A 57671-nucleotide genomic window follows, 5' to 3' on the forward strand; every position below is an offset into this window, starting at 1 on the left:
TGAATGGGTTCATGTGCAGCTCCATCAGCAAAAGGGGATGATAAGTTTATCACCACCGACTATTTGCAACAGTGCCCATCGGCGTAGTAGTGGATGTGGTCGATGACAAAGCCGGTGCGGGTCAGCGTGCGCCGGAGGATCGGCAGAAAATCGACCAGGAACGAAGTAGCGCGTGTGACGACGGCCGGTACGCCGACACGCGCCACGGCCTCGGCCCAGCGCGCGGCCGGCGGTTGGAGCAGGCCGTTGTGCACCGAACCGTGGTAGGTGCCGACCGCCAATGTGAGCCAGCGCTCTAGCTCGCGCAGCGTCAGGGCGGCCTTGTTTTCGGAATCGTAGTCGCCGCGCTGGTCAGGGTTGGAGAAGGTCGTTCCCGGCAGTTCGTCGTGAATCATCTGCATCGCCGTGCCGATGATCCGTTCCACGATGCCGCCATAGTGCGGCTGTCCCAGCGGGCGATAGTCCAGCCGGATGCCATGCTGCTCGCAACCCCGGCGCAGGGCCTCGCTCTTGAACTCGGCCGCGTTGTCTAGGTAGAGCAGCAAGGGCTTGCCGCTCATCTGCCAATCCATTTCCACGTTCAGTCCTTCCAGCCAAGGGCGCTTGTCGCAGGCGACATGCACGAGGCACAGGCCAACCGAAACGGCAGACGGCGCTTCCAGCGTGACGACCATGCCGAGCACGCAGCGGGTGAACACGTCGATGGCGAGGGTCAGGTACGGGCGGCCAATAGGTTGCCGGTCGCGGTCATCGACCACGATCAGGTCGATGACCGTATGGTCTATCTGCACCTGCTCCAGCGGCGCGGTCACGGCAGGAGGCTCGCCGCCCACACCTTGTAGGTCACGAGCGGCATCCTGGCCTTCCCGCCGGCGGATGACCTTGCGCGGGTCAAGGCTAGCGATCCGTAAGGCCACGGTATTGCGCGCCGGCACTCGCAGTTTTTGAGCCTTGCACACCTGAGTGACTTCGCGGTGAAAGGCCGCTAGGCTGCGCTTCTGCTTGGTCAGGAACCGCTTTTGCAGTAGCTCGTGGATGACGCGCTCGACCGGTTCCGGCAAGCGCCCCTTACCTTTACCTCCACCGGACTGGCCGGGCACCAGATCCGTCACGAGGCCGCTGCCTTGCCGGGCACGCCGGATCAGAACGTATACCTGGCGCCGAGACAAGCCCAGCGCCTGAGCCGCCATATCGGCCGCTTCGTGCCCGACCGTCTCCGACTGCGCCAACGGACTGATGATCTCCGCACGACGGCGCGCACGCTCCCAAGCCTCATCAGGCAGAGTGGCCACGCCTTGTTCTGGAATCCGTGGGGTGTCCGTCGCCATGCTCACCTCGCTTTGGTGCACACGAGTATTGAGCATAGTCGAGATTGGTGCAGATCACTTCTGATATTGAACTGTCAGGAGCTGGCTGCACAACAGCCATTACGCCCAATCAACTGGTGCAGTCGTCTTCTGAAAATGACATATTGAACCAATAATTAGGAACCACTTTAAACAGACCGATGGGGGTTTCAATGTTCATACGGGCGTATTTACGTGCATCGACAGTGGAACAGGATGCTGAGCGGGCACGAGAGCTTCTGATAGGTTTTGCTGCTGAGCATGGCCATCAGATTGCCAGTTTCTATGTGGAGAATGAGTCGGGAGCGACGCTGGACAGGCCTGAGCTTATGAGGCTGATCCGCGACGCTGCAGATCGTGACATTGTGCTGGTAGAGCAGATTGATCGTCTGGCCCGTCTCAATCAGACGGATTGGCAAACACTGAAGCAGCTTTTGGCACAGAAACAGCTCTCCATCGTTTCTCCTGAGCTTCCGACTTCCTGGGTGGCATTACAGGGGGACAGCCGCTCCGAGTTCACCAGCGCCATTTTGCAGGCTGTAAATGGCATGCTGTTGGATATGCTCGCAGCCGTCGCTCGTAAAGACTATGAAGATCGCCGTCGCAGGCAGCAGCAGGGTATTGCCAAGGCCAGGGATGAAGGGAAATACCGTGGTAGGCAGAAGGATGAGAAGAAGCGTCAGCACATCGCCAGGCTGTTGGTGACAGGCCACAGTTATTCCGCGATTCAGGAGATGCTTGGTTGCTCAAGGTACCTTATCGCCAGTGTGGCCAAGGAGGCGCGCAGTTAGCTCCAGAAGTAGTAATTTTTGATGACCGGCCCACCCTTGCGTTTTGGGCGTGGGGTTGTCTTGAGGGTTTTCGCTGTCCAGATAAGAGCGATGCTCAGCGCAGTGAACAGCCCGGCGGGCCAGTGCCAGCAGGCGAGTGCGGCAAGAGCCATTAACTGCAACCTGGCCGTGATGGGGCGCCTGGTAGCCCAGGCCAGTATTGGCCAGCACCAGTAAACCGGTGGCAGGCAGATCAGTAGCCATGCAAACAGCGTGTCGCCAAGTGCCATCAAGCCCAGCGCAACCAACGCCATGAGGGCGATATCAGCGATCGGTTTCATGGTGTCTCTCTTTTGCATGCGCCTTGTAGCTATACAGACTCCACACGAAGACAAGCGTGAAGAAGGCCAGCAAGCCTACCATTCCCCAACTGAACGCATCCATCGTGTTACTCCACCAATGAACATGATTTCAGCATGGCACTGAAGGTCTTGGTATTCAATCAACTTATTGAAAATGTTGACTTTGTTCGTTCGTGACAAAGTTGGAGTACTGGAATCCAGTGGCTTATTGACCAGTGGAATCAGCGCCCTTATCCCCGGCCAATCCCTGTCCAATTCCTTTCCACATAACTATCTATCTGGAATCTTGGTGCGGATATTCCAGATAGTGGAATGTCGCTTCAGAACGAGCACCTGGAATATTGATAGGGGCCTTCCCATCTATCTGGAATGTTCGTGCTGTTTTTCGCTCTGGAATGTTGGCCACTCTGTCTGAGGTGAGTGGGAAAACCCGGTGTGCTGGAATTGATGGGGGCAGATTCCTATCTATCTGGAATCTTGGCCTCTGCATTCAGCGAGAGCCAAACCGGCTGACTTGCTATGGGACTAACTCAAGCGATGCCCTTCAACAATCATTCACTACGACCTAGTTACGCCATTACCAGACGTTTCCTTGACCCGAAGGCATGCCATCAAGAGCTGCACCCATGTTGCTTTATGAGTCTGAAATCAATAAAACCCGGCTGAATTTATGAGAGAATCTTGAGCAATATTGTCCCCCGACCGGAAGAGTGCTCATGGCCGAGATCAACAAAGCAACCCTCACCGAAGCCGACATCATCTCGAAATACCTGCTGCCTGCTATCAAGGCTGCGGGGTGGGATGACCTGACTCAGGTTCGCCAAGAGGTGAAGCTGCGGGATGGCAAGGTGGTGGTGCGCGGCCAGATGGCGGCACGCAAGAAGGTCAAATCGGCCGATATCGTGCTCTATCACAAGATGGGCTTGCCACTGGCGGTGATCGAGGCCAAAGCCAACAAGCATGAGATTGGCAAGGGGATGCAGCAGGGGCTCGATTATGCCCGTCTGCTGGATGTGCCGTTCGTATTTGCCAGCAACGGCGATGGTTTTGTATTTCATGACAAGACCAATCCGGCCAAGCTGGAATCCGAGATCGCGCTGGAGGACTTCCCCAGCCCCGGCCAGCTTTGGGACAAACTCTGCACCTGGAAGGGTTACACCCAGGCACAGTTGCCTGTCATCAGTCAGGACTACTACTCGGATGGCAGCGGCAAATCTCCCCGCTATTACCAGCTGCAGGCCATCAACAAGACCGTAGAAGCCATCTCGAAAGGTGAGGATCGGGTATTGCTGGTGATGGCCACCGGCACCGGCAAGACCTACACCGCATTCCAGATCATTTGGCGTTTGTGGAAGGCGGGCGCCAAGAAGCGCATCCTGTTTTTGGCCGATCGGAATGCGCTGGTGGAACAAACCAAGCGTAATGATTTTCAGCCTTTTGGCTCGGCCATGGCCAAGGTCACTGGGCGTACTGTCGATCCTGCCTATGAGATCCACCTTGCCCTCTATCAGGCGCTCACCGGACCAGAAGAGTCACAGAAAGCCTTCAAGCAGGTCTCACCCGGTTTCTTCGACCTGATCGTGGTGGATGAGTGCCATCGGGGCAGCGCCGCCGAAGACAGCGCCTGGCGCGAGATCCTCGAATACTTCTCATCGGCCACCCAGATTGGTCTCACTGCCACGCCCAAAGAGACCGCAACCGTCTCCAGCACCGATTATTTCGGTGACCCTGTTTATACCTACTCCCTCAAAGAGGGAATCGAAGATGGTTTTCTTGCCCCCTACAAGGTGGTGCGGGTCGATATCGATGTCGATCTGCAGGGGTGGCGTCCCACCAAAGGGCAGATGGACAAACAGGGCAACCTGATTGAAGACCGTATCTATAACCAGAAGGATTTTGACCGCACTCTGGTGATCGACGAGCGTACCCAGCTGGTGGCCGAAACCATCACCAACTACCTCAAGAAAACCGACCCGATGGCCAAGACCATCGTGTTCTGCAACGACATCGATCATGCCGACCGGATGCGACGGGCGTTGGTCAACCTCAACCCGGAACAGATGGCCAAGGATGAGCGCTATGTGATGAAAATCACCGGCGATGATGAGTTGGGTAAGGGGCAGCTTGAGAACTTCATTGAGCCGAAAAAGCCCTATCCGGTCATCGCCACTACTTCCGAGCTGATGACCACTGGCGTCGATGCCAAAACCTGCAAGCTGGTTGTGCTGGACCAAAATATCCAGTCCATGACCAAGTTCAAGCAGATCATCGGCCGTGGTACCCGCATCGATGACAAGTACGGCAAGCTCTGGTTCACCATTCTCGACTTCAAGAAGGCCACCGAGCTGTTTGCCGATCCCCGTTTCGACGGCGAGCCGGAGCGCGTCATGGTGATCAAACCGGCAGACATCAACAATCCGGATGAAGGCTTGGGCGATATCATCGGCGATGCCGATCTGCTGCCAACCGATGAACCCGGCGACAATGACGATCCGTTTGCTCCCGGAGTCGATGAACAACCCGGCAGCTACACAACCGGTAGTGATGGTGGCCAGAGTAGCGCTGGGGGCCAGGGCGCAGGCCCGCTGGGTGGCCCCGAGCCCGGGGTCAGCAAGTATTATGTCAACGGCGTGGCGGTCAGCGTCATCGCCGAGCGGGTGCAGTATTACGATGCCGATGGCAAGTTGGTGACCGAATCCTTCAAGGACTACACCAAAAAGACCCTGCTCAAAGAGTTTGCCACCCTCGATGCGTTCACCAAACGCTGGCAAGCCGCCGAACGCAAGCAAGCCATTATGGATGAATTGGCTCAGGCGGGCGTGCTGTGGGAGGTGTTGGAGCAGGAAGTGGGCAAGGAGCTCGACCCGTTCGACCTTATCTGCCATGTGGTATACGATCAGCCGCCACTGACCCGCCGCGAGCGGGCCAACAACGTCAAAAAGCGCAACTACTTCACCAAGTACAACGACACCGCCCAGCAGGTTCTTACCAGACTGCTCGACAAGTATGCCGATCAGGGGGTGACCGAGATTGAGACCAAGGATGCGCTAAAAGTCGCCCCCTTTACCGAGTTGGGGCGCCCGCTGGAGTTGGCCAAGAAGGGTTTTGGTGGCCCCAAACAGTTCGAGCAGGCCATCACCGAACTGGAGCAAGAAATTTACCGTGAGCAGCAGAGCGCCTGACGACCTGACTGCTTCTGAACTACCATGCGGCCATTCCAATGATGGCCGCTTGTTTTATCGATACTCCTGACGCATTCGCCCCTGTATTCGTCATCATTTTTGTAAAAAGCAGAGAATTCCATGTCATCCATCAGCTCAGTCATCAAATCCATTCAGGACATCATGCGCAAGGACGCCGGTATCGACGGCGATGCCCAGCGCCTCGGCCAGCTCTCCTGGCTGCTGTTTTTGAAAGTGTTCGACGCCCAGGAAGAGGAGTTGGAGTTTGAGCAGGATAACTACCGCTGCCCCATCCCCGAGCGCTTCCTGTGGCGCAACTGGGCGGCCGATAGTGAAGGGCTGACAGGCGATGCCCTGCTCGATTTCGTCAACAACGACCTGTTCGACAGCCTGAAAAACCAGCCTGCCAATATCGATCTCAACCCCCGTGGCTATGTGGTGAAAGAGGCGTTCAGCGATGCCTTCAACTACATGAAGAACGGCACCCTGCTCAAGCAGGTGATTAACAAGCTAAACGAGATCGACTTCACCGACAGCAGTGAGCGCCACCTGTTTGGTGATATCTACGAGCAGATCCTGCGCGACCTGCAAAGCGCCGGTAACGCGGGCGAGTTCTACACCCCCCGCGCCGTCACCCGCTTTATGGTCAACCGCATCGACCCCAAACTCGGCGAGCGGATCATGGACCCGGCCTGCGGTACCGGCGGCTTTCTCGCCTGCGCCTTCGATCATGTCAAAGAGCACTATGTCGAGACCTCAGCCGACCACCAGACTCTGCAGCAGCAGATCTTGGGGGTCGAGAAGAAGCAGCTGCCGCACCTCCTTTGCACTACCAATATGCTGCTGCACGGCATCGAGGTGCCGGTGCAAATTCGCCATGGCAACACCCTCGACAAACCGCTGTCGAGCTGGGATAGCGATATCGATGTGATCCTCACCAACCCGCCCTTTGGTGGTACCGAAGAGGATGGCATCGAGCAGAACTTCCCGGCCGATCTGCGCACGCGCGAAACTGCCGACCTGTTCCTGCAGCTGATTATCGAGATCCTGAAAAAGGGCGGTCGCGCCGCCGTGGTGCTGCCTGATGGCACCCTGTTTGGCGAAGGGGTCAAAACCAAGATCAAGCAACTGCTCACCAGCGAGTGCAACCTGCACACCATAGTGCGGCTGCCCAACGGCGTGTTTGCCCCCTATACCGGCATTAAGACCAATATCCTCTTCTTCACCAAGGGTCAGCCCACCAAGGATGTCTGGTTCTATGAGCACCCCTATCCGGCTGGGGTGAAAAACTACAGCAAGACCAAACCGATGAAGTTCGAGGAGTTTGAAGCCGAGATCGCCTGGTGGGGCGATGAGGCGGACGGCTTTGCCGCCCGGGTAGAGACCGAGCAAGCCTGGAAGGTCAGCATCGACACCATTATCGAGCGCAACTTTAACCTCGATATCAAAAACCCCCATGTTGGTGAGCAGATAAGCCACGACCCTGAGGAGCTGCTGGCGCGCTATGCCAAAGAACAGGCTGAAATTCAGACCCTGCGTAACCAGCTAAAAGCCATTCTGGGCGACGCCTTGGGCAAAGGTGCGGCCAAGCAAGGGGGGCAGGCATAATGGCGATCGAGAATCTGATTACCGACCACCTGGATCTATGGACCGCGGCGGTTCGCCCCAAAAGCAGTGCCGGGCGCGGTAGCAACAGCAAGCTGGAACTCACCGGCATCAAAAAGCTGCGAGAGCTGATCCTAGAGCTGGCCGTGCGCGGTAAATTGGTGCCGCAAGACCCCAGCGATGAACCGGCCTCCGTGCTGTTGGAACGGATCGCCGCCGAAAAGACGCGGCTGGTGAAAGAGGGCAAGATTAAAAAGCCCAAAGCCTTGCCAGAAATTGGTGAGGAAGAGAAGCCGTTTGAATTACCGGATGGGTGGGTGTGGTCAATGCTTGCAGAGATCGCAGAGATCAATCCACGTAATGAAAGCGATGATACTGTTGACGCATCATTTGTACCCATGTCTTTAATCAGCACCGCATATAACGGGCAGCATGAATTTGAAGCAAGGAAGTGGGGCGAGATAAAGAAAGGTTTTACCCATTTTTCTAATGGGGATATTGGCATAGCAAAAATAACACCATGCTTTGAGAATAGTAAGGCTGCAGTTTTTCGTGGTTTAACTAATGGAATAGGTGCAGGAACGACAGAGCTTCATATAGCTAGACCATATACAGATTATGTTTCAGCATTCTTTATATTATTAAATATAAAATCGCCTATATATCTCAAAAAAGGTGAGGCAGGAATGACCGGAACCGCAGGTCAAAAGCGACTTGCCAAGGACTTTTTCTCATTCTATCCATTGCCAATTCCGCCATTTGCAGAACAGCACCGCATCGTTGCCAAAGTGGATGAGCTTATGGCCCTCTGCGACCAGTTGGAGCAGTGCAGCGAATCGCAGTTGGCGGCCCATCAGACGCTGGTGGAGACCCTGCTCGCCACACTGACAGACTCCTGCGATGCCGACGAGTTGGCGCAAAACTGGGCGCGGCTAAGCACTCATTTCGATACCCTCTTTACCACTGAGGCCAGCATCGACGCCTTGAAACAGACCATCCTGCAACTGGCAGTAATGGGTAAGCTGGTACCGCAAGACCCAAGCGATGAACCCGCCTCCGCCCTGCTGGAACGCATCGCTGCCGAAAAGGCGCTGCTGGTCAAAGAGAAGAAAATCAAAAAAGAGAAACCGCTGCCGATGATTCGGGCGGAGGAACAGCTATTTGAGCTACCAATAGGTTGGGAATGGGTTAGATTTAGCCAAGTTGCACACTCTCGCCTTGGAAAAATGCTCGATAATGCAAAAAATATTGGCAATGAATTGCCATATTTAAGAAATACAAATGTGCAGTGGGATCTGATTGAGCTTGATGATATAAAACAAATGAAAATCGATGATAATGAAAAAGATGAGCTAGCTCTTAGGTATGGTGATTTATTGATATGTGAAGGTGGTGAACCTGGAAGATGTGCTATTTGGAAGCATCATAATAAGGAAATGTATTTTCAAAAAGCACTGCACCGAGCAAGGCCTTATCAAGGGGTAATGGCAGAGTATTTACAAATTTGTTTAACTAATGATGCTGCTACGGGAACCTTAGAACAGTATTTTACAGGAGCAACAATTAAGCATTTTGTTGGTGCAAAACTGAATGAATATTCAATTCCTCTACCTCCTACTGCGGTACAAAAATTGATAGTAGCTAAAGTCGATGAACTGACGACACTCTGCGATCAACTTAAATCCCGCCTGCAAACCAGCCAGCAGACCCAACTTGCCTTGGCCGAGTCGCTGGTGGAAGGAGCCCTTGCCTGATGAGCCGCATATTTAATGTCTATTGTGATGAGTCCTGCCATCTGGAGAACGATGGTCAATCGGCCATGGTGCTTGGGGCTGTATGGTGTCCGCTGGATAAGCGCCACGAGATCGTGCGTCGCTTGCGGGAGATCAAGCAAAAGCATGGGTTGGCGCCGGATTTCGAGGTGAAGTGGACCAAGGTTAGTCAGTCGAAACTCGCCTTCTATCGTGACCTGCTGGATTACTTTTTCGATGATGATGACCTTCACTTTCGTGGTCTGGTTATCCCGGATAAATCACAGCTAAATCATGAAGCGTTTGGGCAGAGTCATGACGACTGGTACTACAAAATGTATTTCGTCATGTTGAAGACGATCTTTGAGCCGCAGAATGGCTATCGAGTCTATATCGATATCAAGGATACCTTGGGGCATGAGAAGATCAGCAAGTTGCATGATGTTTTGTGCAATAACACGTATGACTACTCGAAGAAAATCATTCATCGGGTGCAGCGGATCCACTCTCATGAAGCCGAGTTGCTGCAAGTTGCGGATCTTTTGATCGGAGCCCTGAGCTATCTGCATCGAGGGTTGACCAGCAGCCAAGCCAAGCTGGCGTTGATTGAAAGAATACGGCAACGAAGTGGTTACAAGCTGACACACAATACCCTTCTGCGAGAGAGCAAGTTCAATCTGATGGTCTGGTGCAGCAGGGGTGGATGGTGATGCAACCTATATGGCTACCTGACCTCATTCTGATGACCGCCTCTGGCGGTGATTGGGGGCGTTTTTTCTCTGCTGTTTATGCGGCCTTCGAACAAGACTTTGTACTCAACAAACCCGAGTTCAGAGGCAAGCGTCTTGGTCTGAAACGTCATCCTGAATATGCCGGGAAATCAGCGACCTTCTGGCACATGATTTCAACTGGAGAAGTTGAAGCAGAGCGAGAACCCGATTTACGTCGATGCGAACGCATCCGCTGGCCCAAACCCATCATCGAGAATGATAGCGATCCTGAGCTGAAGGTGTGGGCTGAGCCTCGTGGCAAGCAACAACGCATCCATATCTGGTTTGAAGCGGAAGGCTACCTAGTCGTGCTGGATGATCGAGGAGAATACATCCTGCCGTGGACGGCATTTTTCATCGAACATGAGCACGAACGGCGCAAGTACAACAAGCGCTGGGAACGGTATGGGAGTTATTGACTGCTAGGGGAGGGAATTAAGCTGGCCGCGCCCTCCGGAGAGGACGGGGCCGTAACTCCTTCTACGCTGACGCCAAAGGCTGGTAGATGAGATGCGCAAAGTGTAACGGTTACCCCGATGATTAGCAACCGACTGGCTGTATGGCGAAGTAATAAGGCGTGTATGCCGACACAAAGACAGATTCAAAAAAACAACCCCGGCGTAAGTTGCAAAGCAACCAAGAGGCCGGGGTCATGTTGCGGGAAACCTTAAAGAGACGCCCTCTTTCAGTCAAACATTTTTACCCCATTTTGTGATGGATAGAGTGGTAGTCGAGTGGATATCAAAGCAGGATCTCGAAGGCTCTTCAGCTAAGTGAGAGCCTGCTTGAAATATCAATATTACAAGGAGTTGCGATGCTACATGCAATCCTGCATGGCAAGGCTGGGCGTATCGAGCGGGAAGGGGAATCCCTGCGCTGGCGCGACCTGTTTAAAGGCAGCGAAGATCTGCTAACTGCCACTTTCTTTGGCCGTCTGCCCCACCTCTCGGACGGTACTCTGGGGGCCGTGCTGCACTTTCTACTCGGTGACAATCCGCTAGACCCGGCCAGCTTTCAACGGCTGGAGCTGTGGCCAAAACTGGTATCGCTGCAGGATCGCCGTTATGTCGAGCCCGATGTGCTGCTCCACTTTGACGACACGCTGGTGGTTATCGAGGTGAAGCCCCCGTTCGGTGGCGACCAGTATCGGGAGCAGTGGCTGGCGCAGGTCAATGCTGTGGTCAGTGAAGCCGAGTTTGATGACTATGAAGACCGGCTCTATTACGTGGCACTTGGCAATATCCCTGTCGCTCCGCTGTCTCCCCCCGATCTGCCGAAGCGCTTTGTCCAGATGACCTTGCGTGAATGGGAGCCACTGCGCCGCTATCTGCAAACTGCCTCCGAGTTTGAATCCTGCCGTCAGGATCGCGCCATCCGCGATGAGTGGCTGCAGGCGTTTGAGCTGTTTGGCATGGCCCCGGTGGTACCTGAATGGGCGCCGTTGTTTGCCTACGCAGGGCGGCTGGATCTGGATTGCGGGGTGATGTCAGAGCGGCAAATTACCCCACCCGCTGAGCCTACTGGTTGGGCTGCTCTGCTCGATTATGCCGGGACATTCCACCTATCTCGCCCCGATTTCTCTTTTTTGAATCACTGACTCTGGCTAAGGATGCCGTCATGCCACACGATCTTGAACAGACCACCCAGCTGGTGACCCAACTGCAACAAGCTCACCGACTCGCAGCCGGTTTCTACCAGCGTATCCTCCCGCTATTCGATCAGATCGCCAGTCAGGCGCTGGACGCCGAGTTCTGGTATTGGGAGCCCAGCGAAAATAGCCGCCCCTGCCGCTCAGGAACCCGCCCTTCCAGCAGCTGGGCATGGGACTATCTGCCACTGTTTGCATCGAATCACGCTTACCGGGACAGGAATGGCGATAAGGCTCTGCAAGGTGATAAGACGCTGATTTTTCGCCTCTATATCGATGATGATTTCCGTCAAAACTCAGCCTTGCGTGCACATACGAAGGGTCAGCCTGATCCTTTGCAACTGTCTGGCAACGCCGTGGTTGAAGTAAATCTGTACCGTTGCCTGCAGGATAGTGATAACCACCTCTGGGATCTGCTCAAGCAGGTTAGCTGGCCTGCTCATCAACCTGACTGGCAGCAAAGTGACAAATGTCATCAGCTTGAGATCTGCTCCAATCATCTGCCGCTCGCCCAGCTGCTTGCCGACCCTGATAGCGTGGCCGATTGGATCAAAGAAATGAACCATCGCTGAGCCTGTGGTTGGCTTGGGATAGCCAACCTAGTGGAGCCTAATGACTTTACTGGCGGTCTCTCGCCCAAATGTCATTTGGCTCTACCAACCCCCCTTCCTGTTCCCATCTTAAATTTCACATCCGAAAATTTTCCAGAAAACGCTGTAAGTGCCCAAAACGGGCACTTACAGCGGTCTGGATTTCGTTAGGTCCCCGGTACGCTCTTGCATGCTGATGTTTGTAACTAGGAGACAATCTGCATGCGCGAACAAAATTCGTCAGTTTTCAGTGATCCGAATGGGGCAATCCTGAAAGAGCTTTATGAGCTTAAGCAGTTGGTAATCCAGCAAGGACAGGCGCAAAAAGAGGTGCTTTCTGCCGAGGAGTGCGCTGAGTTGCTGGGGGTTTCTGTCTGCTATGTGTACCGGCTGACCAGTGAAAAGCGTCTGCCGCATTACAAGCCACAAGGCAAAAAGATCTACTTCAAGCGCGTTGAGCTGCTGGACTGGCTGCTCTCCCACCGCATTTCACCAGACGCCGAACTCACTGAGCATGTAACCAAGCGTGTGCGGCAAGCTAGCCATGGGCGGTTGTGAGGTGGGTATGACACAGGATCTGATTACATCTCTCTGCCCCCGGGATCTCCGGTCGGCTTTTATTGAACCTCCGAAACCCCTCGATTTTGTCCTACCGGGGCTGCCTGTTGGCTGCGTTGGTGCGTTGGTGTCACCGGGAGGGGTGGGCAAATCGATGTTGGCATTGCAACTGGCAATGCAGATCGCCGGTGGGCCGGATTGGATTGGACTTGGCAAGCTGGGCAGGGGAACCGTGCTCTACCTGCCTGCTGAGGACCCTTGGCCTGTACTGCACCAGCGCTTGTTTGCCTTGGGCGGAGGTCTTGATGCTGAACTTCGTGCCAACGTCGAACGAAACCTTCGTCTTATACCGCTGCAGGGCTCCAGTCCGAATGTGCTGGATAGCCATTGGTGGGAAGCGATTGCTATATGGGCTGAAGGGGTGAGGTTGATTGTCATCGATACTTTGAGGCGCTTCCACGATGCCGACGAGAACGCGGCCTGTGCCATGACGCAGGTACTGGGTCAGTTGGAGCGGCTGGCCATGAGGCTGGGATGCGCTGTGTTGTTTGTACACCACACCAGCAAATCCGCAGTATTCCAAGAAGTTGGCGATCTGCAGCAGGCAAGCCGTGGTTCGTCGGTGCTGGTAGACAATGTGCGCTGGCAGGGCTACCTCGCCACTATGACCAAGAAAGAGGCGCAGCAGCTGGGAGTATCGGCAGAGAAGAGCAAGCTTCACGTGCGGTTTGGGGTAAGCAAAAGTAATTATGGGCCGCCACTACCGGAGCGCTGGTTGGTGCGGGGGGAAGGTGGCGTGCTGTATCCCGCTCCCGCTAGGTTGGGCGTAACACGCCGAGCGGGAGGCAAACGTGTCTTGCTTTGAATTGACTCATGCTAGGCATGACCATATGCACTGTCTTGCACCCGGGTTGTTTAGGGCGATCTCGCATGGCCAACGCCGCCGTGACAAGCTGGAGGTGATTTACCGTTTCGGTGGTGGCAATCAGATCGAGTTCTCCGGGCCTGAGCCGCTGGGTGCAGATGACCTCCGTGTGCTTCAGGGGTTGGTTGCCCTGGCTGGACTTGAGTCACAAAGTAACGAGATTGAGCCAGTTGCGGTGAGCGAAACTGGGGCGATATTGCGAGATCTTCTGGATCTTCGTTGGGCTGCCAACCAGCAAAGGGTATTGGTGGTCAGAAGCAGCCTGCGCAAACTGGCCAAGGAGGTTGGATACGCCAATCCTCGGGATACCAATACTGTACGTTGCTGTATCGAGCGATTGTGGAAGGTGTCGGTGATCGCAAAGGTGGCTGGCCAGCGTAGCGGCTTTCGCTTATTGGCGAACTATGTCAGTGACACTCAGACTGATGGACTTTTTTTGGCGCTTAATCCCTTGCTGACCTACGCCATTATGGGTAATGGTCGCCATGTTCGTATCGACATGACAGAAGTTCGGCACTTGAATGGCAGCATCGCTCGGTTGTTGCATCAGCGGCTATGTGCCTGGGTGGATTGTGGTCAGAAAAGGGCAGTGCAGTTAGACACCTTGGTCGCTTATGCCTTTCCCGATGAGGTCAGCACGGCCACCCATCGCAAGCGGCAATCAAGAGTTCGTAAGGCATTGGATGAGCTGACTGCTTTGGGCTGGTCTATCTGCGAACATGCCAAGGGGCGGTTTACCATCGGCCGGCCTGCACTATCACGATAACGGTCACAAACTATCACGAAAGTGGTCACAAAGTTCACGATAACGGTCACAAGCCAATTCAGTGAAACCCAGTTACCGCTTGGGCTGCAGGGCGATCCTGAAATCCGATCTATATTATCTAAGATAATCTAGGCCAGCGCATGGTCGCGCTGGCCTATTTGTTGGCTCTTCCTGGCCATGATCTCGTCGAGGGTGCTTCTATCACTCCAATACGTTGGGAAAATCGAGCATGGCATCTCTACGCCGTGATTCAAGGATGTCTGCATAGATCTCTGTGGTTCTCAGCTCACTGTGTCCCAGCAAGCGGGAGAGGGCATAGATATCGACGCCGCGGTTAAGCTGGATGACGGCGAAGGTATGACGCGCGCTGTGGAAGGTTACCTTCTTGGTTATACCCGCCTGCAACGCCCACCGGGTGAGCTCCATGTTGTGCCAAGCCGAGTACTTGAGGCCCTTGAAGATCCGCTCTGTTGCCTTGCCTGAGCGCCCCATCAGCTGCATCGCCATGTCATTCAAATCCAGGTATTGCAGGCCGCTGGTCTTTTTCTGGGTGAAGACGATACGGTAATGGCCATAGAAAGGCTCCAGCTCGGCCCAGGTCAGCTTGTGAATGTCGGACCAGCGCAAGCCAGTGCAACAAGAGAACAGAAAGGCGCGCTTAAGAACGTCATAGCGGCACTCAGCCTGGGCCATGGCCCGAACCTCATCTTCGGTCAGATAAACCCGCTTGTTCTTCTCCCCCTGGATGACTTTGACGCGTCGTACCGGATTATCCATCAGCAGCCGCTCCTGCTCTGCTTGGTTCAGGGCTGCCCTCAACTTGTTGAAGTAGGCACTTTGGGTGTTGCGGCTCAGTGGCGTGCCGCTTTTGGTGCGGGCCTTGTGCATCAGGTAGTGCCGAAAACCCTCCAGGAACAGCTGATCGACCTCCTCGAAAGTCAAATCAGGCAGTTTATGGTACTGGCGCAAATGCTTGAGGGTAGACACCCAGATGGAATAGTTGCTCTTGCTGCCTGCCGCCTTTTGGTCGGTCACTTCCTGGAAGTACTCAAAGAAGCTGGCCTTGTGGGCGCTCGATAAATCCAGATGGTGTTTGCCGGTCTCGTATTCGAAGAGCCGCTTGGCGCGAATGGCTTCGGCTGCCCGCTGGGTTTCTTTGTTGTGAAGCCGCTGTGCCGGGGTACGCGGCTTGTCGTACAGGAAGAGATCCAGGGGCTCTCTGCTGCGCTTGTGCTTGCGGATGCCTGTGGCGGGATCAAGGTAGGAGCCGGCGTAGTAGGTTAAGCGCGCAGTGCGCTTGCCTTCGGCGTCCGGTTCGCGGAATTCGATGCTGATCTTCATGAGTGTCCCCCAAAAGTACCCCAAGAGGTTACTTCGGGGTACTCTCGGGGTAAATTCTCACGAAACAAGATCAGGTAAGAACAGCCAGTAAAAACAAAGTCCAATATTTACAATGTCTTATGTTCTTTATGGCTGCTTTTTATTGCTGATTTTTCACCACATTACTTGCCGATGCAGAAGCTGGAGAAGATGCGGCCCAGCAGATCGTCGGAGCTGAACTCGCCAGTGATCTCGGACAGTGACTCCTGGGCCAGGCGCAGCTCCTCGGCTACCAGTTCGCCAGCCACATAGACCTCAAGCTGCTCCCTGGCTACCAGCAGCCGTTCGGCGGCACGCTCCAGTGCGTCCAGGTGGCGGCGGCGGGCCATGAAGCCCCCTTCGGTGTTGCCCTGGAAGCCCATGCAGGCCTTGAGGTGTTCGCGCAGTGCGGGCAGCCCCAGCTCGGTCTTGGCGGAGATGCGATAGACGGCGTGGCCCTGCTCCTGGCTCGGTGCCAGATCCTCGCCGGTCAGGTCCGCCTTGTTGCGCACCACGGTGAGGCCGATGTTTTTTGGCAACCGATCAACGAATTCCGGCCAGATATCGTGGGGATCGACGGCATCCGTGGTGGTGCCGTCCACCATGAACAGCACCCGGTCGGCCTGTTCGATCTCGGCCCAGGCACGCTCGATGCCGATCTGTTCCACCTTGTCCTGGGTATCGCGCAGGCCCGCGGTGTCGATGATGTGCAGCGGCATGCCGTCCAGATGGATGTGCTCGCGCAGCACGTCGCGGGTGGTACCGGCGATCTCTGTGACGATGGCGGACTCGCGGCCTGCGAGGGCGTTGAGCAGGCTCGATTTGCCAGCGTTGGGGCGACCGGCGATCACCACCTTCATCCCCTCTCGCAGCAGTGCACCCTGCTTGGCCTCGCCGCGCACGTCGTCCAGCTCGGAGATGATGGCGTAGAGGTCACCCGCCACCTTGCCGTCGGAGAGAAAGTCGATCTCTTCATCCGGGAAGTCGATGGCCGCTTCCACATAGATGCGCAGCCGGGTGAGGCTCTCCACCAACTGCTGAACCTTACCGGAGAACTGCCCCTGCAGGGAGTGCATGGCGCTGCGGGCGGCCTGCTCGCTGGAGGCTTCGATGAGATCGGCGATGGCCTCGGCCTGGGCCAGATCCAGCTTGTCGTTGAGGAAGGCGCGCTCGCTGAACTCGCCCGGGCGGGCGGGGCGGATGCCGTCGATCTGCAGGATGCGGCGGATCAGCATGTCGAGAATGACGGGGCCGCCATGGCCCTGCAGCTCCAGCACGTCTTCGCCGGTGAAGCTGTTGGGGGCCTTGAACAGCAGGGCGATGCCCTGATCCAGCGCCTGGCCCTGCTCGTCCCTGAACGGCAGATATTCGGCATAACGCACCCTGGGGAGCTTGCCGAGCACTATCTCGGCGACCCGCTCGGCGGCAGGGCCGGAGACGCGGACTATGCCGACGCCGCCACGGCCGGGGGCGGTGGCCTGGGCCACGATGGTATCTGTTGTCATCTTGCTTGACTCGCTGGTTGGCTGAATGAGTAAGAGGGTAGGGGACATTGTAATAAAAAAGGCGGCCCGAAGGCCGCCTCTTTTGTCATCAGGAAAGATGGGCTGCGCATCAGTTGCGTGAGTGCAGGCCTTTCTTCTCCAGCTGACGATAGATGATGGTCTGCTGGATGATGGAGATGACGTTGCTCACCAGCCAGTACAGAGTCAGACCTGCCGGGAACCAGAGGAACATGAAGGTGAAGATGATCGGCATGAACTGCATCACCTTCTGCTGCATCGGGTCCGTGATGGTGGTCGGGCTCATCTTCTGCAGATACCACATGGAGGCACCCATGAGGATTGGCAGCACGAAGAAGGGGTCCTTCACCGACAGGTCGGTGATCCACAGGGCGAACGGCGCGTGGCGCAGCTCGACAGACTCCATCAGTGCCCAGTAGAGGGCGATGAAGATGGGCATCTGTACCAGGATGGGCAGGCAGCCGCCCAGCGGGTTGACCTTCTCCTTCTTGTACAGCTCCATCATGCCCTGGGACATCTTCTGGCGATCGTCACCGAAGCGTTCCTTGAGCGCAGCCAGCTTGGGCTGGAGCATGCGCATCTTGGCCATGGAGGTGTACTGGGCCTTGGTCAGCGGGAACATGATGCCGCGCACCAGCAGGGTCAGCATGATGATGGCCAGACCCCAGTTCTGGACGAAGCCGTGGAACACGGTCAGCAGCCAGTGCAGCGGCTGGGCGATGAACCAGAGCCAGCCGTAGTCGACGGTCAGATCCAGGTGGTTTGCCACCTTGGCCATCTGATCCTGCAGCTTGGGACCGATCCACAGCTTGCCGCTCACCTCGGCCTGCTGGCCGGCAGCGACGTCAACCAGCGGCGCCTTGTAGCCGATGATGGCCTGGTCCTTGCCCGGGATCACGCGGCTGTAGAAGCTGTTGGTGTCGTTGGCATTCGGGGCCCAGGCAGAGACGAAGTAGTGCTGCAGCATGGCGACCCAACCACCCTGGGTAGTCTTGTTCAGGTCGGCATCCTTCATCTCGTCGAAGGAGTACTTCTTGTAGCGGGAGTCTTCGCTGGAGAAGGCACCACCACGGTAGGCACTGGCCACCATGGCATGACCTTCCTGATCCTTCGGCGTGGTCATGGTCTGCTTCAGCTGACCGTAGAACTGTACCTGGACCGGCTCGGCAGACTTGTTGTCGATCTTGTAGTCGACGCCCACGGCGTAATCACCGCGCTTGAGCACGAACTCCTTGGTGAAGACCACCCCCTTGCTGTCGGTCCAGGTCATCGGAACGACGACTTGATCCTGACCATCGGCCAGCTGATAGCTGGTCTGGGCGGCTTCATAGGTGGGACGACCCTGGGCCTGGCTGTCCGGACCATTGCGACCGACCAGACCGCTCTGGGCCACATAGAGGTGGGCAGGCTGGCTGGTCAGCAGGGTGAACGGCTGTTCCTTGCCTTCTTCCAGCTTGTGGGCCAGCAGCTCGGCAGAGACGATGTCACCGCCCTGGGTGTCCAGGGTCAATTTGAGCACGTCGGAGGAGACGGTGATCAGCTTGCGCGCGGCGTTACCATTTGCTTGCTCGGAAACCTGAGGAATATCACCGGTCTGACCGGCTTCAGGTACGAAATGTTCGGTTTGGGCCACGGTAGTCGGGGCCGGCTTCGGAGCCTTGTCGGACTCCCACTGTTGCCAGAGCAAGAAGCTCACGAACAGCAAACCGATCAGGAGTAAATTGCGTTGTGATTCCATAGTCTTCAGTTTCTTCGCTTTGGTTGCGGAACCGGGTCATAACCACCCTCGGATAAGGGATGGCATTTTAATAGACGTTTGCTGGCTAACCAAACGCCTTTTATGAAACCGTGAAGTCGGATTGCTTCTATCGCAAATTGGGAACAAGTCGGGGTGAAACGGCAGCGCGGCCCGAGCAGGGGACTAATGATTAGCTGATACAGGCGTATCAGTTTGATTGCTACCCATTGCAACGGCGTGACAGAGTGCGCCATAGCTTTTCCAGTAACTTGAACAGCGCTTCGTTGTCCATCTCCTTCACGCCACCCTTGGCGATCACGACGATGTCGATAGCGGGCAGATTGGCTTGATTGAGGCGAAAACTTTCCCGAACCACTCGTTTTACACGGTTGCGCCAGACGGCACGCTTGAGCGCCTTTTTGGGCACGGCGAGGCCAAGACGGGGGTGTTCGAGGAAGTTGGGGCAAGCAAGAAGCGTAATTTGCGGAGAAGCGGCCCGGACAGGCTCGGCGAAAACGCGTTTGAAGTGTTCGGGAGTTAACAGACGTAACTCCCGAGAGAAGGTGTGCTGGGTAGGCATTAGACTACCAGGCGGGCACGACCCTTGGCACGACGAGCGGCCAGAACTTTGCGGCCGTTGGCAGTAGCCATGCGAGCGCGGAAACCGTGAGAGCGCTTGCGCTTCAGGTTGGACGGTTGAAAAGTACGTTTCATGATTCGATTCCGTATTTCTGTACAGTTTTGATTGTCACACTTAGCCGACGCGCCAGCTATAGCGTGTGACGACTAGCAAAAGAGGCCGAATTCTAAACAGAGTTCAGCTTCTCGTCAATCCGCCGTTCCTTTCCATCTCGCCCCGTTCGTCGACCGAGCGGGATAATCTGGCAGGATCCGGAGGATCAAGGGCCCCGAATTATACTGGCAACCCGGGGTTAAACAAGGATCCCTCAAGAAAAAAGGCGGCCAGGCCGCCAAAGAGAGAGCTATTTAAGTACTTTGCGCAGGAACTCCCGGGTACGGGGATCCTGCGGATCGACCAATATCTGATCCGGCGGGCCCTGCTCCACGATCCGGCCTCCTTCCATGAAGATCACCCGATCGGCGACATCACGGGCAAACTCGATCTCGTGGGTCACCACCACCATGGTCTGGTGCTGGCGGGCGAGCTGCTTCATCAGGCCCAGCACCTCGTCGACCCACTCGGGATCGAGGGCGGAGGTGGGCTCGTCAAACAGGATCACCTTGGAGTGGGCCGCCATGGCCCGGCCGATGCCGACGCGCTGTTGCTGGCCGCCGGAGAGGGAGGCCGGGTAGGCATCCTGTTTCTCGGCGAGGCCGATGTCCTTGAGGATGCCCAGGGCAGTGGCACGAGCCTCCGCCTTCGGCTGCTTCCAGACGGTGATCAGCCCCTCGGCGATGTTGTCCAGCGCCGTCTTGTTGGCGAACAGGGCGTAGTTCTGGAACACGAAAGAGGCGCGTTTGCGCAGTTCGATGGCCTGCTGGTCGCTGGCCTTGGCCAGATCCACGGCGAGGTCATCGATGACGAGCCGCCCTGCATCCGGGGTTTCCAGCAGGTTGAGGCAGCGCAGCAGAGTCGACTTGCCGGTACCGGAGGGGCCGATGATGACGACAATCTCCCCCTTCTTTACCTCAAGATCGATGCCGTTGAGCACCTGATTTCCGTCATAGGCCTTGGAGAGACCCGTTAGGTTGATCATGACAGGCCTCCTTTAATAAGCACGGTTCAGCCGCACTTCCAGCAGATGCTGCAAGCGGGTGAAGAAGATGACCACCACCCAGTAGATCAGCGCCACCGCCATGAAGCTCTCGAAGAACTTGAAGGAGGAGGCCGCTTCCATCTGGGCCTTGCCCATGATCTCCGCCACTCCCAGGGTAAACGCCAGAGAGGTGCTCTTGATCATGTCGATGAAGTAGTTCATCAGCGATGGTGTCGCGATGCGGGCCGCCTGGGGCAGGATGATCCGCTGCATCGCCTGCAGCCGGCTCATGCCGATGCTGAGGGCGGCTTCCATCTGGCTCTTGTGGATGCCGAGAATGGCAGCCCGGATCGACTCGGCCATGTAGGCGGCGAAGTGCAGGGTCAGGCCGATGATGGCGGCGGTAAAGGCATCCATCCCCACGAAGATGGGGAAGAGCTGCGGCAGCCCGTAATAGAGCAGGAACAGCTGGACGAGCAGCGGTGTACCCCGGAAGAACGAGATATACAGCATCGCCAGCCAGTGAAGTGCGGGAACGCGAAACACCCGTACTATCGCCAGGATCAGCGACAGTACGAGTGCCAATACGAATCCCCACAGGGCCATTTCCATCGTGGTGCCCAGGTATTTGAGCAGGATGGGAAACAGCCCTAGCGTGTACTCGAGGTCAAATTCCATCATTTATTTGCTGGTGATGTCCGCTGCGAACCATTTTTCGGAGATTTTGGTCAGGGTGCCGTCTTTGCGCATGGCGGTGAGGGCATCGTCAACCTTCTTCAGCACGGCCTGCTTTTCCGGGGTCTTCAGGAAGGGCAGGGCGTTCTCGATGGTTTCGAACGGTGCACCGGCCTGTTGCAGCGGCAGCTTGGATTCCTTGATCAGCTGGGCGGTGGAGACGCGGTCCATCACGAAGGCGTCGATGCGGCCCAGGGCGACATCCTGCTCGAAGGCGGAGTCATAGGTGCGGATGTCGATCTTCTTGTTGGGGTCGTTCTTGCGCAGCAGCTCTTCGAAGTTGGAGCCCAGGTTGACGGCGACTTTCTTGCCTTCCAGATCCTTGATGCCGTGGATGGTGTTGTTGCCCTTGCGGACCACGATCTGGGCACCGTCATAGACATAGGGCTGGGAGAAGGCGTACTTGGCCTTGCGCTCGTCGGTGATGGTGATCTGGTTGGAGATGGTGTCAACGCGGCCGGTTTCCAGCATGCCGAACAAGCCGGAGAAGCTGGCGGTCACGAACTCGACCTTGTAGCCGGTGCGCTCACCGATCTGGTTCCACATGTCCACCTCGAAGCCCTGCAGCTTGTCCTGCTTGACGAAGGTGAACGGGAAATATTTGCCGGACATGCCGACCTTGATGGTTTCCTGGGCGATGGCCTGGCCGGACAGGCTGGCCAGCAGAATGGCGGCGCCGGAAATCAGTTTGATGGTGGATTTCATGGGGATTCCTCTCTCTGTAGTGCTGTATTTTTAGTTGTAATCACGGGTTGGTGCTGATGTTATTGGAATAAAATATAAAAAATAAATGATATTTGGTTATATAAAATAACTATGGTTGCAGCGCGCCATTCTGTCCACATTGCCGATATCCGGCTGTGGGTAACTTTGGGGATGAAATGGGATCCTGGGGCGTTGGATCCTTGAAAGTCAAGGATCTTATTTGCTGGATCCGTGCGGCAGCAACTGGAGATCCGGCCACTAAAAACGTAGAATAGCCGGTCTTTACTTAATCAATTGACGGGAGTCTAGAGTGACTGCTTCGCTATGGCAGCAGTGCCTTAACCGGCTGCAAGATGAGTTGCCCTCGGCAGAATTCAGCATGTGGATCCGGCCGCTTCAAGCGGAGTTGAGTGACAATACTCTGACCCTGTATGCACCGAACCGCTTTGTTCTGGACTGGGTACGCGACAAGTACCTGCTCCGGGTCAACGGCATCATCAACGAGCTGTGCGGAGCCGACGCTCCCACCCTGCGTTTTGATATCGGCAATCGCCCTCATCCCGTCGCGGTCGCCAGGGCGCCGGCCCGTGGTGTCGATCCTGTGAATAACTCTCCCAAGAGCTGGGAAAACAAGGCCGAAAACAAGCCCGAGCCAAACCACAAGAGCAACACCAACGTGAACTATACCTTCGAGAATTTCGTCGAGGGTAAGTCCAACCAGCTGGCCCGTGCGGCCGCCCGTCAGGTGGCCGACAATCCGGGTGGTGCCTACAACCCGCTGTTCCTCTATGGCGGAACCGGCCTGGGCAAGACCCACCTGCTGCACGCCGTTGGCAATGCCATCAAGGATCGCAAGAAAGACGCCAAAGTCATCTACATGCACTCCGAACGGTTCGTGCAGGACATGGTGAAGGCGCTGCAGAATAACGCCATTGAAGAGTTCAAGCGTTATTACCGTAGCGTCGATGCCCTGCTCATCGATGACATCCAGTTCTTCGCCAACAAGGAGCGCTCCCAGGAGGAGTTCTTCCACACCTTCAATGCCCTGCTTGAAGGCAACCAGCAGATCATCCTGACCTCGGACCGTTATCCGAAAGAGATCAACGGGGTGGAAGATCGTCTCAAGTCCCGCTTCGGCTGGGGACTCACGGTGGCGATCGAGCCGCCGGAGCTGGAGACCCGGGTTGCCATCCTGATGCGCAAGGCGGACGAGAACCAGATCCATCTGCCGGACGAAGTGGCCTTCTTCATCGCCAAACGGCTGCGCTCCAACGTCCGTGAACTGGAAGGCGCCCTCAACCGGGTGATCGCCAATGCCAACTTCACCGGCCGCGCCATCAACATCGACTTCGTGCGCGAGGCGCTGCGCGATCTCCTGGCCTTGCAGGAGAAGCTGGTCACCATCGACAACATCCAGAAGACGGTGGCGGAGTACTACAAGATCAAGCTGGCGGATCTGCTCTCCAAGCGTCGCTCCCGTTCCGTTGCCCGCCCGCGCCAGCTGGCGATGGCGCTGGCCAAGGAGCTGACCAACCACAGCTTGCCTGAGATAGGGGATGCCTTTGGTGGCCGTGACCACACCACGGTTCTTCATGCCTGCCGCAAGATCGAGCAGCTGAAGGAAGAGAGTCACGACATCAAGGAAGATTATTCCAACCTGATCCGTACCCTTTCTTCCTGATAACGGAACGGAGTGCACAGATGCAGATTGCATGTTCCAGCCTGATCCGAATCCTTTCCTCCCAATAACAACGGAGAGCACAGATGCAGCTCGAAATTAGCCGTGAGGCCCTGTTACGTCCCCTGCAACTGGTGTCCGGTGCCCTGGGTGGCCGGCCGACCCTGCCCATCCTCGGCAACGTCCTGCTCGATGTCAGCAATGGCCTGCTGTCGCTGACCGGGACCGATCTCGAGGTGGAGATGATCGGACAGGTTTATCTCAACAGCGACAGCCAGGATGGCCGCACCACAGTGCCGGCGCGCAAGCTGCTGGACATCTGTCGCGGTCTGCCGGAGGGGGCGGAGATCCGCCTCAGCACCGAGGGAGAGCGCCTCATCATCCGTTCCGGCCGCTCCCGCTTCAACCTGTCGACCCTGCCGGCCACCGAATACCCGAACATCGAGGATTGGGAATCTGTACTCGAGTTCGACATCAGCCAGCTGGAGCTGAAAAAACTCATCGACGCGACCCAGTTCTCCATGGCGAGCCAGGACGTGCGCTACTACCTGAACGGCATGCTGTTCGAGAGCGAAGGACACGGCCTGCGTACCGTGGCGACGGACGGTCACCGGCTGGCCACCTGCCGCCGCGAGGTGGTGGGGGAATCGTTGCCCGATCATCAGGTCATCCTGCCGCGCAAAGGGGTGCTGGAGCTGGTGCGCCTGCTGGAAGCGGAAGACAAGCCGGTACGGCTGCAAGTGGGCCGCAGCAACCTGCGTGCCGCCCTGGATGGCTTCATCTTCACCTCCAAGCTGGTGGATGGGCGTTTCCCGGACTGGCGCCGCGTCATCCCCCGGGGGAGTGACAAGGCCCTGATCGCCGGTCGCGAGGATCTGCGCCAGGCCTTTGCCCGTGCCGCCATCCTCTCCAACGAGAAATTCCGTGGGGTGCGTCTCAATCTGCAGGAAAACCTGCTGCGCATCACCGCCAACAACCCGGAACAGGAAGAAGCCGAAGAGCTGCTTGACGTACAATACGCCGCTGGCGAGATGGAGATCGGCTTCAACGTCTCCTATGTGCTGGACGTGTTGAATACGTTAAAATGTGACCAAATCCGGATCAGCCTGAGCGATTCCATCAGCAGCGCCATTATTGAGGATTTTGAGAACCAAGATGCCCAGTACGTGGTGATGCCGATGCGGATCTAGTCGTGTCCCTGGTCAAACTCCAGCTCAGCGACTTTCGCAACATTCAGCACGCCAGTCTCGCGCTGTCTCCCGGCCTCAATATCCTGGTCGGGAGCAACGGCAGTGGCAAGACCAGCGTGCTGGAAGCCATTCATTACCTTGGTCTCGGCCGCTCGTTTCGTACCCATTTGACCGGGCGGGTCATCCGCCAGGGCGAGCGGGCCTTTACCCTGTTTGCCCAGTGCGAGCTGGAGGGGCGTCAGGTGCCCATCGGGCTTGCCAAGGACAAGGGGGGCGAAACCCAGCTCAAGATCGCCGGTGCCCAGGCCCAGCGCCTGGCCGATCTGGCGGAGCTGTTGCCGGTACAGTTGATCCACCCCGATGGTTTCAGCCTGCTGACCGGTGGGCCCCAGGCTCGCCGGGCCTGGCTCGACTGGGGTGTTTTCCATCAGGAGCCGACCTTCTTCTCCCTCTGGGGGCGGGTGCGTCGGCTGTTGAAGCAGCGCAATGCCTTGCTGCGCCAGAGCACCCAGTATCGTCAACTGGCATTCTGGGATCAGGAGCTGGTGCGACTGGGTGGCGAGCTGGCGGGGTTTCGCGCCAGTTATTGTCAGGCCATTACGCCCCTGATCAAGGAGATGACGGCAGATTTTCTGCCGGAGTTCGATATCAGTCTTGGATTCTATCGAGGCTGGGAAAAAGACACTCCCCTCGACGCATTGCTGGAGGCGGGGTTCGAACGGGATCGTTCGCTGGGGTACACTGGGGTCGGTCCGCAGAAGGCGGACGTGCGGCTCAAGGCGAACGGCGTGCCCGCGCAGGATATTTTGTCCAGGGGTCAGCTGAAGTTGCTGGTCTGTGCCATGCGGCTGGCCCAAGGGCTCTATTTGAATCAACATAGCAGCCGCGGCTGTATTTTTTTAATTGATGATTTTGCCTCTGAACTGGATGTCGACAAACGTCGTCTGCTGGCCGCAAGGCTGAAGCAGTGCGCGTCCCAGGTGTTCATCACCGCCATCGATACCGGTCAGCTCGCAGACATGATGGATGCGAGTGACTGCAAGCTGTTCCACGTGGAACAAGGCAAGATCTCCGAAACGTTAGAGAAGGCAGAGAGTAAGCTATGAGTGAAAATACTTACGACTCCTCGAATATCAAGGTGCTCAAGGGCCTGGATGCGGTCCGCAAGCGCCCGGGGATGTATATCGGCGATACGGACGATGGATCGGGCCTGCACCACATGGTGTTCGAGGTCGTCGACAACTCCATCGACGAGGCTCTGGCTGGCTACTGCTCCGATATCCAGGTCAAGATCCATTCCGACGGCTCCGTCTCCGTGCGCGACAACGGTCGCGGCATTCCGGTGGACATCCACCCGGAAGAGGGTCGTTCGGCCGCTGAAGTCATCATGACCGTGCTGCACGCCGGCGGCAAATTCGATGACAACTCCTACAAGGTGTCCGGCGGTCTGCACGGTGTGGGCGTTTCCGTGGTGAACGCGCTTTCCGACAAGCTGCTGCTGACCATCCGCCGCAACGGTCATGTCTACGAGCAGACCTATCACCTGGGCGAGCCGCAGGCACCCCTCAAGCAGATTGGTGACAGCACTGGCACCGGGACCGAAGTCCGCTTCTGGCCGAGCCCGACCATCTTCAGTGACACCCTGTTCCACTACGAGATCCTGGCCAAGCGTCTGCGCGAGCTCTCCTTCCTCAACTCCGGCGTCTCCATCCGTCTGATGGACGAGCGTGATGGCCGTGAGGCGCACTTCTGCTACGAAGGGGGCATCAAGGCCTTCGTCGAGTACCTGAACCAGAACAAGACCCCGATCCACCCCAAGGTGTTCCACTTCACCACAGAGCAGGACGGCATCGGTGTCGAAGTCGCCATGCAGTGGAACGACGCCTATCAGGAAGGGGTCTACTGCTTCACCAACAACATTCCGCAGCGGGATGGCGGTACCCACCTGGTGGGCTTCCGTACCGCGCTGACCCGGACGCTGAACAACTACATGGACAAGGAGGACTACAGCAAGAAGGCCAAGTCCGCCGCCAGTGGTGACGACGTCCGTGAAGGTCTGATTGCCGTTATCTCCGTCAAGGTGCCTGACCCTAAGTTCTCCTCCCAGACCAAGGACAAGCTGGTCTCTTCCGAAGTGAAGACCGCCGTGGAACAGGCCATGGGTGAGAAGCTGGCCGACTTCCTGCTGGAAAACCCGGGCGACGCCAAAATCGTGGTCAACAAGATCATCGATGCGGCCCGTGCCCGTGAAGCGGCCCGCAAGGCCCGCGAACTGACCCGCCGCAAGGGCGCGCTGGATATCGCCGGTCTGCCCGGCAAGCTGGCGGACTGTCAGGAGAAAGACCCGGCGCTCTCCGAACTCTACATCGTGGAAGGGGACTCTGCTGGCGGTTCCGCCAAGCAGGGTCGCAACCGGAAGAACCAGGCCATCCTGCCCCTCAAGGGTAAAATCCTGAACGTGGAGAAGGCCCGTTTCGACAAGATGATCTCCTCCCAGGAGGTGGGCACCCTGATCACCGCCCTGGGCTGTGGCATCGGTCGCGACGAGTACAACCCGGACAAGCTGCGCTATCACAACATCATCATCATGACGGATGCGGACGTCGATGGTGCGCACATCCGTACCCTGCTGCTGACCTTCTTCTATCGTCAGATGCCGGAAATCATCGAGCGTGGCTATGTCTTCATCGCCCAGCCGCCGCTCTACAAGGTGAAGAAGGGCAAACAGGAGCAGTACCTGAAAGACGAAGACGCATTGTTGCAGTACCAGACCGCCATGGCGCTGGACGGTGCGACCCTGCACGTCAACGAGTCTGCCCCGGCCATCGGTGGCGAGGCGCTGGAGCGTCTGGTCAACCAGCATCGCTCCGTGACTCACCTCATCACCCGCATGTCCCGCCGCGCCCCGGAAGCCGTGCTGACCCAGCTGATCTATCAGCCTGAGTTGAACGAAACCCTGCTGGCCAGCGAGAGCGATCTGCAGACCTGGTGCCAGAGCATGGAAGTCGTGCTCAACGAGAGCAACCACGGTATCCAGTACCAGATGCAGGTACGCCGCGACGAGGAGCGCAGCCTGTTCGTGCCCCACGCCGTGGTACGCCAGCACGGGGTCGACCGTGAATATCCGCTGAGCTATGACTTCCTGCAATCCTCCGAGTACCGTCAGCTGGTCTCCCTGGGCAAGGAGATCGCCAACCTGATCGAGGAAGGCGGTTACATCAAGCGTGGTGAGAAGGTGAAGCCGGTCGCCAGCTTCGTTGAAGCGGTCGAGTGGCTGATGGGCGAAGGCAAGCGTGGCATCTACATCCAGCGCTATAAAGGGCTGGGGGAGATGAACCCGGAGCAGCTGTGGGAAACCACCATGGATCCGGAAGCCCGTCGCATGCTGCGTGTCACCATCGACGACGCAGTCGGCGCCGACCAGCTCTTCTCCACCCTGATGGGTGACGCCGTAGAGCCCCGTCGCGACTTCATCGAGACCAACGCCCTGCGGGTTGCCAACCTCGACGTCTAATCAGACGGTCCGACAATCATCAAAAGCCGCTCCTCGTGAGCGGCTTTTTGTTTTTTGGGCGGAAGGGAGAGGGCGCGTTCCACGTGAAACATGAGGGACCTAGACTCTGTCACCACGAAAGGTGCGGCGCCACTCCCGCGGCGACACCCCGAAGCGGGTGCGAAAGTGCTTGCGCAAGATGGTGGCAGACCCGAGCCCCACCAGTTCGGCGATGCGTTCCACGGTGTGGGCGCTGGACTCCAGCAGCATCTGGCTGCGGCGCAGGCGCTCCGACATCAGCCACTCCCCGAGGGAGAGACCGGTGGCGAGCTGGAAGCGGCGGCTAAAGGTGCGTCGGCTCATCATGCAATGTTCCGCCAGGCTGTCCAGGGTGTGGGGCGCGGCCAGGTGCAGGCGAAGGTGATCGAACAGCTGGTTGATCCTGGCATCCCGGGTGGTGGCGGGTACCGGCTGCTCGATGAACTGGGCCTGGCCACCCTCCCGGTGGGGAGGCACCACCAGCCGCCTGGCCAGCTTGTTGGCAATCTGGCTGCCGTGATGCTGGCGAACCAGATAGAGGCAGCAGTCCAGGCTGGCGGCGGTGCCAGCCGAAGTGATGAGCCCGTCGTCGTCGACGTAGAGGGCATTGGTGTCGAGCCGCACCCGGGGGAAGCGCTGGACGAACTCCTGTTCAAATTCCCAGTGGGTGGCGGCACCGCGCCCGTCCAGCAGGCCGGCATAGGCCAGCACATAGGTACCGAGACAGAGCCCCACGATCTGGGCTCCCCTGATCCGGGCGGCAACCAGGGCATCGAGCAGGGGTTGGGCGGGGCGCTCGGCCGGATCGCGCCAGAAGGGGATGATGATGATATCCGCCTCCAGCAGACCCTCCAGGCCATAGTCGGCCTCCATGCGAAAGCCCTGGGAGGAGGCGGGTTGCCGCGTGTCATCCCCGGCGCAGAGTCTCAGCTCGAACAGCGACTGGCCCGGCATCATCTTGTCGCCAAAGATGAGGCAGGGCACCGAGCAGTGAAAGGGGCTGAAGCGATCGAAGGTGATGACGGCGACGATGAGGGGACGGGGCATGGTGGCAAACTCCTTTGCACTCGGATCCCCATCATACGGGGCAGCAACAGAAAGCCGAAGAGCCATGTGGTGCCCGGCCCCTCGCTCAGAGCACCATGGTGTCGCCATCCTCGGGCACCCGTACCCGGGCGGCCATCCCCTGGCTGTCCAGGTAGTCGCGCAGCTCCCGCCGGGACAGCAGGGCATGATTGACCGCCTCCATGTGGCTGGCGATCAGGGTGGCCTGCGGGGCGGCCTGATAGACGGCGGCCACATCCTCCTTGCCCATGATGATGGCGCCCAGACCCGTCACCTGGGCATCACCGCAGTTGAGGACGACAACCTCGGGTTGGTGCCGGTGCAGCGCTTGTTCAACCTGGGCATTCCAGACGGTGTCGCCGGCCAGATAGAGGGTCTTTTCGGCGGGATGGGAGAAGACCACTCCGCTGACCTCGCCAAGGCGATCCCCCAGCAGGGCCATGATGGTATCGCTGCCGTGTCGGCCTTCCGTCTGTTGCAGGCGGATGCCGGCGAACTCGCCGACCTCGCCCAGCAGGCGCACATCCTCGAAGCCGCATCCCCTCATGGTGTCGGCATCTTTTTGATGCTGCACGAACAGGGGAAGGTGCTTGGGGATCTTCGCTTTCGCGACATCGTCCCAGTGATCCAGATGGTCATGGGTGACGATCACCGCATCCACCTCCAGCAGGGTCGCCATGGGCAGCGGCAGCTCGACCAGGGGGTTGCGAAGATGGCTGTTGGCCATGCCTTCGAAGCCGGGGTAGCTCCCCTTGGGGGCCAGCATGGGGTCGATGAGGAAGCGGGTTCCTGCGTAGTGGATGAGCAGGGTGGCGTTGCGAACCTGGGTAATCTTCATGGCGTGCTCCGGTTTCTCGTTGGGGACACGGCCAGTATGGAAGGATGAGGGACGGATCATGAGTGGCCCGCAGGCCTATTATCGATCTAATCGGGCCATTCTTGATGGCCTGCATTTCTTTTGTTTTTACCCCTTGAAAGCCAAATGCTGGCCCCTATATAGATAACAAGGCCGGAACGCTCGACAGAGGTTTCGACCAGGTGCCCGTCCATCAGGAGGGCAAACAATCCGTTATCGCTCACAAGAGGGTAATACTATGCGTTCTATCGACTTTTCTCCGCTCTATCGTTCTGCCATCGGTTTCGATCGTCTGGCCACTCTCATCGAATCTGCCGCCAGCAATGGCAATGCCGGCTATCCCCCCTACAACATCGAGCAGCTGGGTGACAGCGACTACCGCATCAGCATGGCGGTGGCGGGCTTTACCCAGGAAGAGCTGGAGCTGAGCTTCCAGGAAAATCTGCTGACGGTGAAGGGCAGCAAGCAGGCCGACACCGAGCGCAACTACCTCTACCAAGGCATTGCCGAACGCGGCTTCGAGCGTCGCTTCCAGCTGGCCGACTATGTGCGGGTGAAGGGGGCCGACCTGAAGAACGGTCTGCTGCACATCGACCTGGTGCGCGAAGTGCCCGAGGCGATGAAGCCCCGCAAGATCGAGATCAACGGCTGACAGCCTGACCTCGTTGCATTGCTGATGTTTCCCGGGTGCCGATGGCGGGCCCGCGGAGAGTAAACCCTGTTGCTTTATAGAAGGATAGGATCATGCGTAACCTCGACTTTTCTCATCTCTATTCCAATGCCGTCGGCTTCGAGCGGATGGCCCGCGAGCTGGAAGGCCTGTTCGATCAGAAGACCTCGGCCTACCCCCCGTACAACATCGAAAAGCGGGATCACGACAGCTACCTCATCACGGTTGCCGTGGCCGGTTTCGATCGCAATGAGCTGGAGCTGGAGACCGAAAACGGTACCCTCAAGGTGAAGGGGCGCAAGGTCGCCACCATGGGCGAGCGCCAGTTCCTCCATCAGGGGATCGCCGAGCGGGACTTCGAGCTCGCCTTCAAGCTGAGCCAGCACGTGGAAGTGCAGGGGGCCAGGCTGGAGCACGGTCTGCTGACCATAGAGCTGGCCCGGGAGCTGCCGGAAGCGCTCAAGCCCCGTGCCATCCCCATCGGCAAACCCGATCAGCTGGCACTGCCCGGTTAAACAACATCGCTGACCACCTGATAGAAAAGAGGCCTGCATCTGCAGGCCTCTTTTTTTCATGCCGAAGGGGGAATCAACCGGCGTAGAGGGCGTTGATCTCGTTGGCCAGGATGGCGATGCCGCGACGCACCAGATCTTCGCTCTGGGCATAGTTGAGGCGGATGCACTCCTGGCTGTGGCGCCACTCGGGATCGTCGATGCCGGGGAAGAAGTAGTGGCCGGGCACGATCAGCAGGTTCTTCGCCTTCAGTCGCTCATACAGCTCCTGGCAGTGGATCGGCAGGTCTTCGAACCAGAGCCAGAGGAAGAGGGCTCCCTCCGGCTTGTGGATGTGGAAGCGCGGATCCGGAATGGCCTCGCGCAGCAGCTGGACCGCGAAGGTGGCTTTCTGCTGGTAGAAGGGTTTCACCACCTGTTCGCTCAGGGTGATGATGTCACCGCTCTCGATCATCGGAATGGTGATGGCCGGACCCAGGCTGCCCGGCGCCAGATTGATGATGCCGCTCAGGTTGGTGATGGCCCGGATGATCTTCTCGTCGGCGATGACGATGCCGCAACGGGTGCCCGGCAGGCCGAGCTTGGAGAGGCTCATGCAGAGGATGGTGTTGGCGTTCCAGAACGGCTTGGCGTCGCTGAAGATGATGCCGGGGAAGGGCACGCCGTAGGCATTGTCGATGAGCAGCGGGATCCCCTTGTCACGGGCGATCTGATCGAGGTGCTCGATCTCCTCGTCGGTGAGCACGTTGCCGGTGGGGTTGGTCGGCCGGGAGACACAGATCACCCCGATGTCGTCGCCCACCTGCAGGCTCTCGAAATCCACGTGGTATTTGAACTGGCCGTCGGGCAGCTTCTCGATGGTGGGCTTGTAGGCGACGAAATGATCGTCCGAGAGGGCCGAGTCGGCATAGCCGATGTATTCGGGGGCCAGGGGGAACAGCACCTTCTTCTTGCGACCGTCGGCGAACTCACCGGCCAGCAGGTTGAACAGATAGAAGAAGGCGTTCTGGCTGCCATTGGTCAGGGCGATGTTGCGGGCGGAGATTTCCCAGCCCAGCTCCTTGCTGAGCAGGGTCGCCAGCGCCCTGGTGAACCTGTCCTTGCCCTGGGGGCCATCGTAGTTGGCCATGGCCTTGATCAGTTCGCCGTTGTCGAGCAGGGTGTTGGCCTCGGCCTGAAAGCGTTCCAGCATGGCGGGGATGGGGGCCGGATTGCCGCCTCCCAGCATGATGGCGTCGGGATTCAGCAGCCCTTGATTGAGGTCGTCCATGAGTTGGGTAATACCGGCGTGGCGAGTGAACTTCTCGCCGAACAAGGAGAATTCCATTCGGTGGCAAATCCAGAGTCAGTTAAGGGGGGAGCTAGCACCATAGCTCACTTCAAAAGCGGGTGTCGATCAAAAAAACGGGGCGTTTCACGTGGAACAGGGTTGCCATGATGGAGGTGGTAAAAAAAACCATTTATAGGTTTTAAAATAACCAACATTCGATTCAGGAAGGGGAATGACAGCATCAAAAAATTATTTATATCAATAAAATCATGCTGTTATAAATCTGGCACAACTATTGGAATAGCTATCTGGTCATCTCAACCACACCGGAGCACGCCAGATGAAGATCCTGATCGCTACCCTGATTGCCAGCAGCCTGAGCCTGAATGCCATGGCCGCCGAGAACCCCAGACCCGAGCTGGACAGCGCCGCCCTGCAGCAGGAGATGCTGGCCTTGCAGCAGCAGGCCTCCCATGACGTGGTGGCAGAGGCCATCCACAACCTCAAGCCGCTGGCCCTGGAGACCCTGGTGGTGGAGGCGAGCTCGGCCGATGCGACTCATCCCGAGAGCTGAGGTAGCGCAAGGGGGTCTGCCCCGTGTGCTGCCTGAAGAAGGCGATGAAGGCGCTGTCGCTGGCGAACTCCAGGGCTGCGGCTACCCGGCTGATGGGCTCGGCTTCGGCCAGCAGTTCCATGGCCCGCAGCAGTCGCCACTGCTGGCGCCAGGCCTGGTAGCTCATGCCGGTCTCCCGCATGAAGATGCGGCCTATGGTCTTGTCACTGGCACCCACCCGCTCGGCCAGCCGGTTGAGCCGATCGGGCAGGGTGTCACCCCGCTTTATCTCCTGCAGCCAGCCGGTCAGACGCCCGTCTGACGGCAGCGGCAACTGCCAGGATTCCCGCGGCGCTTGCGCCAGCTCTTCTTTCAATAATGCCAGTGTGCAGGTTTGCTCTGCTTCCGGCTTGTCCCAGGGCCAGAGCGCCATCCGCTCGATGATCTCCCGCAGCAGCGGGTTGACCGCCAGCACCGCCATCTCGTTTGGCAACGCGGGCTCCGGCTGGAAGTAGAGGGAGCGATAGGCCACTACCCCGCGCATCAACACCCGGTGGGGCAGGCCTGCTGGCAACCAGGCCGCTCGCGTCGGCGGCAGCAGGCAGACCTGATCGTCCAGCTCTATGGTCATGCAGCCTGCCTGGGCGAACAGCAGCTGGTGGCGCTGGTGCTGATGGCGGCCGGAGTCGTGCCAGCCGAGGGCGGCGGCAATACCGATGGCGCTGCCGTCGTGCTGGTCCGGATCAAAGGGGTGATCGGGAAGAATAAAGGCCATGTGTCCGATTCTTGCTGTTTATAGTCCGCCTTATTGTAATCGGACAAGTTATCCCTCTCTAGAATGGCGACCTCTTGTGAAGGAGGTGTGTCATGAACAACAGGTTGCCACCGCGCTGGCTGGTGGTCGGATTGATGATGTTTCCCCAGATAGTGGAGACCATCTACAGCCCGGTGCTGACCCATATCGCCACTGAGTTTCGGGTGAGCGAGGGGCTGGCGTCCCAGACCCTGTCGGTCTATTTTCTGGCGTTTGCGGCGGGCGTGGTCTGCTGGGGCAGGTTGTGCGATCTCATCGGGCGGCGTCCCGCCATGCTGGCGGGGCTGCTGACCTATGGCGCCGGCACCCTGCTGGCGTTGCTGGCCGCTCAATTTGAAACCCTGCTGCTGGCCCGGGTCATCGCGGCCTTCGGTGCCGCCGTGGGTTCCGTGGTGACCCAGACCATGCTGCGCGACAGCTATCAGGGCAGCGATCTGGCGCGGGTCTTTTCGGTGATGGGCATCGCGCTCTCCCTGAGCCCGGTACTGGGGCTGGTGAGCGGTGGCCTGCTGGCTGATGGGGTGGGTTATGTCGGGGTATTCGGCGCCCTGCTGGCGCTGGCAATCGGCTTGTTGCTGATGGCTTGCTGGCAACTGCCGGAAACCCGCCCGGCCATCACCCAAAGGGTCGCACTCTGGCCGCTGGCCTGCCGGATGGTACGTGATACCGGCTTGTGGCGCAGCGCTGCCCTGGTGGCGCTGTTCAACACCATGCTGTTCGGCTACTACAGCCTGGCGCCGTTTTTGTTTGCCGGTCTGGGGCTGAGCGCGGGGGAATTTGGTTACTCCGGCATCGTGCTGGCGCTGGCGACCCTGGTGGGCAGCCTGCTCAACAAGCGCCTGCTGGGCCGTGGCTGGACGCCTGCCTCGTTAATACGGCTCGCCGCCGTGCTGGCATCGGGTTCGGGTTGGCTGGTGTGGGCCAGTCAGGCATCGCTCTGGTTTCTGCTGCCCATGACGGGAGTGGTGATCGCGTTCGGGCTGGCTATCCCCAATGTGCTGAGCCAGGCACTGCTGGCCTATCGGGAGGTGGCGGGCAGTGCCGGGGCCCTGTTCGGGCTCGGTTACTACCTGCTGCTCAGCCTGGGGTTGGCGGTTGCAGCCAGCTTGCAGGATCTCGGGCTGCTGCTCGGGGGATGCGGTCTGCTGGCCCTGTGCTGCGGTTGGCGTCGTTCCACGTGAAACATCAGCTGCCGATAAAGCGGTAGCCGATGCCGGCTTCAGTTTCGATCAGCGTGGGTTGCTGGGGGTTATCTCCCAGCTTCTTGCGCAGACTGGCGATGACGATGCGCAGGTAGTGAGTGTCCTCCTTGTGGCTTGGCCCCCAGATGTCGATGAGCAGCTGGGTCTGTTGCACCAGCTTGCCGGGGTGGCACACCAGCGCCTGCAACAGGGCGAACTCCTTGCGGGAGAGGGGGATCTCCTCGCCCTGCAAGGTCACCTTGTGGCTGCTGCTGTCCAGGGTCAGGCCACAGTGGGGGAAGTGTCGACACTCGCCGCTGGTGGCACCGACGCGCTGGCGCAGCAGCACCCGGATACGGGCCATCATCTCCCCGACGCCGAACGGCTTGCTCATGTAGTCGTTGGCCCCCGCATCCAGCAGCCGCACCTTATCCTGCTCCGAGTCCCGCGCCGAGAGCACCAGCACGGGATTGGCGTGGTGCTCGCGGATGGCGTGCAGGATTTGGATGCCATCACCGTCCGGCAGGCCCAGATCCAGGATCACCAGGTCGGGGTTGAGGTGGCGATACTGCGCCATCCCCTCGGTGACGCCGACCGCCTCACTCACCTGATGTCCTTCGGCGATCAGGCTGATCCGCAAAAAACGGCGGATGGCCGCCTCGTCGTCGATGACCAGTATGTGAGCCATTCAGCCTCCCGTTTGCTGATTGAAAAGGGCGGCGACCATCAGGCCGCCGGTGCGTTGAGGGCCAGCGGCAGGGAGATGCGCATGCAGGTGCCGTTGCCGTTGGGGCCGGCGAATGCCCAGATGCGGCCGCCGTGGACCTCTATCATAGCGCGGGAAATGGCGAGGCCAAGCCCGGTGCCGCGGCTGCCGCAGTCGCCGACCGGCTGGGTGTAGAACAGATTGAAGATCTTGTCCCGATCCGACTCGGCGATGCCGACCCCGATATCGATGATGTCGATGATGAGGTCGGGGGCCGCCAGCATCACCTTGAACTCGATGGGGGTGCCGGCCGGCGAGTAGCGGGAGGCGTTGTCGAGGATGTTGACCAGCACCTGCTCGATCAGGGCGCCGTGCACATAGAGCCGGGGGATCTGCTGATCGAAGTGCACCAGCAGCTTGTGCTGGCGCCAGGAGGAGTCGAGACGGCGGCGGGCGCTCTCCACCAGGTCCGCCAGGTCGACCCAGTCCCGTTTCAGCTGGAAATCCGGTGAACCGATGCGGGTCATGTCCAGCAGGTTCTGCACATAGCCGTGCAGGCGGCGCGCCTCGTCCTGCACCGAGTGCAGCAGTTCGATGCGGTCCTCTGCACTTATCCGGTCCCCGTATTCCAGCAGGGTGCTGCCAGCCCCCATGATGGTGGCCAGCGGCGTCTTCAGGTCGTGGGAGACCGAGGAGAGCAGGGCGGCGCGCATCCGGTCGGTCTCCGCCTGCAACTGGCTGTCCGCCAGCCGCTCGTTGAGATCGATCCGCGCCAGGGCGGCGCGGATATCGGTGAGCAGGGCCTGCAGCTGGTGCTCGGCGGCGGAGGTGAGCGGGCTGGCCAGCCGGATGCCCAGCACCAGGTCATCGCCGAGGTGATGATACTGAGCCTCGGCGGCGTTGAGGGTGGCGGTATGGGCACCGGCGCTCTGCTTCTGGGCCAGGCACCAGTCGATGGCGGCCTTGTCGGTCTGGCCCGGCCCGGTCTGGGTGTCACCGGCCCGGTACTGGTAATCCCCATCGAGCGCGAACACGGGCTGCCCAAGGGCGAGGGCGATGGCCTGGGTTCCCTGTCTCAGCACGTCCACCGGGCTGCTGGCGGTGGCCAGCCCCTGGCTCAGGGAGAGCAGGGCGTTGCCCAGTTGCTGGGTCTCGCGCAGACTGACCAGTTGCTGACGCTGGCGGGAGGCGAGGCGCCCGGCCGCGATGCCGACGATGAGCAGCACGAACAGGGTGAGCAGGTCGCTGTGGCTGGCCACGCTCAGGGAGAAGTAGGGGAAGGTGAACAGCAGATTGTGGCCGACGAATCCCAGCACGGCGGCCAGGATGGCGGGGACCAGGCTGGTGGTGAGCGCGGTGGCCAGTACCCCCAGCACGAACAGCATGGGCAGGGAGGCGGGGGGCAGCCAGTGGGAGAGGGCCCAGACCGCGGCCGAGGTCCCCCCCATGATGGCCACCGCCAGCAGGCTCTGGCGAAGCTCACCCGGGCCTGCCGTTGGCAGGGTCAGACCGGGCTTGCGCTTCTCGGTATCCACCAGCGTGATCTCGAATCCCTGCGCTTGTTTGAGCAGATGCTGTACCAGGGATCGACGCCAGGGCGGGTTGCGGGATTTGCCGAGCAGCAATTGGGAGACCTGCTGCTGTTCGGCGGTCTCCAGCAGGGCATCGGCCACGGCCGGGCTGGAGAGGGTCAGCACCCTGGCCCCCAACTGGGAGGCGAGGGCCAGCGCCTGCTCCAGCTCGGGGGAGCGTTGCCCCTTGCTGTCGATGTGCACCACCAGCCAGGGCAGTTGCCTGCGCTGGGCGAAGCGGTGGCCGTAACGCACCAGGGCGGCGCCGTGCTCATCCCCGATGCAGACCATCAGCTTGCCCCGCAGCGGCAGTGTGGTCTTGCCGGCCGCCTGCCACTGCAACTGCAGGTCTCCCTCCACGTGGCTGGCGGCGGTCTGCATCGCCAGCTCCCGCAGAGCGGTCAGGTTGTTGAGAGAGAAAAAGGATTGCAGGGCGGCCTTGGCCTGGTGGGGCACATAGACCTTGCCCTCCTTGAGGCGGCCGAGCAGCTCCTTGGGGGGCAGGTCGATCAGCACCAGGCTGTCGGCCTCCAGCAGCACCTGATCCGGCAGGGTCTCCTTGACCCTGACCCCGGTCAGCTGCCACACCAGATCGTTGAGGCTCTCCAGGTGCTGCACGTTGAGGGTGGTATAGACATCGATGCCGGCGCCCAGCAACTCCTCCACATCCTGCCAGCGCTTCTCATGGCGGCTGCCGGGGGCGTTGCTGTGGGCCAGCTCGTCCACCACGGCGATGGCGGGCTTGCGCGCCAGCAGACCGTCCAGATCCATCTCCTCCAGCCGCTGCTGGCGGTGCAGGTGCAGTGTGCGCGGCAGGATGGCGAGCTTGTCGAGCAGGGCCAGGGTCTCCTGGCGGCCGTGGGTCTCCACCACCCCGATCAGGATGTCGACTCCCTCCCTGGCCTGCTCCCGCACCGCCTGCAGCATGGCGTAGGTCTTGCCGACGCCGGGGGCCGCGCCGAGAAACACCTTCAGCTTGCCCCTGTGCTCCTGCTCCAGGCTCGCCAGCAGGGCGTCTGCCCTCACTTCATCACGCATCCCCGTGCTCCCGTTGCATCGGCCGAACTGCGGCCGTGACCTCATTGCTCATGCTTGTCCCCGTTGTCGAAAGGGAGCCTTCCCGAACGGCAAGGAGCGCCCTCAGGCGCCCTTTTGATGATCGAGTTGCAGGTTCAACTGGAGAATGTTGACCACCTGCGGGCCAAGGATACCAGCTTGTGCCGCCGACTTGACCTGCTCCGTCAACTGAACGGGATCCAGCCCCCGTTGCCCGGCGACCCTATCCACCTGGGCCAGTGCTGCATCGAGGGGCAGATGGGGATCGAGGCCGGAGGCGGAGCGGGTCAGCAGGGCGGGGACCCTGGCTTCCGGCTGCGCCCTGGCCGCCGCTGCGGCAAACTCGGCCCGTAGCGGCGAGCTCATCCCCAGGTTGCTTCCGCCGCCACCTATGGTGGCGAAATCGCTGGCGGAGGGGCGGGAGTGGAAGTAGTCGGCCCGCTCGAATTTTTGGGCCAGCAGGGCGCTGCCGACCACCTGCTGCTTGGCGTTGGTGAGCAGGCTGCCGTTGGCCTGCCAGGGGAAGAGCAGCTGGGCCAGCCCGGTGACGGCCAGCGGATATGCCACCCCCAGCAGCAGGGTCAGGGTCAGCAGGGTTCTGATTGCTATCATGATTTTTTGCTCCAAAAGATTGATGGGGTACAAGCCAGGCCTGCACCCCGCTATGTAGTCACACTAGGCCCAGGCCGGTGATGACCAGGTCGATCAGCTTGATACCTATGAAAGGCACTATCAGGCCGCCGACGCCGTAGATCAGCAGGTTGCGGCGCAGCAGGCTGACCGCCGTTCCCTTCAGGCTGACCCCGCGCAGGGCCAGCGGCACCAGCGCGACGATGATCAGGGCGTTGAAGATGATGGCCGACAGGATGGCGCTCTCCGGGCTGCCCAGCTGCATCAGGTTCAGCGCCCCCAGCTGCGGATAGGCGGCGATGAACAGGGCTGGCAGGATGGCGAAGTACTTGGCCACGTCGTTGGCGATGGAGAAGGTGGTCAGGGCGCCGCGGGTCACCAGCAGCTGCTTGCCCACCAGCACCACGTCCAGCAGCTTGGTGGGGTTGGAGTCGAGATCCACCAGGTTGCCCGCCTCCTTGGCGGCCTGGGTCCCCTCGTTCATGGCCAGGCCCACGTCGGCCTGGGCCAGCGCCGGGGCGTCGTTGGCGCCGTCCCCGCACATGGCGACCAGCCGGCCGTCGGCCTGCTCCTGACGGATGTAGGCCAGTTTCTTCTCCGGCGTCGCCTCGGCGATGAAGTCATCTACCCCGGCTTCGGCGGCGATGGCGGCGGCGGTCAGCGGGTTGTCACCGGTGATCATCACGGTGCGGATCCCCATGTGGCGCAGGGTCTGGAAGCGGGCCTTGATGCCCGGCTTGATGATGTCCTTGAGGTACACCACCCCCAGCAACTTCTCGTGGGTGCAGACCAGCAGCGGGGTGCCGCCCTGGCGGGCGATGTTGTCCACCGATTTGAGGATGAGCTCCGGCACTGCCTTGCGATCGAGGGAGAGGTAGCGTAGCACCGCGTCCACCGCCCCCTTGCGATAGTGATGGCCATTGCGATCCAGCCCGCTCAGCCTGGTCTCGGCGCTGAAAGGGATGAGGATGTCGCTCTCCAGCTGGCTCGGTCTGGTGTGGCTCTTGCCCGCCAGGGTCAGGATGGATTTGCCCTCCGGCGTGTTGTCACCGAGCGAGGCCAGCATGGCGGCCTGGGCCAGCAGGGAGGGATCCACGCCGGGGGCCGGGATCAGCTCGTCCGCCATCCGGTTGCCGAAGGTGATGGTGCCGGTCTTGTCCAGCAGCAGGGTACGCACGTCGCCGGCGGCTTCCACCGCCCGGCCCGACTTGGCGATCACGTTGAGCTTCACTAGCCGGTCCATGCCGGCGATGCCGATGGCGGAGAGCAGGCCGCCGATGGTGGTCGGGATCAGGGTGATGAACAGCGCCAGCAGATAGAGCCGGGGCACCTGGGTGCCGTTGTAGTCGAGGAACCAGGGCAGGGTGGCCACCACCAGCAGGAAGATCAGGGTCAGCCCCACCAGCAGGGCGTCCAGCGCCATCTCGTTGGGGGTCTTCTGCCGCTTGGCCCCTTCCACCAGGGCAATCATGCGATCCAGCGTACTTTCGCCCGGGTTGTTGGTGATGCGCACCCAGATCTCGTCGGAGACGACAGTGGTGTTGCCGGTCACGCCGCTGCGGTCGGTGCCGGACTCGCGGATGACGGGGGCGGATTCGCCGGTGATGGCCGCCTCGTTGACCGAGGCGATGCCGGCGACCACTTCGCCGTCGGCGGGGATCATTTCGCCGCTGCGCACCAGCACCAGATCGCCCTTGAGCAGGCTGGTGGCCGGTACCCACTCGCCCTTGTCATCCTGCGGGCTGGTGACCCGGCGAGCCTTGAGCTGGCTCATGCCGGCCTTCAGACTGTCGGCCCGCGCCTTGCCGCGCCCCTCGGCCAGGGTCTCGGCGAAGTTGGCAAACCAGAGGGTGAGCCAGAGCCAGGCGGTCAGCTGCCAGGCCAGAGAAGGAGCGACGCCGGAGAGCGGTTGCCCCAGCAGCGACTCCAGGGTCGCCATCACGGCCGCCAGCCAGAGAGTGAACAGGATGGGGCTGCCAAACAGCGCCCTGGGATTGAAGCGATAGAGGGCTTCCACCATGGCCTGCAGGATCTGTGATTTCTGTTTCTTGCCCTTCACCTGAATGGTGTCGGTGCTCATTGAAGCGGATTTGCTCATTGGAAAGCTCCCTGCATCGAGTAGTTGGTCACGCAGATCAGTCGGAGGTGCAGCATCAGAAGGCTCCTCCCAGCAGGCTCAGGTGTTCCGCCACCGGGCCCAGCGCCAGCACCGGCAGGAAGGAGAGACCCCCCATCAGCAGCACGGTGACGATCAGCAGGGTGATGAAGAGCGGGCCGCTGACGGGGAAGTCCCCCTCGCTTCGCTCCTGACGCGGGGCGCGGGCCAGCTGGCCGGCGATGGCCAGCACGGGGATGATGTAGCCGAAGCGGCCGAGCAGCATGGCCAGCCCGATGGCGATGCACTGCCAGCTGTCGGCGGCGGCAAAGCCGGCGAAGGCGGAGCCGTTGTTGCCGGCGGCCGAGGCGTAGGCATAGATCAGTCGTGACAGGCCATGGGGGCCATCGTGACCGATGACGGTGGCGGAGTTCGGCATCAGCAGGGTAATGCCGCCGATCACCAATACCCCGACCGGCATCACCAGCATGCTGGCGACCACCCACTTCATCTCGGTGATGCCGAGCCGTTTGCCGAGATAGGTCGGGGTGCGCCCCACCATCAGGCCGCACAGGAACACGGTCAGCAGCACGAACAGCATCATGCCGTAGATGCCGGCACCGACGCCGCCGAACACCACTTCACCCAGCAGCATGTTGATCATGCCGACCATGCCGGCGAGGGGGGTGAAGCTGTCGTGCATGGCGTTGACCGAGCCGTTGGAGGCGGCGGTGGTGGCCACTTCCCAGATGCTGGACAGCACGGGGCCGAAGCGACTCTCCTTGCCTTCCCAGTTGCCGGCTTCGCTGGTGAGGTGGGCGAGGGCGGGATCCGGTTTCAGCTCCTGGCCGATGGCGAGGCAGAGCCCCAGCACCAGCATGATGGTCATGGCGATGAGGATGGCGCGGCTGTGGGCCAGATCCTTCACGTAACGGCCCAGGGTGCAGACCATGGCGGCGGCCAGGGTCAGCAGGGCGACCATTTCCAGCCAGTTGGAGAGGGCGGTCGGGTTCTCGAACGGATGGGCCGAGTTGATGCCGAAGAAGCCGCCGCCGTTGGAGCCGAGCTGCTTGATGGCGATCTGGGAGGCGGCCGGGCCGAGCGGCAGCAGCTGCTCCTGGCCTTCCAGAGCGTGGAACGGCAGGTAGGCCGACAGGCTTTGGGGCACCCCCTGCCATACCAGCAGCAGCGCCATGATCAACGCCATGGGCAGCAGCACGTAGAGACAGAAGCGCACCAGATCCTGCCAGAAGTTGCCAAGGTGTATGGTCTGCTGGCGGGAGAGACCGCGAAACAGGGCGATGGCGACGGCGGCGCCGGTGGCGGCGGAGACGAAGTTCTGGGTGGTGAGCCCCACCATCTGGCTGAAGTAGGAGAGGCTGGCTTCGCCGGAGTAGGCCTGCCAGTTGGTGTTGGTCATGAAGCTGACCGCGGTGTTGAAGGCGAGTTGCCAGTTCAACCCTGGCAGTTGCTGCGGGTTGAGGGGCAGCAGCCCCTGCGCCATCAGGATCAGGAACAGCAGGCCGAAACCGGCGCCGTTGAAAGCCAGCAGGCTGAGGGCGTAGGACTTCCAGTCCTGCTCGCGCCCGTCCGTGCCGCAGCAGGCCAGGGTGGCGCGCTCAAGCGGGGCCAGCCAGCGACTCTTGCCTTCAAATACCCGATACAGGTAGTTGCCAAGCAGAGGCGCCGGCAGCAGCACCAGCAGCACGAACGCGACGGGATAGATGATCTCTTGCCACATATCCGGTTCCTCACTCATGAGTGCGCGCGAGGGCGCGCAGCAGATAGCCCGCGAGGGCGAGGACCAGCAGCAGATATAGCCAATTCATAACGACTCCGTTGAGGTAATTAGCGTCAGGGATCGATGCATATCCGTGTCGATCCCATGGGTCTCATTGACGCTGAAAGGGTATGTAAAACGGGCGTAAAGGCGCCATAAAGCCCAATTTGGCTGGCGTAAAATCGGCGTAAAGAAGGCGGGTTTTGTTGGCTGGTGGACGGGCAAGGCACAAAAAACCCGGCCTGGGCAGGGTTTTGGTAGCAAGTGGCGGAAGCTGACCCGATGGTGATGAGGTCAGCTTCAACCCCGCTTATCGCATGGTCACAAACTCTTCCGCGCTGGTCGGATGGTGAGTGGAAACACAGTTGTAGAAGCTGGTCTGATAATGACAGGCCAGCTTCAACCCCGCTTATCGCATGGTCACAAACTCTTCCGCACTGGTTGGATGAATGGCAACGCAGTTGTCGAAGTCCGCCTTGGTGGCGCCCATCTTCATGGCGACGCCGAAGCCTTGCAGAATTTCGTCCATGGCGAAGCCGATGCCGTGCAGGCCGACTACCTTCTCTTCCGGCCCGACGCAGACCAGTTTCATCCGGGTGGGCTGGCGATGCTGGGTCAGGGCCGAGTACATGGCGGTGAACTGGCTGCGGTAGACCTTCACCTGATCTTCCCCGTATTCGGCGACGGCTTCCGGCTCGGTCAGGCCGATGGTGCCGATGGGCGGGTGGCTGAACACCACGGTCGGCACCAGATCGTAGTTGAGGTGCTCGCCCGGCTTGTTGTTGAACAGCCGCTCCGAGAGGCGGCGGCCTGCCGCGACAGCCACCGGGGTGAGCTGGATGCGGCCGGTGTTGTCACCGACGGCATAAAGGTTGGCGACGTCGGTGTTCTGGAACTTGTCTGTGGGGATGAAGCCCTTCTCGTCCAGGGTGATGCCGGTGGCAGCCAGATTGAGGTTGTCGGTGGCGGGCACGCGACCGATGGCCCATATGAGGCAGTCCACGGTGAGGTGGCGACCATCTTCCAGTTGCAGGGTCAGGCTGTCGTCTGCGTTCTTGATGACGGCCTTGGGAATGGCGTGGGTGTGCAGCTTGGGCCCTTCCTGCGCCATGATCTCCACCAGGGTCTCGTGGATCATGGGGTCGAAGTTGCGCAGCGGCGCATGTTTGCGCACCACCAGATGGGTCTCGGAGCCAAGTGCCTGCATCACGCCTGCGATCTCCACGGCGATATAGCCGGCACCCACCACGGCAACCCGTTTGGGCTGGCTTTGCAGGTCGAAAAAGCCGTCGGAGTCGATACCCAGTTCGGCGCCCGGAATGGTCGGCACCTCGGGGCGGCCGCCGGTGGCAATCAGGATGTGATCGGCGCTGTAGTGCTCGCCGTTCACCTCGACGGTATGGCTGTCGACGAAGCGGGCGAAGCCCTTGATGACAGTGATCTGGTTCTTGCCCAGCACGTTCTGGTAGGACTGGTGAATGCGCCCGATATAGGCCTGACGGGATTCGACCAGCTTGGCCCAGCTGAAGTGGTTGAGCGTGGTGTCGAAGCCGTAGTCGGCGCCATATTTCAGGGCATCGGCGATCTGGCCTGCATACCACATGGCCTTCTTCGGTACGCAGCCGACGTTGACGCAGGTGCCACCCAGCTCTTTGGCTTCGATCAGGGCGACTTTCTTGCCGTACATGGCTGCCCGGTTGGCCGAGGCGATGCCGCCGCTGCCGCCACCGATGGCGATGTAGTCAAAATGCTGTGCCATTGCGAGGTTCTCCGCTCGTTAAGAATGCAGTCACAGCATGATGGGGACAAAGCGGCCGGCCCACAAGAGCCGGTGCTCAGTTCTGCTGGATGGGCAGACGAATGTGGAACTGGGCACCCTGGCCCGGTTCGCTGGCGCAGTGGATGCGGCCCCGCAGCAGCTGGACCACCAGGTTGTAGATGATGTGAGTGCCGAGCCCGCTGCCACCCTGGCCCCGCTTGGAGGTGACGAAGGGATCGAAGATGCGCGGCAATATCTCCGGGGGGATGCCGCGACCGTTGTCACTGTAGTCGATGACCAGCTCGTCTCCCTGCTGCGCCACCTGAATGGTGATCTTTCTGGGCCTGTCCCAGCCATCGAAACCGTGATGGATGGAGTTGAGGATCAGGTTGGAATAGATCTGGGTGAAGCTGCCCGGGAAGGAGTAGATGCTCAGCTTGGGATCGCACTGGATGTCCACCTCGCACTGGGCCTTCTTGAGCTTGTAGCCGAGGGAGACCACCACCTGATGCAGGTTGTCGGCGAGGCTGAAGTTGTAGCGGGCCTCGGAGGACTGATCGACCGCTACCTGCTTGAAGCTGGCGATGAGTTCTGAGGCGCGTCTCAAGTTGCCTTGCAGCAGTTGCATCGACTCGTCGAGATTCTGGGTGAATTCGTTGAGGTAGGTGCGGGAGAGCTGCTTGGCCTCGATATGCTGCTTGAAGTCGGCCACCCGCTCCTGCAGGTAGGAGGAGGCGGTGACGCTGATGCCGATGGGGGTGTTGATCTCGTGGGCCACGCCGGCAACAAGGGAACCGAGCGAGGCCATTTTCTCCGACTCCACCAGGGTCTGCTGGGCCTGCTTGAGATCGTCATAGGCCTTGCCCAGCTGGTCGTTGGCATCGCTCAGGCTGCGGGTGCGTTCCGCCACCTTGCCTTCCAGCTGCTCGTTGAACAGGGTGATCTCCCGCTCGACCTTTTTGAGGGGGGTGATGTCATAGCCAAAGCCGATCAGGTACTTGAGGTTGGGCCCCTCGTAGAAGGGAGCGAAGGTCCACTGCAGTACCAGCTCGTTGCCCTGCTGGTCGTGCATGGTGATCTCCCTGTCCTCCAGAGCGCCCTGATCGGCCAGGGTGGCGGCCAGCTCGTCACGCTGCTCCTTGCTGACGAAGAGATCCAGCCAGTTGTGCTGCAACAGCTCCTGGTGGTGATAGCCGGTCAGCAGGATGGCCGCCGGGTTGATGCTGGCGATGTTGAGATCCGGCTCCATGCAGCAGATGACCATGTTGGCGGAGTTGATCAGGGTGGCGGAGAAGTCCCGCTCCTGCTGGAGCTGATCGGCGGCCTGATGGCGGGCCGTGAACTCGTCGTTCAACCGGGTGCGCATCTGGTTGAGGGTGGCGGCCAGGGTATCGAATTCGTCAGGGGACTTGCGGGGCAGGGGGCGACCTTCCAGGGTCAGCTCCACCGCGAGGCGATCCAGGCTCAGTTTCTGGGCATAGCTGACGATGCGGTTGATATGACGGATCACCAGATAGTAGATGATGACCAGGATGCAGAACGAGACGACCAGGGTCTTGATGGTCTGGCTGACCAGGATCAGCACGGATTTCTCGATGAGGCGCTGGTAGACCTGCTCCAGGGAGGCGGCGACGAAAAGCTTGCCGACCACTTCCCCCTGATAGCTCAGGGTGAACTCGCGGGAGATGTCGTATTGGGGCTGCTCCACCCCCTGGGTGAGCAGGGGCACTTCCGAATTGCCCAGCATCTCCTTGACCATGACGAACTGCATGTTGGGCAGGTTCATGATGCCCTCGATCTGCACCTTCACCTGCTCTTCATCCAGATTCCAGAGACTGGCCGAGATGGGTTGCAGGAAGGAGGCCTCGATCTGGCCGATGCTGGCCTCGATGACGGTCACATCCTTGTTGTAGTCCCAGGCGAGCTGAAGCACGGTGATGAGCAGTGCCAGCACCGTACTGCAGATCAGAATGTAGGAAAGCAGACGATAAGAGAGTCCGTTAAGGCCGACGGCCTTGGAGAAGATTCCTGACATGGCGTCCTTGCGGTCTGGATTGAGTGCGGTTTAGTTTAACTGCTTCATGGACTTATGTCGTGTGTCATCCAATGGATAAAAATAAGGCCCCTTTCGGGGCCTTTTTTGTGTGGGCTGGGATCAGTGACCGCCCTTGGCTTTTGCCGGGATGGATTCGTCGAATTCCGGCAGCGGCTTGTGCTCGGATGCCAGGAAGGTGTAGATGACCGGCAGCACGAACAGGGTGAACAGGGTGCCGATGGCCAGACCCGCCACGATGACGATGCCGATGCTGAAGCGCTGTGCCGCCCCCGCACCCGAGGCATAGAGCAGCGGGATGAGGCCTGCGATCATCGCCGCCGTGGTCATCAGGATGGGGCGTAGACGGACCTTGGCAGCCTGCATCACGGCTTGCATCCGGTTCAGACCATGGAGCAGCTGCTCCTCCTTCGCCACCTCGCAGATCAGAATACCGTGCTTGGTAATCAGACCGACGAGGGTGATGAGACCGACCTGGGAGTAGATGTTCATGGTGGCCATGCCCCACGCCAGGGCGATCAGCGCGCCACTGATGGCCAGCGGCACTGACACCATGATGACCAGCGGGTCACGCACGGATTCGAACTGGATCGCCAGCACCAGGAAGATGATGGCCAGGGCCAGGGCGAAGGTGGCGTAGAGCGCATTCCCTTCGGTCACGAACTGGCGGGCTTCCCCCATGAAGTCGTAACGATAGCCTTGGGGCAGCTTCTCTTCCGCGGTCGCCTTGAACCAGTTGATCGCATCCCCCATGGCCACGCCAGGTGCCGGCACGGCGCCGATGGTGGCGGAGTTCAGCTGGTTGAAGTGGGGCAGGGCACGGGGCTCTCCCTTCACTTCAATCTTGATCAGGCTGCCCAGCGGGATCGACTTGCCGTCGGCGGCACGCACGTAGTAGCCCTTGATGGACTCGGGGTTGAGACGGAACTTGCGCTCCACCTGCGGGATCACCTCGTAGGAGCGGCCATCCAGGTCGATACGGTTGACGTAACCGTCCGCCATCATGGTGCCCATGGTGATGCCGATGTCCTGCATGGTGATGCCGTAGGCACCCGCCTTGTCCTTGTCGATGCTGATCTTCATGGTGGCCGAGTCGTAGTTCAGATCGAGATCCGAATAGACGAACTGGCCGTTGGCCTGGGTTGCCGCCAGCATCTCACCCGCGATCAGGAACAGGCTCTCGAAGCTGTTCGGGGTGGTGATGACGAACTGGATGGGCAGACCGCTCGAGGCCCCCGGCAGTTCCGGGAACTGGAAGGTGGTGATGGCCATCCCGGGGATGTCCTTCACCAGACCGGCGACCCGGTCCAGCACCTCTTTCTGGCTCGCTTCACGCTGGCTCCAGGGCACCATGGAGGCGATACCGAACGCCTGATTGGAGTTGAACACCCCTGAGAAGACCTGGGAGTAAGCGATCTCCGGCTGGTCGTCCAGGACTTTGTTCACGTCCGCCATGGTGTTTTCGATGTAGTCCAGGTTGGCGTTGGAAGGTGCCGTCCCCAGCACCGCCATGACGCCTTTGTCCTCGGACGGGGCCAGCTCGCTCGGAATGAACTTGAACAGCAGCGGCAGGCTGGCGAACACGATGACGGCAAACAGGATGACCACGATGCGCTTTTGCATCACGGCATGGAGCATGGCGTCGTAGCGGGCCGTCATCCGGTCCAGCAGATCGTGTACGGTACGCTCGAACTTGCCGGGCTCCTCGTTGGCCCTGAGCATCTTGGCGCACATCATGGGCGACAGGGTCAGGGCGATGATGCCCGAGACGAACACGGCGCCCGCCAGGGTCAGCGCGAACTCCTTGAACAGGGAGCCGGTGATGCCCCCCATCAGGGCGATGGGCGCATACACCGCCGCCAGGGTGACCGTCATGGCGATGACGGGCACGGCGATCTCCCGGGTACCTATGATGGCGGCCCGGAACGGCTCTTCCCCTTCCTTGATGTGACGGTCGACGTTCTCCAGCACCACGATGGCGTCATCCACCACCAGACCGATGGCCAGCACCATCGCCAGCAGAGTCATGAGGTTTATGGAGAAGCCGAACATGTCCATCATCATCACCACGCCGATGAGGCTCAGGGGAATGGTGATGATGGGGATGATGACCGCCCGGAACGAACCGAGGAACAGGGTGATCACCACCAGTACGATGGCGGCCGCCTCCAGTATGGTCTTGATGACCTCGTGGATGGATTCGTTGATGGCGATGGTGGAGTCATACAGGACGTTCACCTGCATGGTGCTCGGCATGTTGCGCTTCAGGCTCGGCAGCAGCTCCAGCACATCGTGGGCGATGTTGATGGGGTTGGCTGTCGGGGCTGCGTTGATGGCCAGAACCACGGCCTCGCGGCCGTTGGCGCTGGCGCGATAGATGTCGTGGCTCTTCTCCAGGGAGACCTTGGCGATGTCGGAGAGACGGATCACCTTGCTGTCGCGGGTGGCGACCACCAGACGCTTGAGCTCTTCGATGTTGCCGACCTGGGTCTCGGCGTTGCCGTTGAACAGGGTGAAATAGCCGGTGGCCTGGCCGGTCGCGGACTGATAGTTGTTGCTGTTGAGCACCGTCATCACGTCGCTTGAGGTCAGGTCAAAGGCGGCCATCTTGGCCGGATCCAGCCACACCCGCAGGGCGAATTCGACCCCGCCATACAGATCCACCTTGGAGACCCCGCCCACGGTAAACAGCTGGGGCTTGATGACCCGCTCCAGGTAGTCGGTGATCTGGCTGGAGTTGAGCTCCGGGCTGGTGAAGCCCATGTAGAGCACCGCCGTGGTGGAGCCGGTGGAGGAGGTGACCGAAGGGTCTTCCGCCTCTTTGGGCAACTGGGAACGCACCGAGTTGACCTTGGCCAGGATGTCGGACAGCGCGGCGTTCGGATCGGTGTTGAGCTTCATGTACGCCGTCACCGTGGAACTGCCCAGCTGGCTCGAGGAGGTCATGAAGTCGATGTTGTCGGCCTGGGCGACCGCCTGCTCCAGAGGCTGGGTGATGAAGCCCTGGATCAGATCCGCACTGGCGCCATAGTAGCTGGTGTTGACCGTGATGACGGTATTGATCACCTCGGGGTATTCACGCACCTGCATCTTGAAGATGGCCTGGAAGCCCAGCAGGGCTATCAGGAAGCTGAGCGAGATCGCCAGCACAGGCCGTTTTATGAATATGTCAGTAAATCGCATCGCAGCTCTCCGCGCTTACAGCATCGGGGTTTGTGCCGGAACGGCAAGGGCATCGTTCTCGACCACGTGCACCTTGGTATCGTTGCTCAGGCGAACCTGACCCGACAGCACGATTTGATCGCCAGCCTTGATGCCGGACAGCACATGGACATCGTTGCCGCGACGCTCACCTGCCTTGACCACCACCTGCTTGGCGCGTTTCACGCCGTCAGCCTCGTGAATGACGTAGACGTTCTCGCCATAGAGGGTGAAGGAGATGGCGGACTGCGGGATCACGATCTGGTCTTTCACCGTGGGCAGTATGATGCTGGCGCGGGCGAACATGCCGGAACGGAGCTGGCCGTCGTTGTTCGGAATGTCTGCCTGCACCTGGATCAGGCCGCTCTGATAGTTGACCGCGGGCTCGATGGCCGTGATCTGGCCGTCAAACTGGGTCTGGGGATAGGCATCCACGTTGATCTTGATGGTCTGTCCCAGGGTGATTTTGGAGATGTCGGTCTGGGGCACGGTGAAGCGCAGGCGCATCACGCTGGTGTCTTCCAGGCGCACAATCTGGGTACCCGGTTCCAGATACTGGCCGAGGAAGACGTTGCGCAGGCCCACGGCACCGCTGAAGGGGGCTCGCACCTCACGACGGGCGATGGTGGCCTTCAGACTGTCGATGTCCGCCTCCAGGGAGCGGTAGCTTGCCTCGGCATCATCCAGCTGGTCCCGGGAGATGGAGTTCTTCTGATAGAGGTTCTTGTAGCGCTCGAACTTGGCCCTGGCTGCCGGCAGCCTGGCCTGGGAGGAGTTCAGATTGGCTTTTTCCACACTGGAGTCCAGGCTCAGCAGCAGTTGATCCGCTTTGACATGTGCCCCCGATTCGAACCGGATGCTGTCGATGGTGCCTGACAGCTCGCTGGAGAGGGTGACCCCCTGGTTCGGCTCGATGAAGCCGATGGCTTCAATGGTGGGGACCCAGTCCTGCGCCTTGGTGATCATGGCGGTGACCGGGAACTCGGGCTCGGGCCGATTGGCCATGAACTCTGCAATCTTCTTCTGCTTGAACATATTGAAGCCGATGACACTGCCAAACAGGGCGAGTGCTATCAGCAACATGATGGCCATCCACTTTTTCATGAACAGGCTCCTGTGATGGAAACATTAGGGTTTAAAATGGCATTCCAGCTGGCCCGGATGACCGTCTCCAGCTGTTCCTGCGTCAATTCGAAATCGTGAACCCGGCGCTGCTGTGCCAGGTTGGCCACGCAATCCAGACTCAATGCTTGCAACACCAGAATGGGGAGATCGATGAAGAGTCCCTGTTGGCGTCCTTGCTCAAAGAAGCGCTCAAGTGGCGCCCACGTCGCCATTATGACCGGATCCCGCTCCAATTCAGCCCCCAATGGAGAACTTTCGTACTGCAATTTGCACTTGAGTGCATTGGGGTAGCTGGTGAAGATGGCATCGATGTTGAGCCAGAGGCGTCGATACTGCTCATAGGACACCTCTTCTATCTGCACACCTTCCATGACCAGGGGATGACACTTGAGGATAGTGTGCTGATAGAGCTGGCGGATCAGGTCATCCTTGTCGCTGAAATAGCGATAGATGGTACCTGCCGCCACCTTGGCTTTCTTGGCGACCACGGCAATGGAAAGGCCGTAGAAGCCCTGCTCGCCGAGGATCTCGTGAGCTGCTTCGAAAATGCGTTCTTTCTTATCCATGGTTATCAGAGGTCAACGACTGAATGAACGTTCATTCATTCTAGGTGGGCGCAAAGGCAAGTCAAGCATTGCCCATCATCTTTGACCCTATGGGGTGAGGGATTCAAAAAGTAGTGGGGAATTGCTGGATCCAGCCTGAACAAAACAAAAATAGTTGAAAAGGGTCGGAAGTGATTGAAAAACAGGCACTTGATTCTTTGTGTCAAAAAAAGAGTAGACAAGGTCGGCATCATCATCAATAATGCGCCCCGTTCGACAGCGTAGCGCCCGTAGCTCAGCTGGATAGAGCGCTGCCCTCCGGAGGCAGAGGTCACAGGTTCGAATCCTGTCGGGCGCACCATCAAAAGTGCGCCGGTTAAACGGGCGTGTTGAAGAACGAAAACAGCTGTGGTGGCTGTAGCTCAGTTGGTAGAGTCCCGGATTGTGATTCCGGTTGTCGTGGGTTCGAGCCCCATCAGCCACCCCATTTTACAGCTTGTCAGGTACGCGAAGGTGGCGGAATTGGTAGACGCGCTAGCTTCAGGTGTTAGTGCCCCCCGGGTGTGAGGGTTCGAGTCCCTCTCTTCGCACCATACTTGCTGTATGACGAGGATGACCAGATGGTCATCTTTGTGTTTTTGGAATACCCCCTCGGTGATTAGCGCAGCCCGGTAGCGCATCTGGTTTGGGACCAGAGGGTCAAAGGTTCGAATCCTTTATCACCGACCACATTTGAAAACCCCGCTCAGGCGGGGTTTTTGCTTTTTGGCGTTTCTGTTCCGCTTTTTCCTGTCACGTCTTTTTACACTTCTTCAGGCGCCTGTTCGCCACGAGTTCGCTATGCTGGGGCCCGGAGCCGCGAGACAGGGGACGCTCGGGCACGGACCAGATACAAGGCCTATGCATCACCATATCACTTCTCTTCAACTCTCCGTGCTGGCCATGGCCGCACTGCTGCTGGGTGGCTGCGCCCTGCAGCCAAAACCGGAAGATCTTCTGATGGGCGCCGCCCCCAAGCCAAAGGCCGAACTCGAGGCCACCTTGGTGACCAGTGGTGGCTTCTGCGTGACCCTGAGCGAGCAGGGCCGTCTGCTGACTCAGCCCTGCGATCAGCAACCGAACCAGTCATTCAGCTGGGATGTCGGCGCCCTGCAACTGGCCGGGGATTGCCTGGTCGCCAAAGGGGAGGATGATCTGGGGATGGAGGCGTGCCGGGAGGAGAGCCATCAATGGCAGTGGCAGGGGGATCGTCTGTTCAATCGGCAGGTGTCGCTGTGCCTGGATGTGGCGGGTCGCCGTCACAAGCCGGCCGTCCCCCTGCGCCTCGCCGAATGCTATGGCGGCGCCAACCAGAGCTTTGAGTGGACGCCATCCGGCACGCTGTTGAACCGTCTGATGCACCCGGCACTGGCGTGGTGACAAGAGAGCGAGAAACAAAAAGGGTGGCCACATGGGCCACCCTTTTTCGATCCGCGATGGGGATGCCTTATCAGCGGGTCTGGGAGGCGAACAGTTTCTCCAGATAGACGGCAACGCCATCTTCATCGGAAGTGAGGGTCTGTTCATGCTCTGGCAGGGCCTGCTTGAGGCGATCGTGGGCGTTGCCCATGACCACGCCACGGCCCACCATGCTCAGCATTTCGAAGTCGTTCATGCCATCGCCGAAGGCCACTGCCTGGGACATCTCCAGGCCGTGCTGCTCCAGCACGGCGCGCACGGCATTGCCCTTGTGCACGCCGGCGTGCATCACCTCGAGGCAGTCAGGCAGGGAGAAGGTGACGTTGATCCGATCACCATATTGCTGGTTGAGGTGCGCCTCTATCTTCAGCAGCTTGTCGTGGTCGCCGATGTAGAACACCTTGTTGACCCTGTCCTTCGGGTGGTTGGCCAGATCCGCCAGGCGGTAGCTGAAGCCGGAGTCGTGATGGAACTGCAGCAACCAGGGCAGCTCCTCTTCCACCAGCCACTCGTCGCCGTAGTAGACGTTGATGTGGATGGAGGGGTCGCGCTCGAGGGCGATCAGTTCGGCCGCCACTGTGGCCGGCAGTGCCTGGTTGTAGACCAGCTGGTCCTGCTTGTCGTGCACCACGGCGCCATTGGAGGTGATGAGGTAGATATCCAGCCCCAGCGCATCGCGGATGCTGCGCACGTCCACGTGATGGCGGCCGGTGGCGACCACGAATTTGACGCCCTGATCGACCAGACGGTGCAGGGTATCCCGGGTGCGGGAGGAGATCTGGTGCTGCCCGTTGAGCAGGGTACCATCGAGATCGGACACAACTACCTTGAACATCATTACCTCGACTTCAATTGAACGCCGGGGGAGTGTACCCCAGCGTCTGCCGTCACCCCATTTATTTAGGGATCCAAAAAATAACCAGCCCCTTCTGGTCGCGTCAGTAGCGCGCGAAGAAGGCCAGGGTTGCATTGAGCGCGGCCTGGCGCTGGGGATCCGCCTCGATGAAGAGCTCGTGCCAGGCTCCTTCGATGCGCAGCGGCTTGCTCCCATCACATTGGGCCTTGGCGCAGAAGGCTTCCTGGGCGGCGTTGTCCACCACGCTGTCCTCGCCGGCCTGCAGCAGCAGCAGGGGCGTCTTGATGGCGCCTGCGTCGGCTACGGCCGCGTCCGATCCTGTGATGGCCTGATGGATCCAGTGGGCGGTGGCGCCCCCCAGCCTGACCTGGGGACGCTGTTCGTAGATCTGGCGGAAGGCCTGATAACGCGTCGTGCTGTGGGTCAGCTCGTTGTCGGCAAAGCCGTGATCCTCATAGGGTCCCTGACCCGGGCCGTAGGGGGGCTCGCCCACCCAGCCGCCGACCGTGCCGATGGTGGCCGCCAACCCCTTGGCCAGCCACTTGGGCAGGCCGCCGAGGTTGATGCCCATCATGGGGGAGGAGAGCACCGCCGCCTGGATGTCGTTCGGCCAGCGTTCCAGATAGCGGGCCGAGATGGCCCCCCCCATGGAGTGGGCCAGCAGGAACAGCTTGGCAGGCTTGTCCGGTACAATCACTTCGTCATGAAACTGTTTGAGATCGGCGACATAGTCGTCGAACTGGTCGACATACCCCTTCTCTTTGTCGGCTAGCATGCGGTCTGACATTCCCTGGCCGCGATGATCGATGAGGTAGAGGCTGTAACCCTGGCGCCAGAGATCCCAGGCCAGCTCCTGATACTTGAGGTAGCTCTCGACCCGGCCGTTGACGATGAGGATGGCGCGATCGATCTTGGGCTGGCGCAGGGCGGCATAGCGGAGGGTGACCCCGTCCTTGCCCTGGAACTCCCCCTCGACGGCATGCTGGCGCCAGAAGTCGGGCAGGGTCTGCTGATAGAGGGCGGGAACGTCGGCTTCAGTGGTCAGCTGGTAAGGATTGCTCACGGCAAGGGCTCCGGCAGAAAACAGGGTCAGGGCCAGCAGGGAAAGGGAGGCAGGTTTCATCGGGCAAGCTCCTCGCGCCAGTGGTGGTAGAGCGCAGTGATATCATTCGAGCAGAGCAGGGGCATGGCGGCTTGCAGGCGGGGCAGCGGCCAGTCCCACCACTGCATGGCTTGCAGCATGGCGACCTGCTCCTCGTCAAAACGGGGGCGGATCGGCCTGGCCGGGTTGCCGCCCACTATCGTGTAGGGGGCCACATCCCGGGTGACCACGGCCCGGGTGGCGATGACGGCGCCATCGCCGATGGTGATGCCGGGCATGATCATGGCTTCCGAGCCGATCCAGACATCGTTGCCGATCCGGGTGTCTCCCTTGCGCAGAAAACCGTCCTGCACGCCGTCACCGAAGCGGGCAGCATCGAAGGGGAAGGTGGAAGCCCAGTCCATCCGGTGACCCTGGTTGCCCGCCAGCATGAAGGTGGCGCCGGAGGCGATGGAGCAGAACTTGCCGATGATCAGGCGGTCAACTTCCTTTCCCCACTGGCCACTGTCCCAGGACTCCCGCGTCGAGCCATCGCCGAGCAGGTAGCGCACGCAATGATCCTCGAACGGCTTGCCGTGGTAGTAACCGGAGTAATAGCTGTACTCCCCGGCCTCGATATTGGGGTTGGTCAGATGATCCCGTATGACCTGGGATTCTAGCCAGCTGCCGAACGGATTTTCCATCACTGATCCTGCCATTCATCTTCTTCCTGTTGTGCGGCCCATCCTTTGCGCGTCAGCTGCATCTGCTGCCACCAGCGTTCGTCCGCCAGGATCTCGCCGGCCGGACCGAGCTGGGGGTAGGGCATCTCTTTCTCCTTGCAGAGCTGGGCATAGACGGGATAGCCCCCCTCGAACAAGATGGTGTTCTGCTCTTCCAGGCTGAGTGGACAGCCGCGCTGATAACAGCCGGCCAGTTCGCGCTGGCGCTGGGCCTCGTAAAGGATGGCGGCGGCGGCCACCGAGACGTTGAGGGACTGCACCATGCCTACCATGGGGATGACGATATGGTGATCGGCCAGGGCCAGCGCCTCTTCGCCGATGCCGTGCTTCTCCTGGCCCACCAGGATTGCGGTGGGTCTGGTGTAGTCGATGGCACGAAAGTCCACGGAGCTGTCGGAGAGGTGGGTCGCCAGGATCTGCATGCCGGAGGCCTTGAGTTCGGCCACCGCGCTGCCGATGTCCGGGTGCAGCTGCACGTCCACCCAGTTCTGGCTGCCGCGGGCAGTGCCCTTGCGCTTGTGGATCCAGCTCTTGGGCCAGACCGCGTGCACCCGGTGGATGCCGATGGCATCGGCGGTGCGCACGATGGCGGCTAGGTTGTGAGGTTTATGAACCTCTTCCATGCAGACGGTCAGGTCGAGCTGGCGCATGGCCAGCATGTCGGAAATGCGTTTGAAGCGTTCAGGAGTCATGTCGGTTTCTATGTCGTGAGGCCGGTGCATGCAACAAGGCTGGTGGCCTGCGGCATGGGGCCCTGGGTATCTCTTGAAAAGCAGCAGGCGGCTTGCGCCGCCTGTGTTCAGTTTTTCTGTCGGCTCACCCTGAGCACGTTGGGCATGACCCGGATCTTGCGCATGATGTTGGCGAGGTGGATCCGGCTCTTGGTGGTGATGAGCAGGGTGACCACATAGACCCGGCCATCCTTCTCCTCGGTGCTGATGGCGTGGATGTTGGCGCCGGTGGCGGCAATCACGTTGGCCAGCTCCGCCAGGGCGCCCTGGTGGTTGACGATCTCGATGCTGATGCCGGTGCGGAATTCCTGCTCCTGCTCCTTGTCCACCTCCCACTGCACCGGCAGGTATTTGTCCGGTTCGCGGCTGTAGCCCTTGATGTTGCGGCAGGACTCCTGGTGGATCACCAGTCCCTTGCCCGGGCTGATGTGGGCGATGATGGCGTCCCCCGGGATGGGGCGGCAGCAGTTGGCGAAGGTGACCAGCATGCCGTCGGCCCCCTTGATCGGCATCTTCTTGCTGGTGGATTTGGGCTGCTCTTCCGGCGGCAGTTCATCTCCCAGCATGCGGCGTGCCACCATGACGCTCATGGCGTTGCCAAGGCCCACGTCGGCCAGCAGCCCCTGCAGGTTCTCGTGTTTGGTATCGGCCAGCACCTGCTTGACGCGGGCTTCCGGGATGTCTTCGATGTTCTTGGCGCCGAGGGCATGGTTGAGCAGGCGGCGGCCCAGCACCACCGACTCTTCGGTGCGCAGGTTCTTGAGGAACTGGCGGATCTTCGAGCGCGCCTTGGTGGTCACCACGAAGTTGAGCCAGGCCGCGTTCGGGCGGGCGCCGGGGGCCGTGATGATCTCCACCGTCTGACCGGAGTGCAGCGGGCTGCTGAGCGGATAGGGGTGGCGGTCGACC

50 protein-coding genes and 4 tRNA genes (1 of these 54 running past the window's edge) are annotated in these 57671 nt (G+C 59.8%); 24 read left to right on the forward strand and 30 right to left on the reverse strand.

Going from position 1 to position 57671, the window contains the following annotated elements:
- Positions 1-59 precede the first annotated feature (59 nt).
- Complete coding sequence (locus PG879_RS12490) at positions 60-1328, reverse strand: DNA-binding domain-containing protein (protein ID WP_000179845.1); 1269 nt, start codon at positions 1326-1328, stop codon at positions 60-62.
- Between the two features lie 191 nt (positions 1329-1519).
- Between PG879_RS12490 and PG879_RS12500 the strand changes: the two genes are divergently transcribed.
- Complete coding sequence (locus PG879_RS12500; protein WP_047439809.1) at positions 1520-2137, forward strand: recombinase family protein; 618 nt, start codon at positions 1520-1522, stop codon at positions 2135-2137.
- Here the strand turns inward: PG879_RS12500 and PG879_RS12505 are convergent.
- Entirely contained in the window at positions 2134-2457 is a 324-nt protein-coding gene (locus PG879_RS12505; RefSeq protein WP_047439811.1) for a hypothetical protein, read from the reverse strand. The two genes, PG879_RS12500 and PG879_RS12505, sit on opposite strands and share 4 nt — an antisense overlap.
- Positions 2458-3194: 737 nt before the next feature.
- On the opposite strand from PG879_RS12505, the gene hsdR reads away from it, so the two are divergent.
- The 10 genes from hsdR (at position 3195) to repC (ending at position 14273) form a co-directional block, all read left to right on the forward strand.
- On the forward strand, positions 3195-5660 hold the full coding sequence (hsdR, locus tag PG879_RS12510) for an EcoAI/FtnUII family type I restriction enzme subunit R (RefSeq protein WP_103261034.1): 2466 nt from the start codon (positions 3195-3197) through the stop codon (positions 5658-5660).
- A 120-nt stretch (positions 5661-5780) separates the two neighbouring features.
- A complete protein-coding gene (locus tag PG879_RS12515) occupies positions 5781-7268 on the forward strand; it encodes an N-6 DNA methylase (RefSeq protein ID WP_103261035.1) in 1488 nt (495 codons plus the stop codon).
- Positions 7268-9019, forward strand: a complete 1752-nt coding sequence (locus PG879_RS12520) for a restriction endonuclease subunit S (RefSeq protein ID WP_103261036.1) — start codon at positions 7268-7270, stop codon at positions 9017-9019. The genes PG879_RS12515 and PG879_RS12520 overlap by 1 nt, the downstream gene beginning before the upstream one ends.
- Positions 9019-9726: a DUF3800 domain-containing protein gene (locus PG879_RS12525; RefSeq protein ID WP_081990753.1), complete on the forward strand. Its 708-nt coding sequence runs from the start codon at positions 9019-9021 to the stop codon at positions 9724-9726. Before PG879_RS12520 ends, PG879_RS12525 begins: the two co-directional genes overlap by 1 nt.
- Positions 9720-10205 carry a hypothetical protein gene (locus PG879_RS12530; RefSeq protein WP_197058106.1) on the forward strand — a complete coding sequence of 162 codons (486 nt, stop codon included), beginning with the start codon at positions 9720-9722 and terminating at the stop codon, positions 10203-10205. Before PG879_RS12525 ends, PG879_RS12530 begins: the two co-directional genes overlap by 7 nt.
- Positions 10206-10600: 395 nt before the next feature.
- Positions 10601-11383, forward strand: a complete 783-nt coding sequence (locus PG879_RS12535) for a hypothetical protein (protein ID WP_047439892.1) — start codon at positions 10601-10603, stop codon at positions 11381-11383.
- 20 nt (positions 11384-11403) lie between these two features.
- A complete protein-coding gene (locus tag PG879_RS12540; RefSeq protein WP_047439890.1) occupies positions 11404-12006 on the forward strand; it encodes a hypothetical protein in 603 nt (200 codons plus the stop codon).
- A 240-nt stretch (positions 12007-12246) separates the two neighbouring features.
- Positions 12247-12582, forward strand: a complete 336-nt coding sequence (locus PG879_RS12545; RefSeq protein ID WP_015848536.1) for a helix-turn-helix domain-containing protein — start codon at positions 12247-12249, stop codon at positions 12580-12582.
- A 7-nt stretch (positions 12583-12589) separates the two neighbouring features.
- Positions 12590-13447 carry a helicase RepA family protein gene (locus PG879_RS12550; protein WP_081990754.1) on the forward strand — a complete coding sequence of 286 codons (858 nt, stop codon included), beginning with the start codon at positions 12590-12592 and terminating at the stop codon, positions 13445-13447.
- A 25-nt stretch (positions 13448-13472) separates the two neighbouring features.
- Positions 13473-14273 (forward strand): replication protein C, IncQ-type, encoded by an 801-nt coding sequence (repC, locus tag PG879_RS12555; RefSeq protein ID WP_052200084.1) that lies wholly within the window; start codon positions 13473-13475, stop codon positions 14271-14273.
- Positions 14274-14474: 201 nt separating this feature from the next.
- On the opposite strand, the gene PG879_RS12560 is transcribed toward repC, so the two are convergent.
- The 9 genes from PG879_RS12560 to PG879_RS12600 form a co-directional block, all read right to left on the reverse strand.
- Positions 14475-15614: a site-specific integrase gene (locus PG879_RS12560; RefSeq protein WP_047439882.1), complete on the reverse strand. Its 1140-nt coding sequence runs from the start codon at positions 15612-15614 to the stop codon at positions 14475-14477.
- A 161-nt stretch (positions 15615-15775) separates the two neighbouring features.
- The gene (mnmE, locus tag PG879_RS12565; protein ID WP_270830254.1) at positions 15776-17137 is read right to left on the reverse strand and encodes a tRNA uridine-5-carboxymethylaminomethyl(34) synthesis GTPase MnmE; all 1362 of its coding nucleotides are present in this window, start codon (positions 17135-17137) and stop codon (positions 15776-15778) included.
- 109 nt (positions 17138-17246) lie between these two features.
- Entirely contained in the window at positions 17247-18893 is a 1647-nt protein-coding gene (yidC, locus tag PG879_RS12570; RefSeq protein WP_270830256.1) for a membrane protein insertase YidC, read from the reverse strand.
- Between the two features lie 5 nt (positions 18894-18898).
- The gene (gene yidD, locus PG879_RS12575) at positions 18899-19147 is read right to left on the reverse strand and encodes a membrane protein insertion efficiency factor YidD (protein WP_010672280.1); all 249 of its coding nucleotides are present in this window, start codon (positions 19145-19147) and stop codon (positions 18899-18901) included.
- Entirely contained in the window at positions 19114-19473 is a 360-nt protein-coding gene (gene rnpA, locus PG879_RS12580) for a ribonuclease P protein component (RefSeq protein ID WP_270830257.1), read from the reverse strand. The genes yidD and rnpA overlap by 34 nt, the downstream gene beginning before the upstream one ends.
- Positions 19473-19607: a 50S ribosomal protein L34 gene (gene rpmH / locus PG879_RS12585; RefSeq protein ID WP_005307156.1), complete on the reverse strand. Its 135-nt coding sequence runs from the start codon at positions 19605-19607 to the stop codon at positions 19473-19475. Before rpmH ends, rnpA begins: the two co-directional genes overlap by 1 nt.
- 269 nt (positions 19608-19876) lie before the next feature.
- On the reverse strand, positions 19877-20611 hold the full coding sequence (locus tag PG879_RS12590; RefSeq protein ID WP_010672282.1) for an amino acid ABC transporter ATP-binding protein: 735 nt from the start codon (positions 20609-20611) through the stop codon (positions 19877-19879).
- 12 nt (positions 20612-20623) lie between these two features.
- Complete coding sequence (locus tag PG879_RS12595) at positions 20624-21292, reverse strand: amino acid ABC transporter permease (protein WP_010672283.1); 669 nt, start codon at positions 21290-21292, stop codon at positions 20624-20626.
- Positions 21293-22051, reverse strand: a complete 759-nt coding sequence (locus tag PG879_RS12600; RefSeq protein WP_039040644.1) for an amino acid ABC transporter substrate-binding protein — start codon at positions 22049-22051, stop codon at positions 21293-21295. It abuts the gene before it with no gap.
- Positions 22052-22361: 310 nt separating this feature from the next.
- Here PG879_RS12600 and dnaA point away from each other — a divergent pair, with 310 nt between their 5' ends.
- The 4 genes from dnaA to gyrB all read left to right on the forward strand — a co-directional run bounded on the left by dnaA (position 22362) and on the right by gyrB (position 28433).
- On the forward strand, positions 22362-23732 hold the full coding sequence (gene dnaA, locus PG879_RS12605) for a chromosomal replication initiator protein DnaA (protein WP_039040645.1): 1371 nt from the start codon (positions 22362-22364) through the stop codon (positions 23730-23732).
- Between the two features lie 83 nt (positions 23733-23815).
- A complete protein-coding gene (gene dnaN, locus PG879_RS12610) occupies positions 23816-24919 on the forward strand; it encodes a DNA polymerase III subunit beta (protein WP_039040646.1) in 1104 nt (367 codons plus the stop codon).
- A 2-nt stretch (positions 24920-24921) separates the two neighbouring features.
- A complete protein-coding gene (gene recF / locus PG879_RS12615) occupies positions 24922-26025 on the forward strand; it encodes a DNA replication/repair protein RecF (protein WP_010672287.1) in 1104 nt (367 codons plus the stop codon).
- Entirely contained in the window at positions 26022-28433 is a 2412-nt protein-coding gene (gyrB, locus tag PG879_RS12620) for a DNA topoisomerase (ATP-hydrolyzing) subunit B (protein WP_270830258.1), read from the forward strand. The genes recF and gyrB overlap by 4 nt, the downstream gene beginning before the upstream one ends.
- A gap of 99 nt (positions 28434-28532) precedes the next feature.
- On the opposite strand, the gene PG879_RS12625 is transcribed toward gyrB, so the two are convergent.
- On the reverse strand, positions 28533-29498 hold the full coding sequence (locus PG879_RS12625; protein WP_270830259.1) for a GlxA family transcriptional regulator: 966 nt from the start codon (positions 29496-29498) through the stop codon (positions 28533-28535).
- 85 nt (positions 29499-29583) lie between these two features.
- Positions 29584-30354 carry an MBL fold metallo-hydrolase gene (locus PG879_RS12630; protein ID WP_039040649.1) on the reverse strand — a complete coding sequence of 257 codons (771 nt, stop codon included), beginning with the start codon at positions 30352-30354 and terminating at the stop codon, positions 29584-29586.
- Between the two features lie 256 nt (positions 30355-30610).
- Between PG879_RS12630 and PG879_RS12635 the strand changes: the two genes are divergently transcribed.
- Together PG879_RS12635 and PG879_RS12640 are read left to right on the forward strand one after the other, a co-directional pair.
- A complete protein-coding gene (locus PG879_RS12635) occupies positions 30611-31024 on the forward strand; it encodes an Hsp20 family protein (RefSeq protein ID WP_010672291.1) in 414 nt (137 codons plus the stop codon).
- A 92-nt stretch (positions 31025-31116) separates the two neighbouring features.
- A complete protein-coding gene (locus tag PG879_RS12640) occupies positions 31117-31557 on the forward strand; it encodes an Hsp20 family protein (protein WP_010672292.1) in 441 nt (146 codons plus the stop codon).
- 73 nt (positions 31558-31630) lie between these two features.
- On the opposite strand, the gene PG879_RS12645 is transcribed toward PG879_RS12640, so the two are convergent.
- Positions 31631-32881, reverse strand: coding sequence for a valine--pyruvate transaminase (locus PG879_RS12645; RefSeq protein WP_270830260.1), 1251 nt, complete (start codon positions 32879-32881; stop codon positions 31631-31633).
- A 283-nt stretch (positions 32882-33164) separates the two neighbouring features.
- On the opposite strand from PG879_RS12645, the gene PG879_RS12650 reads away from it, so the two are divergent.
- Positions 33165-33398, forward strand: coding sequence for a hypothetical protein (locus tag PG879_RS12650; RefSeq protein WP_041214189.1), 234 nt, complete (start codon positions 33165-33167; stop codon positions 33396-33398).
- Here PG879_RS12650 and PG879_RS12655 read toward each other — a convergent pair.
- Positions 33328-34152, reverse strand: a complete 825-nt coding sequence (locus PG879_RS12655; RefSeq protein WP_103261040.1) for an AraC family transcriptional regulator — start codon at positions 34150-34152, stop codon at positions 33328-33330. The genes PG879_RS12650 and PG879_RS12655 overlap by 71 nt on opposite strands.
- A 92-nt stretch (positions 34153-34244) precedes the next feature.
- Here PG879_RS12655 and PG879_RS12660 point away from each other — a divergent pair, with 92 nt between their 5' ends.
- Positions 34245-35372: an MFS transporter gene (locus PG879_RS12660; protein WP_270830261.1), complete on the forward strand. Its 1128-nt coding sequence runs from the start codon at positions 34245-34247 to the stop codon at positions 35370-35372.
- Between the two features lie 4 nt (positions 35373-35376).
- Here the strand turns inward: PG879_RS12660 and PG879_RS12665 are convergent, their stop codons facing one another.
- The 10 genes from PG879_RS12665 to PG879_RS12710 all read right to left on the reverse strand — a co-directional run bounded on the left by PG879_RS12665 (position 35377) and on the right by PG879_RS12710 (position 51914).
- Entirely contained in the window at positions 35377-36060 is a 684-nt protein-coding gene (locus tag PG879_RS12665) for a response regulator (protein ID WP_270830262.1), read from the reverse strand.
- Between the two features lie 38 nt (positions 36061-36098).
- Positions 36099-38687 carry a sensor histidine kinase gene (locus PG879_RS12670; RefSeq protein WP_270830264.1) on the reverse strand — a complete coding sequence of 863 codons (2589 nt, stop codon included), beginning with the start codon at positions 38685-38687 and terminating at the stop codon, positions 36099-36101.
- Positions 38688-38789: 102 nt separating this feature from the next.
- Positions 38790-39317 carry a potassium-transporting ATPase subunit C gene (locus PG879_RS12675; protein WP_041212076.1) on the reverse strand — a complete coding sequence of 176 codons (528 nt, stop codon included), beginning with the start codon at positions 39315-39317 and terminating at the stop codon, positions 38790-38792.
- A gap of 58 nt (positions 39318-39375) precedes the next feature.
- Positions 39376-41433 carry a potassium-transporting ATPase subunit KdpB gene (kdpB, locus tag PG879_RS12680; protein WP_270830266.1) on the reverse strand — a complete coding sequence of 686 codons (2058 nt, stop codon included), beginning with the start codon at positions 41431-41433 and terminating at the stop codon, positions 39376-39378.
- Between the two features lie 55 nt (positions 41434-41488).
- A complete protein-coding gene (kdpA, locus tag PG879_RS12685; protein WP_270830268.1) occupies positions 41489-43171 on the reverse strand; it encodes a potassium-transporting ATPase subunit KdpA in 1683 nt (560 codons plus the stop codon).
- A gap of 448 nt (positions 43172-43619) precedes the next feature.
- Complete coding sequence (gorA, locus tag PG879_RS12690; RefSeq protein WP_270807244.1) at positions 43620-44969, reverse strand: glutathione-disulfide reductase; 1350 nt, start codon at positions 44967-44969, stop codon at positions 43620-43622.
- A gap of 76 nt (positions 44970-45045) precedes the next feature.
- Entirely contained in the window at positions 45046-47004 is a 1959-nt protein-coding gene (locus tag PG879_RS12695; protein ID WP_010672308.1) for an ATP-binding protein, read from the reverse strand.
- A 120-nt stretch (positions 47005-47124) separates the two neighbouring features.
- Complete coding sequence (locus tag PG879_RS12700) at positions 47125-50205, reverse strand: multidrug efflux RND transporter permease subunit (protein ID WP_039040660.1); 3081 nt, start codon at positions 50203-50205, stop codon at positions 47125-47127.
- A 15-nt stretch (positions 50206-50220) separates the two neighbouring features.
- The gene (locus tag PG879_RS12705; RefSeq protein WP_053287964.1) at positions 50221-51327 is read right to left on the reverse strand and encodes an efflux RND transporter periplasmic adaptor subunit; all 1107 of its coding nucleotides are present in this window, start codon (positions 51325-51327) and stop codon (positions 50221-50223) included.
- Entirely contained in the window at positions 51324-51914 is a 591-nt protein-coding gene (locus PG879_RS12710; protein WP_042864666.1) for a TetR/AcrR family transcriptional regulator, read from the reverse strand. The genes PG879_RS12705 and PG879_RS12710 overlap by 4 nt, the downstream gene beginning before the upstream one ends.
- Positions 51915-52177: 263 nt before the next feature.
- Here PG879_RS12710 and PG879_RS12715 point away from each other — a divergent pair.
- The 5 genes from PG879_RS12715 (at position 52178) to PG879_RS12735 (ending at position 53312) form a co-directional block, all read left to right on the forward strand.
- Positions 52178-52254, forward strand: a tRNA-Arg gene (locus PG879_RS12715).
- Between the two features lie 50 nt (positions 52255-52304).
- Positions 52305-52380, forward strand: a tRNA-His gene (locus PG879_RS12720).
- Between the two features lie 20 nt (positions 52381-52400).
- Positions 52401-52486, forward strand: a tRNA-Leu gene (locus PG879_RS12725).
- A 59-nt stretch (positions 52487-52545) separates the two neighbouring features.
- A tRNA-Pro gene (locus tag PG879_RS12730) sits at positions 52546-52622 on the forward strand.
- Between the two features lie 171 nt (positions 52623-52793).
- The gene (locus PG879_RS12735; RefSeq protein WP_270830270.1) at positions 52794-53312 is read left to right on the forward strand and encodes an RICIN domain-containing protein; all 519 of its coding nucleotides are present in this window, start codon (positions 52794-52796) and stop codon (positions 53310-53312) included.
- Between the two features lie 70 nt (positions 53313-53382).
- Here the strand turns inward: PG879_RS12735 and PG879_RS12740 are convergent, their stop codons facing one another.
- The 5 genes from PG879_RS12740 to spoT all read right to left on the reverse strand — a co-directional run.
- A complete protein-coding gene (locus PG879_RS12740; RefSeq protein WP_039040694.1) occupies positions 53383-54186 on the reverse strand; it encodes a Cof-type HAD-IIB family hydrolase in 804 nt (267 codons plus the stop codon).
- Positions 54187-54289: 103 nt separating this feature from the next.
- A complete protein-coding gene (locus PG879_RS12745) occupies positions 54290-55330 on the reverse strand; it encodes an alpha/beta fold hydrolase (protein WP_270830271.1) in 1041 nt (346 codons plus the stop codon).
- On the reverse strand, positions 55327-55992 hold the full coding sequence (locus tag PG879_RS12750) for a CatB-related O-acetyltransferase (protein WP_103261049.1): 666 nt from the start codon (positions 55990-55992) through the stop codon (positions 55327-55329). The genes PG879_RS12745 and PG879_RS12750 overlap by 4 nt, the downstream gene beginning before the upstream one ends.
- Complete coding sequence (gene trmH, locus PG879_RS12755) at positions 55992-56723, reverse strand: tRNA (guanosine(18)-2'-O)-methyltransferase TrmH (protein WP_270830273.1); 732 nt, start codon at positions 56721-56723, stop codon at positions 55992-55994. The genes PG879_RS12750 and trmH overlap by 1 nt, the downstream gene beginning before the upstream one ends.
- A gap of 107 nt (positions 56724-56830) precedes the next feature.
- Positions 56831-57671, reverse strand: the 3' end of a protein-coding gene (spoT, locus tag PG879_RS12760) for a bifunctional GTP diphosphokinase/guanosine-3',5'-bis pyrophosphate 3'-pyrophosphohydrolase (protein WP_039040667.1). The gene runs 1277 nt beyond the window's last position; only the last 841 of its 2118 coding nucleotides appear in the window; the start codon falls outside the window, past its right edge; it ends in the stop codon at positions 56831-56833.

The organism is Aeromonas sp. QDB63 (assembly GCF_027707425.1).
GTDB lineage: Bacteria > Pseudomonadota > Gammaproteobacteria > Enterobacterales > Aeromonadaceae > Aeromonas > Aeromonas caviae.

Coding starts and splice junctions, on each gene's coding strand:
- PG879_RS12645 (WP_270830260.1), bottom strand. CDS start 32,881: ATGGAATTCTCCTTGTTCGGCGAGAAGTTCACTCGCCACGCCGGTATT.
- PG879_RS12560 (WP_047439882.1), bottom strand. CDS start 15,614: ATGAAGATCAGCATCGAATTCCGCGAACCGGACGCCGAAGGCAAGCGC.
- kdpB (WP_270830266.1), bottom strand. CDS start 41,433: ATGAGCAAATCCGCTTCAATGAGCACCGACACCATTCAGGTGAAGGGC.
- PG879_RS12740 (WP_039040694.1), bottom strand. CDS start 54,186: ATGTTCAAGGTAGTTGTGTCCGATCTCGATGGTACCCTGCTCAACGGG.
- PG879_RS12545 (WP_015848536.1), top strand. CDS start 12,247: ATGCGCGAACAAAATTCGTCAGTTTTCAGTGATCCGAATGGGGCAATC.
- rnpA (WP_270830257.1), bottom strand. CDS start 19,473: ATGCCTACCCAGCACACCTTCTCTCGGGAGTTACGTCTGTTAACTCCC.
- PG879_RS12665 (WP_270830262.1), bottom strand. CDS start 36,060: ATGGCTCACATACTGGTCATCGACGACGAGGCGGCCATCCGCCGTTTT.
- PG879_RS12640 (WP_010672292.1), top strand. CDS start 31,117: ATGCGTAACCTCGACTTTTCTCATCTCTATTCCAATGCCGTCGGCTTC.
- PG879_RS12660 (WP_270830261.1), top strand. CDS start 34,245: ATGAACAACAGGTTGCCACCGCGCTGGCTGGTGGTCGGATTGATGATG.
- PG879_RS12505 (WP_047439811.1), bottom strand. CDS start 2,457: ATGAAACCGATCGCTGATATCGCCCTCATGGCGTTGGTTGCGCTGGGC.
- PG879_RS12710 (WP_042864666.1), bottom strand. CDS start 51,914: ATGGATAAGAAAGAACGCATTTTCGAAGCAGCTCACGAGATCCTCGGC.
- PG879_RS12590 (WP_010672282.1), bottom strand. CDS start 20,611: ATGATCAACCTAACGGGTCTCTCCAAGGCCTATGACGGAAATCAGGTG.
- PG879_RS12675 (WP_041212076.1), bottom strand. CDS start 39,317: ATGATAGCAATCAGAACCCTGCTGACCCTGACCCTGCTGCTGGGGGTG.
- PG879_RS12655 (WP_103261040.1), bottom strand. CDS start 34,152: ATGGCCTTTATTCTTCCCGATCACCCCTTTGATCCGGACCAGCACGAC.
- PG879_RS12490 (WP_000179845.1), bottom strand. CDS start 1,328: ATGGCGACGGACACCCCACGGATTCCAGAACAAGGCGTGGCCACTCTG.
- kdpA (WP_270830268.1), bottom strand. CDS start 43,171: ATGTGGCAAGAGATCATCTATCCCGTCGCGTTCGTGCTGCTGGTGCTG.
- PG879_RS12650 (WP_041214189.1), top strand. CDS start 33,165: ATGAAGATCCTGATCGCTACCCTGATTGCCAGCAGCCTGAGCCTGAAT.
- PG879_RS12525 (WP_081990753.1), top strand. CDS start 9,019: ATGAGCCGCATATTTAATGTCTATTGTGATGAGTCCTGCCATCTGGAG.
- PG879_RS12515 (WP_103261035.1), top strand. CDS start 5,781: ATGTCATCCATCAGCTCAGTCATCAAATCCATTCAGGACATCATGCGC.
- gorA (WP_270807244.1), bottom strand. CDS start 44,969: ATGGCACAGCATTTTGACTACATCGCCATCGGTGGCGGCAGCGGCGGC.
- PG879_RS12745 (WP_270830271.1), bottom strand. CDS start 55,330: ATGAAACCTGCCTCCCTTTCCCTGCTGGCCCTGACCCTGTTTTCTGCC.
- PG879_RS12625 (WP_270830259.1), bottom strand. CDS start 29,498: ATGCCCCGTCCCCTCATCGTCGCCGTCATCACCTTCGATCGCTTCAGC.
- trmH (WP_270830273.1), bottom strand. CDS start 56,723: ATGACTCCTGAACGCTTCAAACGCATTTCCGACATGCTGGCCATGCGC.
- PG879_RS12600 (WP_039040644.1), bottom strand. CDS start 22,051: ATGAAATCCACCATCAAACTGATTTCCGGCGCCGCCATTCTGCTGGCC.
- hsdR (WP_103261034.1), top strand. CDS start 3,195: ATGGCCGAGATCAACAAAGCAACCCTCACCGAAGCCGACATCATCTCG.
- yidD (WP_010672280.1), bottom strand. CDS start 19,147: ATGGCGCACTCTGTCACGCCGTTGCAATGGGTAGCAATCAAACTGATA.
- dnaN (WP_039040646.1), top strand. CDS start 23,816: ATGCAGCTCGAAATTAGCCGTGAGGCCCTGTTACGTCCCCTGCAACTG.
- PG879_RS12735 (WP_270830270.1), top strand. CDS start 52,794: ATGCATCACCATATCACTTCTCTTCAACTCTCCGTGCTGGCCATGGCC.
- PG879_RS12595 (WP_010672283.1), bottom strand. CDS start 21,292: ATGATGGAATTTGACCTCGAGTACACGCTAGGGCTGTTTCCCATCCTG.
- PG879_RS12540 (WP_047439890.1), top strand. CDS start 11,404: ATGCCACACGATCTTGAACAGACCACCCAGCTGGTGACCCAACTGCAA.
- PG879_RS12550 (WP_081990754.1), top strand. CDS start 12,590: ATGACACAGGATCTGATTACATCTCTCTGCCCCCGGGATCTCCGGTCG.
- PG879_RS12630 (WP_039040649.1), bottom strand. CDS start 30,354: ATGAAGATTACCCAGGTTCGCAACGCCACCCTGCTCATCCACTACGCA.
- PG879_RS12700 (WP_039040660.1), bottom strand. CDS start 50,205: ATGCGATTTACTGACATATTCATAAAACGGCCTGTGCTGGCGATCTCG.
- mnmE (WP_270830254.1), bottom strand. CDS start 17,137: ATGACAACAGATACCATCGTGGCCCAGGCCACCGCCCCCGGCCGTGGC.
- PG879_RS12670 (WP_270830264.1), bottom strand. CDS start 38,687: ATGCGTGATGAAGTGAGGGCAGACGCCCTGCTGGCGAGCCTGGAGCAG.
- PG879_RS12695 (WP_010672308.1), bottom strand. CDS start 47,004: ATGTCAGGAATCTTCTCCAAGGCCGTCGGCCTTAACGGACTCTCTTAT.
- rpmH (WP_005307156.1), bottom strand. CDS start 19,607: ATGAAACGTACTTTTCAACCGTCCAACCTGAAGCGCAAGCGCTCTCAC.
- PG879_RS12635 (WP_010672291.1), top strand. CDS start 30,611: ATGCGTTCTATCGACTTTTCTCCGCTCTATCGTTCTGCCATCGGTTTC.
- PG879_RS12530 (WP_197058106.1), top strand. CDS start 9,720: ATGGTGATGCAACCTATATGGCTACCTGACCTCATTCTGATGACCGCC.
- PG879_RS12500 (WP_047439809.1), top strand. CDS start 1,520: ATGTTCATACGGGCGTATTTACGTGCATCGACAGTGGAACAGGATGCT.
- gyrB (WP_270830258.1), top strand. CDS start 26,022: ATGAGTGAAAATACTTACGACTCCTCGAATATCAAGGTGCTCAAGGGC.
- repC (WP_052200084.1), top strand. CDS start 13,473: ATGCACTGTCTTGCACCCGGGTTGTTTAGGGCGATCTCGCATGGCCAA.
- PG879_RS12535 (WP_047439892.1), top strand. CDS start 10,601: ATGCTACATGCAATCCTGCATGGCAAGGCTGGGCGTATCGAGCGGGAA.
- PG879_RS12705 (WP_053287964.1), bottom strand. CDS start 51,327: ATGAAAAAGTGGATGGCCATCATGTTGCTGATAGCACTCGCCCTGTTT.
- PG879_RS12520 (WP_103261036.1), top strand. CDS start 7,268: ATGGCGATCGAGAATCTGATTACCGACCACCTGGATCTATGGACCGCG.
- PG879_RS12750 (WP_103261049.1), bottom strand. CDS start 55,992: ATGGAAAATCCGTTCGGCAGCTGGCTAGAATCCCAGGTCATACGGGAT.
- yidC (WP_270830256.1), bottom strand. CDS start 18,893: ATGGAATCACAACGCAATTTACTCCTGATCGGTTTGCTGTTCGTGAGC.